The following is a 57,671-nucleotide window of genomic DNA, read 5'->3' as shown; positions in this document are numbered from 1 at the left end:
AAGAAGGTAATGGTTGAATGAAGGGGATCAATGGTTTTTATCCGCTGTGGATTGGCATCGCGGTGTCGATTTTTGGCAGTGAGCTGACCGAATTTGCATTCGGGCTGTGGTTGCTGGAAAAGCAAATGTCAGTCACTGCCTACACAAATATGTATTTGGTATTAGTGCTTCCGGCCTTTTTACTGATGCCGTTAGTCGGATATGTGATTGATCATTACGATAAACGTAAGGTGTTATTGTTCACAGAGGGCATTGCGGGTTTAGCCTTGGCGATTGTGCTTATCTTCAATCACTTTGGCTCTCTCAATAATATCGTGGTTTATCTCTATATCGCATTGACCAGTGTGTTGACGGCGTTACAGATCGATTGTTACAGCACGCTGGTTTTCCGGCTGGTTCCGGCTGCTTCACTGAATCGGGCGAATGCATTAGGCAGTCTCAGCGATTCACTACCACAAATGCTTGCCCCGATCATCGGGGCGTTTCTGTTCTCTCACTATGGATTAGGGATTGTGCTGACGCTCGATCTGCTGACATTTATGATCAGTGCCTTTGCTGCCGGATTATTGTTCAGGATCAGCGCAGTACAGTTTCTGCCACATGATGATGGCACTCTCTCTAAATTGAACTGGAAATCGATTTTTCCTGATATGGGGAGCGTCCGGTTGGTCAAAGCATCGCCGGAAATGACTTATATGATTGCGTACACCTTTTTTAAAGCCATTCTGGTCGGGGGAACGCTAATTACTATTGTGCCTTATTTCACCACTTATTTTTCTGTTGCAGATGCCGGCTACATGATGTCTATCGGTGGTGTTTCCATGGTGATCGTCAGCCTTATCTCAGCATGGCGGCCTTCCATATTAAAACGTATGCCGCTATTCGCTCTGGAATTCCTGTTCGCAGCGGGTTTTGTGGTATTGACCCAGATAAAGAATATTTATGTTGCTGGTATATGTATCGCGCTTAGCTTTATCACGATGCGGATAAGCATCATTAAAATGCAAACATTATGGCAGACCACGGTGCCGAAAATATATCACGGCCGCGTCTTCGCACTGCGTAATCTGGTAAAGACATTCAGTAGTTTCATCATTTATCTCATCACCGGAATTGTATTGGATCTCTTACTGGCTCAAGAGGGGGGATGGGCGATTTGGGGGCAGGGTAATCCGATGGATCTTTACTTTATTGGGATTACCTTACTGATATTACCTCCCTTGCTTATCTCGACACGCAGGCTGTTAGTCGCTATAGGGGGAGAATAATATGCTCAGAATAGGCATTATCGGTACGGGGGCGGTTGCGTGTTACTTAGCCCATCAATGTAAGCAACAAGGGTATCAGGTTTTTTTATTGTCTTCACGCGGTACAAGACATCAGGCCCACCCGATCAGCCAAATACAGTTGTTCGATGAGACAAAACCGGAATATGCAGCGAGTGAAGATCTCGGTAGCGTTGCTATTGATGGGCATCTTACCGACTACAGTGCTTTTTTAGCGAAAGAGTTCGATCAACTGTATGTGTGCAGTAAAACGGTTTCCAATCCCCATATTTGTCAGCAATTGTTCCGCCATAAACACTGTCTTAAAGGCCCGTTGATTTTATTTCAGAACGGGTTTGCTACTGAACGGCCATTCATTGATGAAGCTCTGGATATCACAATTATTCGTGGGGTGCTCAATTTCTCAGTGACTCAGCATGGGAAACAAAAACTGAAATTGAGGTTCCTGAAAACCAGTTATCTTGGCGTTCCTGCGCAGATCAAAAGAAGCAAAGAACGATCAGAAACGGACATTTTAGCGGTGTTGGGTTTACTCAACCGAGTTGGTATTCCCTTCGAAGGTTGTGCAGATATAGAACATAAAGCCTTTGCTAAAAACACATTGAATGCGGCGGCCTCCGTATGTGGGTTAGTCCGTTCAGGCGTGGAAACGGCAATGCGTAACAGTAGTTCCCGAACCGTGATCCAAGCGATTGTTGATGAATGTACGGCTATTGGTGAGAAAGCCGGGTATGTCGGAGATAGTGAAAGTTTCCGTCGTCAGTCGATGGGATATTTGATGTCGATTCCTGATTTTAAATCCTCTTTGGTACTGGATGTGCTGCATGGCAAAGAAACAGAGGCTGAAACCTTGCTCGCTTCTTTTATTAATCTCAGTCAACGGATGGGTATTGCAGTGCCAAATCTGGATTTCGTTTATCGCTATTTCGATTTTTACAATACCTATATCACTCAGTCGTACGTAACCCAATCTTATACATTCACAGATATGACTCTGGTTGAAGGAGATGCCTAATGAGCGGTACTACAGTAAGGTCGCTTAACGGTGGTGAAGGTGTGCTGGATAACGTATTTTCTCCTTATGCTGATTATTTTATCGACATGCTTAGTCAGCGTAATTCTTTTATTGCAACGCAACCCGTTGGGATCTATGAAAGTCAGGTTAAACATTACATTTGTCAGGATTATTTTAAGGAAGAACAGCAAACGCTGTGGAAAAAGATCCCACAGTTTATAACGCCCGTTCAGTCACTGGAAAATATCGGGGATTTTATTACGGTTGATCATCAGGGCCGTGTTCCTATGATCGTGAGCAAAGTAGACAGTGATCGTTGTGCTGTATTTGCAAACGTGTGTCCACATCGGGGAGCAAGGCTGGAAAACCAGCCGGAAGGATGCAAAAAAGCCTTTGTTTGCCCTTATCATGGTTGGTCATTCAGCCATCAGGGGCATTTAATTGCGGCGCGTTGGCGGGAGGCCTTCCCCGAAATACCAGACCAATACCGTTCACTGAATGCAATTAGTACTCAACAAAGATTCGGTATGTTGTGGCAAATGCCGAGCGATCCTCAACCTGATTTTTCGCTGGATAACTGGTTCGCTGCCATTGAAGATCAAATGACCGCGATCGGTTTTGAGCAGCATCAACTGCTGAATTCCCGCCAAAGAATGGTGCAGGCTAACTGGAAATTGCTGATCGAAAACTTTATCGAATATTATCACGTTCAGTCTTTGCACCGGAACAGTCTGGCACCCACATTGAATGGTCAATTGTACTCGCTGGATTCTTTTGCCCAGCACGGTCGTATCCTGACCCCACTGAAAAATCTGGCTCAGGTTCGCCAGCAAACACCTCATAAGATACGCCGGGAAATGGTTGCGACTTATTTACTGTTCCCTAACGTGATTATCGGGGTACAGCCTTATCATGTGTTTGTCTCTTTTTACCATCCTGTATCGGCTAACCAAACGTGGTCGGAGACTTTTAACTTTATTCATCAATCAGATGAAGAGATTAAGGAAGTATGCCAGCTGGATGTGGAGTATTTGGCGGAAGCGTTGGAAGAGGATTATGAGGCCATTGAGCAAGTACAGAAGAATCTGGAAGTCTCCCATGCTCCAAGCCTGTTATATGGTGAGGCTGAGTCTCTCATCAGCCAGTTGCACCGCAACTTAGCGGCGATTCTGCATCCCAATGGTAGGAAGGAAAGTCAGGTATGAATAACATGAAAGACCAGATGCATACTGATATTGAGATGGAACGTACCTTTGAAATTGATGAGATACGGGCATCTGCCGGTCAGCAAGACTTATGGCTGGCGGAGCAGTTGACCGAAAAACAGCTCTACATTGTGCCGGTCACCTACGAGTTGCTCGGAACGTTGGATCAGGTGAGGTTATTGGATGCCATTGCTCAGACGATCCAAAACAGTGAAGCTTTCCGTACGGCATTTGTCGAAACGGAACAAGGACTGATGCAGCATATTTACCCTGCGGTTGAATTGCCGGTGACTGTTGTGGATTTGTCCGGGAAAAATGAGATCCCGGATGATGATCAGCAGTCACAATTACAACGGGCACTGGCTTATTGTCAGAAAAACTTGGAAACGCCATTTACATTGAGCCAGCCCGGTTTAGCCCGCTTTCTGTTGATCAAATTAGGAGAGCAACGGCATATTCTGCATTTTTGCCTCCATCACCTGATTTGTGACAATGATTCTGTCGCCTTAATTCTGAATAATATTGCGGCTGCATATGCAGGAGAACGGTTATTCAGCGATGACACAGAAGCCGATATTCTCGAGTACGCTGATTTTGCAGCTTGGCAAAACGAGTTACTGGGTGGTGACTATTTGGGCGGTGATGAAGCTTACTGGCTGAATGAATTATCTGGAGTCGATGGCCGATTGGCGTTTTCTATCGGTAATCCCATTCCTTCAAAGAGTGAGCAAGGGGGGATGGTTCGATGTTTGCTGGAATCTCACTTAGCTGACACCTTCAATCACTGTGCTTCTGGTTTGGGTATTTCACCGGCGCTTGCTTACTTTACTGTATACGCTGCGCTGTTATACCGATTGACGGGACAACAAACGATTGTGTTCGGTGTTCCCACATCTTTGCGGGATGATGCACGACTCGAAAAAACAATAGGTTACTTTATCAATGTGTTACCCATTAAAGTGACTTTTCATCCGAAAATCAGCTTTGCCGATATTGCCACTCAACTGAGCAACCAGCTTTATACGGGTATGCAGCATCAGCAATTACCTTACAGCTCGATTGTGCGTAGTGTCAGCCATGTGCAGCAGACTGCACAGACGCCGTTATTCAATGTGATGTACAACTATTTTGTCGGTCAGACAGATTGGACGTTACCCGGTATGCGTGCTTATCAACATGAATTAACGCCAGTCGGGGGGAAATTCCCATTGACGTTGTTTGTGGTGAATCACATTGATACCGTAGAACTATGTTTTGAATATCAATATAACCATGTTACGACAGACTATTCTGACGTATTAATCAACAGCTATCAGCGGTTGTGTACCGCGATGACACTCAATGCCGATCAAGAAGTATTGGCTCACTCTTTGTTGAGCGAGGATGCTTATCAACGTCAGGTGCTGGCATTCAACCAGACCGATACTCTCTTTCAGGAAGACTTCTGCCAACATTTCTTCCGCCGATTAAGCACAGAACCGGAGTTAACAGCCGTTGAATATTTAGTTGGTTCACACTACGAAAGCATAAGTTATGAAAAATTATACTCTCTGAGCCAGAAAGTCGCCGATGAGTTACGCCGGCATATTATTTCTGAAGTGGAACAGCAGGCCCGGGTCGTGATTTTCTCCGGCGCCACCCCTTTGGCTCTGGCAACGATTATTGCCTGTTTGACGGAAGGCATTGTTTGGATACCTGTCGATAGCCATTTACCTCTTAATCGCTTACTGATGATTATTGAAGATGCTTGCCCTGATGCTGTTTTGATTGAGGGAAATGGCGTAGAGGATAAAAATGCGTCTTTAGTTGCTGAGATATCGCGTTTTAATACTCCGGTTATTGAACTGACGCGGGAATGGGAAACGGCGAGCAGAGACAACCGAAGCTTTGGCGCTTTAGTCCCTCAATGGGAACGAATTCCCCAGAATGACAGCCTTTGCTACATGATTTATACCTCCGGTACGACAGGCAAACCAAAAGGTGTTGAAGTTTATCGCAAAGGGCTGAATAACTATCTCAACTGGGCAGCCCAAACTTATATGCCGACAAAAGCCGATGATTTAGGTGGATTGGGTGTTCCCGTAACAACGTCCTTCGGCTTTGATGCCACCATCACCAGTTTGCTCTTGCCATTAATGGCACGAGGACACGTCATGCTGTTCTCCTCACCAGCCAGTCAGGATAGTCAGGATGGGCCATTACTGCGCCTATTAGAACTGAATAAGCCACTGGGATTAATGAAAACAACACCTTCACAGCTGGAACATCTGGCGCTCAGTCTGGGGCAGAAACAGACATCGCTGGACGTTAAAGTGATCGTCGTTGGTGGCGAGCAAATGAGTCGTACCCATCTGGAGTATCTCAGCGCTATTGCACCTGAAAGTGTGTGTTTTAATGAGTATGGCCCGACAGAAACGGTTGTAGGTTGTTGTGTTGAGCGATTGAATATCGAGTCAGATCCCCAAAGGAGGCAGGGTGTGTTACCCATCGGTTCTCCTATTGCTAATACACAGATGTATGTTCTCAATGAACAGGGCTGCCATCAACCAGCCGGAGTCGTCGGTGAGTTATTCATCGGTGGTGCAGGGGTGGCAAAAGGGTATTGGCAGCGTCCCGATTTAACAGCGGCTGCGTTTGTTGAAGATACTTTCTCCCGTATTAACGGCGCACGGCTTTATAAAACCGGTGATCTGGGTTGTTTTACGCTGGATAACACGCTGTTGTGTCTGGGGCGGAAGGATAAGCAGATCAAACTCCGTGGTTATCGTATCGAGCCGGAAGAGATTGAATCGTGGATTAAGCAAGTGCCGGATATTGATAAAGCTGTCGTCGTCGTTGAAAAACAGCCCTATGAGCGGCTCTGTGGTTATCTGGTACCAACTTCCGGGGTCACGGAGAATTCTCATCAACTTATTGATCTGGTCAAACAGCACCTGCAAGGCCAATTGCCGGACTATATGATCCCAACACAATGGCGGGTGATCGAGGCTATCCCTTATACCATTAACAATAAGATTGATACCGCCGCTTTATTGATGTTAGGGCAAAACCAATATTCTCCACTGGCAGAAGAACATGTGGAGTGTGAATTTGGCTCTGATATTGCCAGACAGCTCTGTTCCCATTTCAGTGAGGCACTCAATCGCAGCACTGTTTCGCCAGAGGACAATTTTTTTGAGTTGGGAGGGGATTCTCTGATGGCTGTACGCCTACTGGCAAAAATTAATACCCATTTCAGCATTGAGCTAAAACTTAAAGCCTTTTATCAGCGTCCGTCTCTGACAAATTTGATTGCGTTAGCGGAGGAACAGCTACGCCATCGCAATACGCAATCAATAGGTCATTTTGCAAAAACAGGAGTGTCGTTTGGAGCGTAATAAGTTGTTTCTTATACCGAAGCCGATTGATAGCCCGAGGCTGAGAATATTCTGTTTTCCCTATGCGGGAGGATCCGCTAAGACATACCATGATTGGGCTGAATATTTTACGGATGACATTGAAGTGGTTGCTATCCAGCCGCCGGGTAGAACAACCCGGCTTGATGAAACGCCATATGAAGATTTGCACTCACTGATCGATGAGTTAATGGTTCATGCGGAATTTATTACGGCGGTTCCGTATGCTTTTATCGGGCACAGTCTGGGCTGCCGGGTAGCATTTGAACTTGCCTGTAAACTTCAATCCTGTGGCTATCCGGTTCCTGTGCATTTTTTTGCATCAGGCTGTACAGCCCCGCATTTAAGGTATGATTACCCCATCACTCACGACTTACCATACGATGAGTTTATCCATGAGTTACGGGAAATGAATGGTGTGACGGATGAAGTCCTGTCACACAGGGAGCTGATGGATTTCTTGCTGCCACTTTTGAGGGCTGATTTTAAAATGGCCGAAACTTATCAGGCACAACGGTGCCTGCTGAAAAGCCCGATAACCGTTTTAAGCGGAGATGCTGACCCGGATATTAAACCAATTGAACTCTATGCATGGTCAGAATTATCCAGTGAAGGTTTAATTGTACAATCTGTTCCGGGCGGTCATTTTTTTATCGATCAGAATAAAGAGAAGGTGATTGAGGTTGTGTCAGCGTTATTGGTTAAAGAACCCGTATGATTCGGGTTCTTTAACCAAAGGATTGTTTGTCATTAGCGGAAATATACACTTCGTCTTTCAAGTTGCCTCTTTGTTGGCTGTGCTCGCTCACCTCAGTCACATAGTCAGCTATGCTCCTGAGGATTCTCTCCCTTGCCGCCGTGATGCATCTTGAAATCCATTGTGTATATAAAGCGTCAGCATGAAAAACCCGCTTAATGTGCTCCGTCACTCCCTTGTTTTACCGCGCTAAAAGGGGGTTTCGCCATCCAGATAAGGAATATCAGGATCAGGAATATACCTGCTGAAATCCAAAAAATTTCATTAGCTGAATTGATCAACCCCTGATGAGTGATCTCTTTTGCCAGATAGGCGGCAATTTGCTGATCATTCATTCCCAATTGTGAAAGTTGCTGATGAACCTGCTGATAGTTGGGGTTATACGGGGTGATCTGCTCGGTAAAGTTTGAATGATGCATTGATTCACGTTGTGTCCACAATGTGGTTGTAATCGATGTACCAATTGAGCCTGATAGTGTGCGGGTAAAGTTCGACAGGCTGGAAGCAGATGCCATGCGCTCCGGCCCTAAGCCCGCCAGAGTAATGGTTGTCAGTGGCATGAAGAAGCAGGCCATCGCAAGCCCCTGTAAGAATTGAGGCCATGCCGCTGCGGCAAAATCCATGCCCGGTTCGAATGTGTAAGCCCGCCAGTAAAAACAGATAGAATAAACAATAAAGCTGAATGTGACGAGGATACGCATGTCAACTTTATGGCCATATTTACCGAAAAGGGGCGACAGTAACAGAGGGAGTAACCCTACCGGAGCGGCTGCAAAACCGGCCCATGTTGCGGTATAGCCAAACACTTCCTGTAGTAGCTGCGGTAGTAGAACGATGCTGCCGAAGTACAACATAAAGGCGAGGCTGATACACAGTGTTCCGATAGTAAAATTACGTTCTCGGAACAATGAAAGGTCGATAATGGGATTATCGTCGGTTAATTCCCATATGATCAAAAGTGATAATGAAATAACGGCAATAGTTGCCAGAATAATAATTTCAGTCGAGTTAAACCAATCCAGCTCCTTACCCTTATCAAGCATGATTTGTAGGCAGCCGATACCCGCGATGAGCAAAATTAATCCAACGGTATCAATCGGTTTGATTTCTGTTTTGGTTTCCCGGCCTCGCAGGAGTTTCATGGTGGTAAAGATAATACCGATACCAAGAGGGACATTGATAAAGAAAATCCAGCCCCAGTGGTAGTTATCACTGATATAACCGCCCAATATCGGGCCACAAATGGGAGCAACCACCACCATGACAGACCAGAGTGCCAGCGCCATATTCCGTTTGGCTGGTGGGTAGTTATTCAATAACAGGCTTTGGCAAAGCGGAAGCACTGGGCCTGCGACTAACCCTTGAATAATACGACAAGCGATTAACATCTCAAGGCTGCCGGAGATCCCACACAGCCATGAAGAGAAGGTAAACAGTGCCGTAGACCAGATGAACAGCCTGACTTCACCAATGCGTTTTGCCAGCCAGCCGGTAATCGGGATGGATATGGCGTTTGCAACACCAAACGAGGTGATAACCCATGTTCCCTGAGAGTTTGATGCACCTAAATTCCCCGCAATGGTTGGTATGGCAACATTGGCAATGGTTGAATCCAAGACCAGCATAAAAGTAGCCATTGCGAGAGAAATGGTCAGTAACGCCAGTTTTGTGCCTGTAAGTGGTGCTCGTGTTACCATGGCTCCCCCTTATAATTAATTCTTTAAGTTACTATTAATGATGTCAGTAACTATTTTGTTTGCAGGAGACATGTCTATCGCCAACGCATTTGTGTGATAGGCCGGTTTAATGCGCTCAGTGGTGGATAAGGCAATTCCGTTGGTATCCGCTGTATCAACGGTGGTTTTTGTTGACAGTCCAATACGAAGAGGGTGTTTTATCAGGTTTTCTGAGTCAATTTCAATGCGGACAGGCAGGCGCTGGACAACTTTGATCCAGTTTCCACTGGCATTTTGAGCAGGTAGCAGAGAAAACGCGCTGCCTGTTCCCATATCAAGGCCGACAACTTTTCCTTTATAGACGATCTTATCACCGTAAAAATCACTGACGATTTTTGCTGGTTGACCAATCCGCATATTGACGAGCTGTGTTTCTTTGAAGTTAGCTTCAACCCACATGCCGGTGGCGGGTACGATAGCCATTAAAGGCGTCCCTGTATTGATGCGGGAGCCTATCTGTACATTGCGGCGGGAAACATACCCGTCTACCGGGCTGACAATTTTGGTTCTCTGTAAACTCAGCCAAGCATCACGGACATCCGAGGCTGCTTTTTCCACTGCGGGCTGTTTTTCCAGCGGTGTATGCAAAATAACAGCCTGAATACTATTGTACTGCTCAATTGCGACATTCAAATCAGCCTGAGCAAGCGCTACACTTTCATAAGCATGTTGTAGCTCTTCTTTACCAATCGCTTCCCGGCTCCCCAGTATTTTCCTGCGGTCAAAATCATTCTGTGCTTTTCTGAGGGCAATTTTTTTCTGTGCAATGACTGCCTGATATCTTTCGCTATCAACTATCTGCTGCTGAGTATTCCGAACTGCCATGGCAAGCCCATTCTGTGCTTTTTCTAGTGCAAGCTCTGCATCTTTAGGATCGAGCTGAACAAGAACACTACCACTTTTCACAAAGTCAGTATTATCAAAATAGACGGTGGTGACACTGCCATTCACCTGAGACATGATCTGAATCTGATTGCCTGTTACATAGGCGTTATCCGTTTCTTGCTGGTGGCGCGAGAAGAGATACCAGTAAATGGCGTAAATCACTCCGATGATGAAAAATAGTAAAGAAATTAAAATCAATGCATTGCTACGAGAGCGTTTGTTGTTTTTCACATTTTTTTGAGGATGACTCGAAGTTGGTGGTACTGGATTTCCCTCACTAGAACTCATAGTGAATCTCCGTAATTTTTGTTTAGGTTGCTGCGCATATGAATACCATAAAAATCATTCAATTCCAGTAGTGTAGATGACACTACTGGAAAAGATAGACTTATGGGATTGATTATTATCAGAGGATAATAGTTAGCCATATGAAGTATCAAATGATACCGGCTAGCGGAAAAGTTTTTTTAGGTCATATTGCCATTATGCGATTTTTTGACTCAGTACTGTTCAGGGAGAAACAATCACTTTTTCAAACAATCCCCAATATTATCCAACTGTGTCAGCAATTTTCTCATCAAATTCTCTAATTGTTTCTGTTCCTCCAGATCAAGGGCAGACCAAAGTTTAACCAAGCACTCATGCTGAGGCGGGAGTAAACTATTCAAAAAAATTGTACCTTTTTCTGTCAGATGAAGGTGGAGACAACGGCGGTCGTTGTGGCTCTCCTTTCTTTCTATCCAGCCTTGCTTCTCTAATTCATCAGCAATTCGAGTTGCGTTTGTACGAGAAGAACCCAACGCTGCACTAAGTTCTGATGGCTGAATGCTGCGACTTTCTTTGGTATCCAGGATCATCAGTGCCATAAACAAGGTTTCGTTGATTCCTTGAGCTCTCAGCATGTTATTTCTATTTTCCAGCATCTTACTCTGGACATGCATCGATAAGCGAGTCAGTAATATCTCTTGATAGGGCAAACTTTTGTTCAACTCTTTTTGCTGTGCAACACGGCAATTAAGCAACTCTTCTGTGGGAGTGAATGAACTTTCCATTGTTTAGATACCTTATTAGTTTCAACCGGTAAAGTAACTTCTGTTAAAAACCATACAAATACTATATTAAAAGTTAAATTTAGCAATTATAGTTATTTATTATCATCATATTTCTTTTAATATTGATACCTAATTCATAAATACTTTGAATGTTAACCCAAAAATGGCTGCTCCAGACAGTGTAGATATGATAATGCTACGTGTTTTATAGAAGCATATACCGATAGCCAGACAGCCTAACAGTGTAGGAAAAAACTTATGATGTACCCGCATCACTTCAGGAATTCCTGCAACGATGAGAAGCGAACAAATTGATGCCACTCCAATACTGTCCAATATGATCCCTATGTTTCCCATTTTTGCTCCGGGAGAACGATTCGAGCCAAAGCACAGCGGCAGATAGCGGAATAAAAAGTTGGCTATTCCTACAACCATTCCAATTATGAATATTTTATGATCAATCATGAGATGCTTTTCCCCCCAATGGAGTTAGGTGAGCCTGTACAAGGGCACCTAAGCAGCCACCAATAATTCCTGCCAAGATGGCAACCGGGATAGAAAAAAATATGACACCTATTAGTGCGCCTGTCAGGGAAGCAATAACACAATAATTATTTTGTTTTTTGAAGGAAGAGAGCAAAAAACTTAAAAACAGGGCTGGCAACATAAACGTCATTGCTGCTTCAACAGCGGGGTATGATTCGAGATAACCATTTCCCAGCAATGCACCGGCTACTGTGCCCAATACCCATGAAAGCCAGGAACACATAGCAATGGCGACCATCCAGTTTTCGCTCCAGCTGCGCTGATCTTTTATTAATTTTGTTGTAGCAGCGGCGAAAACTTCATCGGTTAACCCGAATGCCCAAATAACCGTTTTCTTTTGGGATAACTTTTGTGTGAGCCGATAGCGTAAAGCCGGGCCATACAGAATGTGGCGGATATCCATCGCCATAACCGTCAGAGCGGCAACCCATAATGATGTACCCGCACTGAGTAATGCGGTGATAACAAACTGACTTGCACCTGCGTAGATGACACACGAAAAAAATATGGCTTCGAGAGGGGAAAAACCCAGTTTGACTGCACTTAGACCGAAAGCGAAAGAGATAGGGATATAGCCGATAACAATGGGGAGACTATCAAAAATACCTTCAATGAATGAGGAACTTTTGCCTGTTATAGCGTGGTTATTGATCGGCGTGTCTGAGCTTAAACTATCGGGCACGGGTGTATCAGATATCGACATAGGGTAGTTTATTTTTTTGTTAACAGGTAAAACAACATTAACAAAATATAATAAAAGTGAAAATGTGAAATGTCTAAATTATTTAATAAATATTATTGAGAACAATGATTTTGATCGAAAAAATGGAGTAATCAAGGATATGGGTGTTGATTTGTTAATAAATTTATGTGTCGCTACGAACAAGGGCAGAAGAAGGGGGATTTTGCTGTGTCGATTCCGGCTGCTCTGAAGACGCGTGTATTGAATGTTGTCTGAACAGGATCTCTGTCTGAGTCATATTTTTATGTATCAGAATGAATCTCTTTTTTCCGGTGTTTTTTTATCGGATGCTAAATTTTCTCACCCATGTATATCCCCTGATTATATTTTTTGTCGCATTGAAATAGGGTATGAGTGAAAATTCGTCTGACCGGAAATCATACTGTTTTTATTACGGAGAATCTTCCGTTATTAGTTATCTGAACTTATACAATTACCTTGATTATTGATATTTTTCTGACTTTTGAACAGTTTTATCAGGCGATTATGAAGACATAAATCCTGTTTTTTTTGCAAATGTTCAGATTTATCGTAGTTAAATTAATAGCCTGTTTTTGGGCAATAACGGAATAGGTTATATAGACTCCTGACTTTGGGTTTAATTGTCATGTAATAAATATTTAGCTTTGTGAGAAGGTATATTCTCTTTAATGGCTTAATCTCGATAAATTTTCCAAGCTATATACCGAAGCGCTGAGTTACGTTGACAAATTATTGTTTATTATTGTTAATCAAAAGATAATCTGTTTTGTAGATAACTGTTTGCATTTAAGACTTAATTTGAATCTTTCATTGCAGGCGGCGTGATTTAATAGAAAAAATATTGATGTCATGGCTGGGATGAAAAATAAATCCTCAGGAATTTATCTCTTCTGGGGGAGGACATACGTTGAGATTTATTTGTTATCGCTGCCAGATGAAAAGTGTTTGCGTCTGATTTTCGATGAGTATAACTACCCGGGAACCAATGGTGTTTGCCATAAATTATCACTCTTCTGGTAAAATTCTTTATTGGTCCGGGCACTTATTGAAGAATAAAAAAGAGTATTGATGCATTATACTTTGATACTCTCTTTATGAGAGCGATGCTATATATGGTGTTTTAATTTGTATTTTTTATCAATATATGGTGTTTTTATCTTTTTTGAATGTGTGTTATTAAAAGTAAGGTATTATATCTTATTGGCAATCCTCTGATTTTTATTATCAGTAGGCGGTATGGTTTCTTTATCAAATTGTCAGATGTGTAACTGAATTCATCATTGCAAATTGATGAAGGAGAGCTTTAGGCTAGTATAGAAATAGTGCAGAAATTATTAACAATAAATTAAATGGAGGTAGTTTATGTATCACCATTATCTGAATACTCCAGAAGGTTTTCCTAAACCTTATGTGCACGTCACTGCTAATGATGAAGGCGTTACTAGTATTTATTTTGTTAATGAAAAGAAAGAATTAGAATCTAAAAATGCGATAACTAAGCAGTGTGTAAAAGAGTTACAAGAATATTTTAAAGGAAAGCGAGATTCATTTACGGTTCCTTTAAGTATGCAGGGAACTGAATTTCAGCAGCGGGTTTGGAAACAGCTCTGTAATATCCCATTTGGTGAGATGTGGAGTTACAAACAATTAGCACTAACGTTGGGTTCGGTAAATTATTGCCGTGCCGTTGGTATGGCGAACTCACGTAATCCTATTTCACTGATTGTCCCCTGCCATCGGGTAATTGGCCATGATGGTAAGTTAGTCGGATATACGGGGGGGCTGAATATTAAGGAATGGCTGCTGGAGCACGAGAAGAAAAAGAAGGTAAAAAAGTAAACAAAACTAAAATGAAATGCCAATTGATTTGTGAAATGGCGATTGGCGTATAAAATAAATCAATGAAATTAAACAAAACGTGCCTTTTGGGCGTTTTGTTATATATTTCGTGATCTAGGTTGCAGACAGTAAGCTATATTATTTGTTGTACTGTATGTAGCACGGAGTTTGTGTCATTTTTATTAAAGGTAAGTTTGATGTCTAAAATTAAAGGTAACGTTAAGTGGTTTAACGAATCTAAAGGATTTGGTTTTATCACTCCAGAAGATGGTAGCAAAGATGTTTTTGTACACTTTTCCGCCATTCAATCAAATGGTTTCAAGACACTGGCAGAAGGCCAAAAAGTTGAATTTGAAATCACCGAGGGTGCGAAAGGTCCATCTGCTGCAAACGTTGTCGCGATCTAATTTCTAATCCCGTATTTTTAAAACCCGTTATAAAAACGGGTTTTTTTATGTTTTCTGGCACTCGCTACCTCAGAGCTTGTTTATCACAGCAAAGGCGAGCATGGTCATCAATAATGAGCCAATCACATTTGCCAGAATACTGCCCAGTGCCCAACTGATTTTCCCTGCCTGTAATAAATAAACCACTTCAGCAGAAAATGTAGAGAAGGTCGTCAGGCCACCACAGAAGCCTGTTGTTAACAGAAGTTTCCAGATGGGATCGATATGTGTCGCTTTACTGAAATAAGCCAGCCCCAGCCCGATAATAAATGCGCCAACACAGTTAGCCGTCAGAGTCCCAACGGCAATCGGTGCTGAGATATGATTCAGGCGGAGGCTGATAAACCAGCGTAAGACGCTGCCTATGCCACCACCGATAAATACAGCAAGAACAAGGTTCATCAGTAGCGGTATCGCTTATTTGACTTCCATGCCTTTGGCCTGCATGTCTGCATGGTAAGATGAACGAACAAACGGGCCACAGGCTGCGTGGGTAAAGCCCATTTCTAAGGCGGCCTCTTTCATTTCATCAAATTCTGCCGGGCTGACATAACGCTGTACCGGCAAATGATGGCGGCTAGGCTGCAAATACTGCCCCAACGTCAGCATGGTGACACCATGTTTGCGCAAATCACGCATGACTTCCAGAATTTCTTCGTTAGTTTCTCCCAAACCTACCATCAGGCCGGATTTGGTCGGAATATCCGGATGTGCTTCTTTAAATCTTTCCAGTAATTTTAATGACCATTCATAATTAGCGCCCGGACGGATCTGACGATACATACGTGGTACGTTTTCCAGATTGTGGTTAAACACATCAGGCGGTGTTGCGGTCATAATTTCTAGTGCGCGATCCATACGACCACGGAAATCCGGTACCAGAGTTTCAATTTTAATTGATGGATTTTTTTCACGGATCGCAGTGATACAGTCAGCAAAGTGCTGTGCTCCGCCGTCACGTAAGTCATCACGGTCAACGGACGTGATAACAACGTAGCGTAGCCCCATATCCTGAATGGTTTGCGCAAGTTTAATCGGTTCATTAGCATCAGGCGCGTTTGGTCGGCCATGTGCCACATCACAGAACGGGCAGCGGCGGGTACAAATAGCACCCAGGATCATAAAGGTCGCGGTTCCGTGATTAAAACATTCTGCAAGGTTAGGGCAGGAGGCTTCCTCACAGACGGAGTGCAGCCCATTTTTGCGCATTGCAGCTTTGATTCCCTGAATGCGGCTGGAATCCGCAGGAAGTTTGATTTTCATCCACTCAGGTTTACGCAAGAGTGCTTCACGTTCTGTAACCACTGTTTTCACAGGGATTAAAGCCATCTTATCTGCGTCGCGGTATTTGACACCACGTTCCATCTGAATTGGTTTACTCATAATCGTGCTGGTTCCAGTTATATTCTTCAGATTGTAATTTATTGCCTGATGACTATTTTACTGATTCATAAACGAAATTCAGCACCCAGTTCATCGGGGCAATAAGACTATTCAAATTTTTTTGAAAAATGTTAAAAAATTATATCATCTTTCATCGGTGAGTTGGAATCCCAAGATCTGGCAGAATTTTTGTGCCAGAACGGGCTGTACATCTTCAACAGTGATCCCGGTAACGAGGTCACTCAGCTGGGTCATTTGCATACCTGCATATCCACATGGATTAATGCGCAAAAATGGCTGTAAATCCATGGCAATATTTAAGGCCAGCCCATGAAAAGAGCATCCTTTTCGGATACGCAATCCCAATGAACAAATTTTATTACCATTGACATATACCCCCGGAGCATCGGCCCGGGCATAAGATTCAACGCCAAAATGCGCTAACGTTTCAACAACGGTATTTTCAATCGCAGTGACCAGCTGACGAACCCCGAGCTTAGTGCGTTTCAAATCGATCAAAATATACATGACCTGCTGCCCGGGACCATGATAAGTGATTTGCCCACCCCTGTCGGACTGAATAACAGGAATATCACCTGCGGCAATGATATGTTCTGCTTTACCCGCCTGACCTTGTGTAAACACTTTCTCATGCTGGACAAACCAGATTTCATCGGGAGTTTCCGCTGTCCGCTGCTCGGTGAACTGGTGCATGGCTTCAGAAACCGGCTCGTAGGGTTGAATACCCAACTGGCGTAAAATAACGGTGTTATGTTGCAATGGACTGTCATCATCGGTTAACAAAAATTGCCCGCCAGTATAACGCCCTAAAAGGATTCTCACCAGTTCGGCAATGCGCTAATACACGAATAATGTTAATTAGACGAATATATTTAAATTTTATATTATCATAGTTATATATTTTGATGATTTCCCCCTTGTTTTCTGTTTGAGCTAACAGATGGTCAGAAAAAACCAACTTTTGATTGTAGGGCATCTTTGCAGTTCTCTGGTGCTCCTTTACAGCCTCTCAATGTTGCTGCCAACTTTTGTTGCCCTATTTTATAAAGAAAAAAGCGTTTTTGCTTTTTTAGAAACTTTTATAATCGGGTTAATTTTGGGCGGCGTTGGGTGGTATTTCACTCGAAAAACGAAAGTACAACCCAGTACTCAGGACGGATTTCTTATTATCGTCTTGTTCTGGTTGCTCTTTTCGTTGCTGAGTGCCTTGCCTTTCGTACTGGATAAAAGCCTGAGTATCAATCTTGTTGATGCCATGTTTGAAGGTGTATCCGGTATTACAACCACTGGAGCGACGGTACTGAATGATGTTTCTACCTTACCTAAATCCATTCTTTATTATCGTGCCCAGTTGAATTTTATCGGTGGCTTGGGCGTGATTGTTCTTGCCGTGGCAATCTTGCCGCTGCTTGGGATTGGTGGCGTAAAACTTTATCAGTCAGAAATGCCGGGCCCATTTAAAGAGGAGAGATTGACGCCACGTCTGGCTGATAGTGCCAAAAGCCTATGGGTAGTTTATCTGTTATTGGGTGGACTCTGTTCGTTCAGCTTCTGGGCTGCCGGGATGTCTTGGTTTGATGCCATTTGTCATGGGATATCAACCGTTTCTTTGGGGGGATTTTCGACCCGTAATGAAAGTCTTGGCTATTATGACAACTCCCTGATTGAAATGGTGGGCGGTGTTTTCTCAATACTGTCGGCAGTTAACTTCACACTTTATTTTGTCATTCTGACCCGGAGAAGCCTTAAACCGTTACTGAAAAATGCAGAGTTTAAATTTTTCCTGTTGGTACTTTTCATCGTAGTTTGCATTATTTGGCTGGAGTTATACCGTTCCGGCATGTATGGGCTGAAAGACTCGTTTGTGCATGGTTTCTTTATGACCAGTTCAATGATGACAGATAATGGTCTGTCGACGTCCGATTATGCACAGTGGCCACCTCATACGATGCTGATGTTATTAGCTGTCAGTTTCTTTGGTGGTTGTGTTGGTTCCACTTGTGGAGGCATCAAAGCATTACGTTTCCTGATCCTGACAAAACAAAGTTTCAGTGAGATTAATCAACTTATTCACCCGAATGCGATTTCAACCATCAAAGTGGGTCAGGCACCTGTACAGGAAAGGGTGCTGCGTTCGGTCTGGGGTTTTTTCTTCTTATATGTTTTTTGTAGCTGTTTCTTTATTTGGGCGCTAAATCTTCTTGGTTATGATTTAGTGACTTCCTTTGCCACGGTTGCTGCATGTATCAATAACATGGGAGTCGGTTACGGCGATACAGTACAAGGTTTTGGTAACCTTAGTGCAGTAGCAAAATGGATGATGTGTGCTGCTATGTTATTGGGAAGGTTAGAAATTTATCCTATTTTGATCCTGTGTTCGAAAGCGTTCTGGCGTTTTTGAGCGTGAGTGAACAGATAATGGGCGAAATCGGGTAGAAAAGTAGAGTAGACAGAGAAAAGCGCTGGTTTTTTGCCAGCGCTTTGTCGGAATAATCACAGATTAACAAAGTGATGCATTACAGCACGACACGCACCAGTTCCAGTGCGCCTAACTCTTCATACAGAGTTTCAACCTGCTCAATGTGAGTTGCATTGATGGTAATAGAAACAGAGTGATAGTTGCCTTTGCTGCTTGGTTTCACATCTGGGGAGTAATCGCCCGGTGCATGGCGCTGAACCACTTCAACAACATGGTCCACCAGCTCAGGCTGAGCGAGGCCCATCACTTTGTAAGTGAATGAGCAGGGGAACTCAAGCAGTTCATTTAATTTCGTTTTCATGGGCACTCCTGATTTATTCGCCACGGAAAAATAAGGCATTCTACCGTGGCATGACTATTTTCTGACAAGTTATATGAATATGTGGTTTAACTTTAATTTTTCAAGATATCAGCCAAGCCAGTGATGAAACATCAAACGGATATAATCAACCAAACGGCTAAAGAAACCACCTTCTTTCACTTCTTGCATCACGACCAGAGGACGTTGCTCAATCGTTTTACCATCAAGCTGGAAATTGATGGTGCCAACAACCTGATTCTGGGGAAGTGGGGCATGTAACTCATTATTGTTCAGAACATAGCTGGCTTTCAGATCTTTCAGGCGACCACGAGGAATAGTCAGGTAAACATCTTTTTCGACGCCCAGTTGTACTTTATCGCTATCACCAAACCAGACGGGTTCAGAGGCGAATTCTTTACCTGCCTGCAATGGGGAAACCGTTTCAAAGAAACGGAAGCCCCAAGTCAGCAGTTTTTTACTGTCTGTTTCACGGCCTTTGAAGGTCGGGCTGCCCATTACCGTAGCAATCAGACGCATGTTACCTTCCGTGGCGGAAGAGACAAGGTTATAGCCAGCACCGCTGGTATGCCCTGTTTTAATACCATCAACATTCAGGCTCTTATCCCACAGTAAACCGTTACGGTTAGGCTGGCGAATGTTGTTGTAAGTGAATTCTTTTTCTTTATAGATGGCGTATTCATCCGGTACATCGCGGATTAACGCCTGACCAATCAGCGCCATATCATGGGCAGAACTGTATTGACCTGCGGCATCCAGACCATGAACCGTCTGAAAATGGGAATTTTTTAACCCTAAGCTCTGGACATATTTATTCATCAGGCTGACAAACGCATCCTGACTACCTGCCACATAATCCGCCATGGCAACACAGGCATCATTACCTGATTGCAGGTTAATGCCGCGGGAAAGCATGGCAACAGAAACTTGATCGCCGGGTTTTAAAAACATCAGGGAGGAGCCTTTGAAAACAGGGTTTCCTGTTGCCCAGGCATCTTTACCTACTGTAACGATATCATCCGGGCTAATTTTCCCGGATTTAATAGCCTGACCAATCACATAACTGGTCATCATTTTTGTCAGGCTGGCAGGATCGCGACGGATATCTGAATTCTTTTCAGCCAATATTTTTCCTGAATTGTAATCAATCAGAATATAGGCTTCAGCATCGATTTGTGGAACACCGGGGATCATAGTTTTGAAGCTATCTTCGGTGTTGGCGAATGCAGAAGCACTGACTGCCAGAGCAATGCTCAGCGTGGCATTTTTAATAAAACGGGAAGTAACTATGTATTTCATGATTGATTAGATAACATCCGTGAAGAAGCATTGATAAAAGATAAGTCACATCATAACAAATGACGAAAAGAGTGACATTAAACAAAATTGGGACAGAAGGATATTTGCACTTTTTTACTCGATTACGCTGTACTCCATGATTACCTGTATCTTACTTGATTTCTCCCCACTGATAATGGCCTGAATAAAGGCAAATATCAGCGGGGCATCAGCTCATCACGGAGTAGTAATAAAGGAGGATTGTTGCATTTGATCCGTTAATTTCTTTTGGAGCTCTACGGCTTGCTGGCGGGCATTGAAAGGCCCCAGTTGTACGCGGTAAACATGACCAAACTGAATCACTCGTCCGGGTGTATTAAAGCGTTTACTTAACGATTGTTGCCACTCTCTGGCTTTCGCTTCAGTGCTGACAGCGCCAACCTGTACCATATAGCCAGATGTGTTAGCTGATTCTGGTGTGGCAGGAGATGTGGCAACTGATTTTGTTTGTGCCGGAGGCTCCTGCACAGAAGCAGGCTTCTCAGGTTGTGAGGCGCTTTGATTCTCTGTACTGGCAGTATTTGCGGATAGATTCTGTTCTGAGTGAGTTTGCTCAGATAAAACCGGGGCCGTGCCTGTGGCTGAAACTGATGATGGATTCAGTGCAGGCCTGTCAGGTAGTGCATAGCTTTGTTTGATAATGGTTGAACCTTCTGTACCCAAACCTGCTAGTGAGCCATCAGCAGCAACCTGAATGCCATCCAGCTTAACTTTGCTTTGCGGCATTAAATTCAGACGATCGGCAATAGCCCGTGATAATTCGATAATTTTTCCCGGCTGATTGTAAGGGCCACGATCATTAACTCTGACGATTATCATACGCCCATTACTTAAATTGGTGACACGGACATAGCCCGGTATTGGCAGTGTCGGGTGGGCGGCTGTCAGTGCATAGGGTGTATCCCGTTCTCCGATCGCGGTCAATTTACCGGTGGATCCTTCACCAAATACACTGGCATACCCTGTCTGAGTAAATTGGGCCGGATCCTTGACGATGTGGTAATTCACGCCATCTTTTGTGTAATCCTGATTAGCGCTGGGATGATAAGGCTCATAGACAGGCTCTGCACCTAAAACATCACGGGTCGGAATGGGCAGAACGGAGGTGGCATCTTTTTCATTTTTTGTTGTACAACCTGAAATCAGTACAGCCACTATGCCGAGAATAAGCCATTGTTGACGCATGAAATCTCTTCCTCATAGACTTTTGGATAATAACTTGCGATGGGTATGTATCGACATGATTATGCCGAATCCAGCCATTAAGACGATCAATGCCGAGCCTCCGTAGCTGACCAGTGGCAGGGGCACGCCGACCACCGGCAAGATACCGCTAACCATGCCGATGTTAACGAAAACATAAACAAACAATATCAATATTAGCCCCCCAACCATGACACGGCCGAAAGTATTTTGTGCTTTGGCTGCAATAATCAGCCCGCGGATAATGATCAGTAAGTAAAGGGCAAGTAATACGATGACACCCACTAATCCCAGTTCTTCCGCCAGAACCGCAAAAATGAAATCGGTATGACGCTCAGGTAAAAACTCTAATTGTGACTGTGTGCCCTGTAACCAGCCTTTTCCAAATAATCCGCCGGAGCCAATGGCAATCTTTGATTGAATGATATGGTAGCCTTTTCCCAGAGGGTCGCTTTCCGGATCTAATAGCATCATGACTCTGGCCCGTTGATAGTCATGCATCAGAAAGAACCACAATATCGGTAAAAAACAGGCTGCCAATACAACGGCAATCGCGATTAAGCGCCAGTTCATACCAGCCAGAAACAGGATAAACAACCCGGATGCGGCGATCAGGATAGATGTACCTAAGTCAGGTTGTGCCGCGACAAGCAGGGTTGGCAGGAAAATCAGGATTAATGCAATTCCCGTATTTTTCAGGGAAGGGGGGCAAAGATCCCGGTTCATAAAGCGGGCCACCATGAGAGGAACCGCAATTTTGGCAATTTCTGACGGCTGGAAACGTACAATGCCCAGATCCAGCCAGCGTTGTGCCCCTTTACTTATTTGCCCGAAAACATCAACAAGAATAAGCAGGATGACACAGACAATATAAAGGTAAGGTGCCCAACTTTCATATATTCGGGGCGGTACCTGAGCAAGAACTATCATCACAACCAGCCCGATAAGCACTTGCCCGATTTTACGCTCCATCATGCCAGCATCCTGCCCGCTGGCGCTCCACATAATGAAAAGGCTGTAGGCAAGCAGTATCAGAATGCACAATAGCAACGGGGTATCTATATGTATCCTGTTCCAGAAAGGAACTTTTTTCTGCGATTCTGTCATAGCATTACTCATTAACTCGTGTCCCGCTGGCGGGCTTTCCTGCGGGTAGTGATCTGTTTTTATCAGCAGGCTCAGTAGTAGAGGGATCCTTATCATGCTTGATTAGGATATGATCTAAAATCTGGCGTACGATGGTGCCAACACGTGGCCCTGCCCCTCCATTTTCTAAAATAATGGAGATGGCAACAGTTGGATTATCGTAAGGCGCAAAAGCAATCATTAAACTGTGATCCCGCAGATGCTCTGCAAGTTTACTTGCATTGTAGGTTTCATACCTGAACACCTGAGCTGTACCTGTTTTGCCTGCGACTTTATAAGGAGTACCGACGAAAAACCTGCGTGCTGTCCCGTTCGGAGCGTTGACAACACCATACATTCCCTCTTTAGCGACCTCCCAATAGCCGGAATGAATATCTCCGATAGGTTCAATGACAGGAGGCTGGTAAGGGTGTACGCTATTGTTCAGATGCGTCTTCAGCAGGAAGTGGGGTGTTTTCACCTCGCCGTCATTGATTAATATCATCAGGGCTTTCACCATCTGCATCGGCGTAGCGGTCCAGTAACCCTGACCGATACCGACAGATATTGTATCACCTTGATACCAAGGTTTTTTATAGCGTTTTTGTTTCCATTCACGGGTTGGCATATTACCCGCAGTCTCTTCTTTCAGATCAATGCCGGTAAACTGACCGTAACCAAATTTTATCATCCACTCAGAGATTTTATCGATGCCCATATCATAGGCGAGCTGATAGAAAAAGGTATCAGCCGATTCAACAATAGCCTTATGCACATTCAACAGGCCATGCCCATAACGTTTCCAGTCGCGGTAACTCATATTGGAGTTAGGTAGTTGCCACCTGCCAGTATCATGGATAGTTGTATTCTTTGTAATGACACCGCTGCTTAGTGCTGCAACAGCAATAAATGGTTTTACTGTGGAGGCCGGAGGGTATGCGCCTTGTGTTGCACGATTAATCAGCGGGCGGTTAGGGTTATTGAGCAGTGCCTTATAATCCTTACTGGAAATCCCATCAACAAACAGATTGGGGTCATAGCTTGGAGTCGATACCATCGCCAGTACTTCGCCAGTCCGGGGATCGGTAACAACAACGGCTGCCCGGCTGGTTGTCAGGATCTTTTCAATGTAAGTTTGCAGCTCTAAGTCTATTGACAGGTAGATATCTTTACCCGCTTGCGGCGGTTGCTCGTGTAACTGGCGGATAACTTTACCACGGTTATTAACTTCAACTTCTTCATAGCCGGGTTTGCCATGCAGAATGGGTTCGTAATAACGTTCAATACCCAGTTTGCCGATATCATGAGTCGCCGCATAATCCTGTAATATCCCTTCCTGCTCGAGCCGTTCTACATCTTTATCATTAATTTTAGAGACATAGCCGATAACGTGGGTGAGGGCAGAGCCATAAGGATAATAGCGGCGTTGATATCCTTTGATTTCCAGACCGGGGAAACGGTACTGATTGACAGAGAACCGGGCAACCTGTACCTGAGTCAGCGGTGTTTTCAGGGGAATCGGGGTAAAACGACGGGCACGTCGGCGTTCCTTTTGGAAATTTTCGATATCTTCATCAGTTAACCCGACGATAGAACGCAGCTCATTGATTGTCTTATCAAGGTCATCAACTTTTTGTGGCACAATCTCCAATTGGTAAATTGTACGGTTAGCCGCCAGAAGTGTGCCGTTACGGTCATAAATGAGCCCACGGCTCGGCGCAATGGGAACAAGCTTAATACGGTTCCCGTTTGAGCGTGTCTGGTAATCTTCGTGCCGGGTGATCTGGAGATTATAGAGGTTGGCAATCAGAACTCCGGTTAAAAGGATAACGCCAACAAACGCCACGAGTGCGCGGCGTATAAAGAGGGCTGATTCAGCCGTATGATCGCGAAAAGGAGTTCGTTTATTCTTCATCCCATTACCAGAATTCACGGTGATAGATTACCTAATTTATTCCCGATGATAAGGGTGATTAGTTGTGATACTCCATGCCCGGTATAGGCTTTCAGCAACCAAAACCCGTACCAGAGGGTGTGGAAGAGTCAGTGGAGAAAGTGACCAGCTTTGTTCTGCCGCGGCTTTACAGGCAGGAGCTAATCCTTCTGGGCCACCAATCAGTAAACTGACATTTCTTCCGTCCTGTTTCCAACGTTCAAGCTGTTGTGCCAGTTGGGGCGTTTCCCAACGGGAACCGGGGATATCCAGCGTGACAATCCGGTTGCCTTTACTGACAGCCGATAACATCTGTTCGCCTTCTTTTTCCAGAATACGTTTGATATCGGCGTTTTTGCCCCGTTTTCCTGCCGGAATTTCAATCAGTTCGAACGGCATATCTTTGGGAAAACGGTGCAAGTAATCCATGAAGCCGGTCTGTACCCAGTCCGGCATTTTTGTTCCTACAGCGACAAGTTGTAACTTCAAACTCAGCTCCAGAGTTTTTCCAGTTCATACATCCGGCGGCTGTCTTCCTGCATGACATGCACCATGACTTCGCCGAGGTCTACAACAATCCAGTCTGAGATCCCTTGTCCTTCGACACCCAGAGGCATAATGCCGGCTTCGCGGCAGTCATCAACCAGATTGTCAGCGACTGACATCAGGTGACGAGTTGATGTACCGGTGCAGATCAGCATGCAGTCTGTAATGCTGGATTTTCCACGAACATCTATAGAAACAATATCCTGTGCTTTTGAATCTTCAAGTTTATCAATAATAAATTGTTGTAGTTCTGTGCCTTGCAAAAGGATCACCTTAATTTTATCAAAGTAGTTGAGTAACGCAGAATAATAGCATGCCCGTCTCTATAAACGTAAGCTGCTGAGCCGGGAAATCACATATGATTTAACTATCAACTATATAACTGCTGGGAATCAATATAATTTTGTATTAATGGAGGTAATAAATCATCACAGTTTAAGCCCTGTTGATGGCGGCGGCGAATATCAGTTGCTGAAATATCCAACAACGGTGTTTCGGCCAGATAAATGTAACCATGTGATTTATGACTTAATGGTGCGGGGGTATCAATTTTGTGCTGTTCAAGCCATTCCTGCATTTCTGGCGTTGAAAGCTGCCTTGAATAGCCGGGGCGAGAACAGACCAGTAAATGACAGATATCCAGTAATTCAGACCAGCGATGCCAGGTATGAATGGATTGCAGGGAATCCTGCCCGATGATAAATGCTAGCGGGCACTGCTCACCGACTTCTTCACGGAATGATTTTAATGTATCAACCGTATAAGAAGGTGTCTCACGCTGCAATTCCCGCGTATCAACAGTAAACAGGGGATTATCCTGTACTGCCAGACGCACCATTTCCAGCCGTTGCTGGGCGGTGGCTTCTGGTTGAGGGCGGTGCGGCGGAACATGGTTAGGTAACAGAATAACCTGTTTAAGCCCCGCCAGTTTTGCTAATGCTTCTACCGGACGTAAATGACCATAATGGATGGGGTCAAAAGTACCACCAAATAAAGCATGAATAATCGGTGAATTTAACGGTGGATGAGTTAAGGATGAATTAGTGGTGTGAAGCATTCAAAAAGCTCTCTGGTAATATTTTTCCGTGCGTTTTTCCGAGGTCTTTTCCGTATAACAGCAGCATAGAAAGGGTTTCCAGGTCAGCCCAAATAGATTGGCCATAATCCTGTTTGATGCGTAACTCCATCTGGGTCAACAAGTGTATAGCTGAGTGCAGATCTTGCAGTGATAGCCGTTGTAATGCGGCAGTCAAAAGCATCCGACGGTTTTGCCAGACTTTATGTTGATCAAACAGGGTCTTTAAAGGTGTTGTTTTTTCCTGACGCTTAAAGGTTAAGAGTAGCATCAGTTCTCGCTGTATAGTACGAAGCAGAATAATCTCTTCGGTATCTTCTTGCCGCAATTGTTTCAGGATATGCCATCCGCGTTTGACTTTGCCCGCCAGTAGAGCATCGACCCAATGGTAAGGGGCGAAATGTGCTGCATCATTGACAGCCTCTTCGACCCGATGAAGCGTCAGGCGATTATCAGGATAGAGCAACGAAAGCCGCTCCAGCGCCTGAGACAATGCCAGCAGGTTTCCTTCGTAGCAATAACACAGTAGCTGGTTAGCTTCATCTTCCAGTGACAGGCCCATACTTTTAGCTCGTTGTGCGACCCATTGAGGCAGACGGTTTTGCTCAGGATTGAGACAGCTGACATAAACACCATTTTTCCCGATGGCTTTGAACCAGATGCTGTTTTCTTGTGCCTTGGTCAGTTTATGCCCACGGAGTATCAATAAAACATCGTCATGCAGTAATTCTGATAGCTTAGCCAGACGCTCCGCCATTGCTGCATTGGGACCATTTTCAGGTAATAACAGGGTAATTGACTGACGGCTGGCGAACAGGCTGAGTGACTGGCATAAACTGAAGATTTCATCCCACTCGGTATGATTATCCAGTGAGAATGAGAAATGCTCCACAAAGCCGTGCTGTTCAGCTACTTTACGGATACTGTCCTGACTTTCCTGTAGCAGCAACGGTTCATTGCCCCATAGCAGGTAGTTATTTCGCAGCCCTTCATTGAGCTGCGAAAGAAGTTGTTCAGGATAGAGTCTGATCATTGCTTTTGTGTTTCAGCAGATTTAGGTTGCTCTGAACTTTGAATTGTCAGCAGTTTGCGTATCAGATGACGAGCAGCTTGTTCACGCATTTCCTGCTTAACAAGTTCGTTTTCCGCATCTTTTGCCAGAGCTTCCAATGGGTTATCAAAAAACGAACGTTCAACCCTTACCTCTAGTGGATAAATATTACCGTTCGGCATCAGAACCTGTGCATCAACATCCAGCACCATCTGGCGCTCCGCCGCTTTACCATCCTGAAAGACTGAAACCGTGACATTGTTTTCACTTGAGCCCAGTAATTTCAGAATTGGCAGTGAGGCACTGGCCTGTTCAGCAATTCTGACATCGTTCAGACGTAGTTGCTGACGTACTGCCCGTGCCAATGGCCCATAAGGATCACCAGAGTTGAGCTGTAATGTCTGGAGTTCTTTGGGAACCTGTGTTGTACCACGTAGATGAAAGCCGCAGCCAGCGGTGACCAGCACCGCTAACCCCAGCAACAACGTGAAAATACGATGTCGCATACTCTTTCCTATAATATTAACCAACGACCAGATTCAGCAATTTACCCGGAACATAGATAACTTTCCGGATACTGACGCCTTCAAGGTGTTTCGTTACGCTGTATTCCTGAGAAGCCATCTCCTGAACATATTCTTTTGTCGCATCTGCCGGTACGGTGATACGGCCACGGACTTTACCATTGATCTGAATAACGACCAGTTTAGTATCATCAACCATGGCTTTTTCATCAGCCTGCGGCCATGCAGCGGTATCAACGTCACATTTATCATTGCCAAGAGCTTTCCACATGACGAAGCAGGCATGAGGTGTGATAGGTGAAAGCATACGTACAATGGCTGTCAGCGCTTCTTGCATCAGGGCACTATCTTGCTCTGTTTCCTGCGGTGCGCGGGTCAGTTTATTCATCAGTTCCATGATGGCGGCTATTGCGGTATTGAATGCCTGACGGCGTCCGATATCATCCGTGACTTTAGCAATAGTTTTGTGCAGGTCGCGACGCAAATCTTTCTGTTCTGTTGTCAGGCTGGTGATATCCAGTGGCTGCATTTCGCCTTTATCAGCATTTTTGCTGACATGCTCGTGGACCAGACGCCATACACGTTTCAGGAAGCGGTTAGCCCCTTCTACACCAGATTCCTGCCATTCCAGAGTCAGTTCTGGTGGTGCAGCGAACATCATAAACAAACGAACGGTATCAGCGCCGTATTTATCAACCATAAGCTGTGGGTCGATACCGTTATTTTTGGATTTGGACATTTTGCTCATGCCGGTATAAACCAGCTCATGACCATCATTATCCATTGCTTTGATGATACGGCCTTTTTCGTCACGCTCAACAATAGCATCAGCCGGAGATACCCAGATTTTTTCACCGTTGCTGCCAGTGTAATAGAAGGCTTCAGCCAGAACCATGCCCTGACACAGCAGACGTTTTGCTGGCTCATCTGAATTGACCAGACCGGTATCACGCATCAGTTTGTGGAAGAAACGGAAATACATCAGGTGCATGATAGCGTGTTCAATACCACCAATATATTGATCTACCGGCAGCCAATAGTTAGCAGCAGTAGGATCAAGCATACCCTTATCGTAATCCGGGCAGGTATAACGAGCGTAATACCATGATGATTCCATAAAGGTATCGAAGGTATCCGTTTCACGTAGTGCAGACTGACCATTAATCGTCGTCTTAGCCCATTCCGGATCGGCTTTGATTGGGCTGGTGATGCCATCCATTACAACATCTTCCGGCAGAATAACCGGCAGTTGATCTTCAGGAACCGGAACTACGGTGCCATCTTCCAGCGTTGCCATTGGAATTGGTGCACCCCAGTAACGCTGACGGGAAACTCCCCAGTCACGCAGGCGGTAGTTAATTTTGCGTTTGCCAACACCCATTTCAACCAGTTTGTCAGCGATAGCATTGAAGCCGTCTTCATGGCTCAGCCCACTGAATTCGCCGGAGTTGATCAGAGCGTTCTTATCAGTCATCGCGCTTTCCTGAACAGTTGGTACATTACCCTCGTTATCCAGAATGACCGCTTTGATTGGCAGGTTGTATTTAGTTGCGAATTCCCAGTCACGCTGATCATGGCCCGGAACCGCCATAACTGCACCTGTGCCGTATTCCATCAGAACGAAGTTGGCAACCCAGATAGGCATTTTTTCGTTAGTTAACGGATGGATGACGAACATACCGGTCGGAATGCCTTTTTTCTCCATTGTTGCCATATCTGCTTCAGCAACTTTGGTATTACGGCATTCGTTGATAAATTCCGCCAGCTCAGAATTGTTTTCCGCCGCCTGTTTTGCCAGAGGATGACCCGCAGCTACAGCAACATAGGTAGCTCCCATGAAAGTATCCGGGCGGGTGGTATAGACGGTCAGCTTTTCCTGACTATCAGCAACCTTAAAGGTGATTTCAGCACCTTCTGAACGGCCAATCCAGTTACGCTGCATAACTTTGACCTGCTCAGGCCACTCTTCCAACTTATCCAGATCGTTCAGCAATTCTTCCGCATAATCGGTGATTTTAATAAACCACTGCGGGATCTCTTTACGTTCTACCGGGCTGTCACAGCGCCAGCAGCAACCATCAATAACCTGCTCATTTGCCAGAACGGTCAGATCGTTCGGACACCAGTTCACTGCGGAAGTTTTTTTGTAAACCAGACCTTTTTCATACAGTTTGGTGAAGAACCATTGTTCCCAGCGATAATATTCCGGTGTACAGGTTGCGACTTCGCGATCCCAGTCGTAACCGAATCCCAGCATTTTCAGCTGGCCTTTCATGTATTCGATATTGGAATAAGTCCACGGTGCTGGTGCGGTTTTGTTTTTAACCGCTGCGCCTTCTGCCGGTAAACCGAATGCATCCCAACCGATGGGTTGCAGCACGTTTTTACCAAGCATACGCTGGTAACGGGAAATCACATCACCAATGGTGTAGTTACGGACATGGCCCATATGTAGTCGGCCAGAAGGGTAAGGTAGCATGGACAGGCAGTAGTATTTTTCTTTACTGCTGTCTTCGGTCACTTTAAAAGTTTGCTTCTCTTGCCAATGAAGCTGGACTTGTTGCTCTATGTCTTCTGGACGATATTGTTCTTGCATGGCACCGATGATCCTATGGTGAATAATAATGCTACGCTTTTATCCCCTTCACCTTTCAAGCTGCCTCTTTGTTGTGCTATCTGGGATTAACTTCCCTGCCGACGCGATGCAACTCGAAATCTATTGGGGATAGCGAGTATGTTTGTTGATGAAATTTAAGATGACATAGCATAGCGGATAGGAATAGGGGCAACAACACCTGTTAGTGGAACAACACAGAAAATTACTGAATTTTTCACCCCTTTATCTTCCCTATCGGGAACAGAGGCAGTGTAAAGTCGGCGGTAATGTTGATACCGCCGACCAGTCACGTAATCAGTGCAGAATTTTTGCCAGAAAATCGCGGGCGCGCTCTGATTTAGGGTTGACGAAGAAATCTTCTTTTCTGCTGTCTTCGACAATTGTCCCCTCATCCATAAAGATAACGCGGTGAGCCACTTTTTTGGCAAACCCCATTTCATGGGTAACGACCATCATGGTCATTCCTTCGTTAGCCAGTTCAACCATTACATCCAGCACTTCATTGATCATTTCTGGATCAAGGGCAGAAGTGGGTTCGTCAAACAGCATAGCAATCGGATCCATACAGAGCGCGCGGGCGATAGCTACCCGCTGTTGTTGCCCGCCGGAAAGCTGAGAAGGAAATTTATGGGCGTGGTTTGATAACCCGACTCTCTCTAACAGTTTCAGGCCTTTTTCTGTTGCTGCCTGCTTATCGCGCTTGAGAACTTTAACCTGAGCCAGCGTCAGATTGTCAATGATCGATAGATGAGGGAACAGTTCAAAATGTTGAAATACCATACCAACTTGGGAACGCAATTGTGCCAGATCGGTTTTTTTATCATTGACTTGTGTTCCATTAACCGAAATTTCACCCTGCTGGACAGCTTCGAGGCCGTTGACCGTTTTTATGAGTGTGGATTTGCCGGAACCAGAAGGCCCGCAGACGACCACGACTTCGCCTTTTTTGACTTCAGTTGAACAGTCATTCAGCACCTGAAACTGACCATACCATTTGGATACATTTTTCAGCGAGATCATTAAATAGTCCTTTTCTTTAAATAGTTAACCAGCATCGAGGCGGAAAAACTAATGACAAAATAAACCAACCCGGCAAACAGAACCATTTCAACCTGTGTACCGTCACGTTCACCGATATTGCTTGCTGTACGGAAAAAATCCGCCAGACTCAATACGTATACCAGAGAAGTATCCTGAAACAATACAATACCCTGTGTCAGCAGCAACGGTATCATTGCCCGGAATGCCTGTGGCAGAATGACCAAACGCATACTTTGCATGTGTGTCATCCCTAATGCCAGCGATGCGGATGACTGACCACGGGAAATACTCTGGATACCTGCCCGGATAATTTCAGCGTAATAGGCCGCTTCAAAGATTGAGAACGCTACCATTGCAGAGATTAATCGGATATCAGTTTTTGGTGATATGCCCAGAACATTTTGAACTAAGCTAGGCACAATTAAATAGAACCATAACAACACCATTACCAGAGGTACGGAGCGGAATAGATTAACATACAGGGCTGCAAACCAGCTCAGAGCTTTAATGGAAGAAAGCCGCATCATTGCCAGAATGGTGCCCCAGGCAATGCCAATCACAATAGCTATCAGTGTTATCTCTGCGGTGATGATTAATCCATCCAACAGGAGCGGTAGGCTGGGTACAATCGAACTCCAGTCAAATTGATACATGTTCTATTTCCCTCCTATGTTGCCCGGCAGCTGTATTTTTTTCTCTAGTACGCTCATTGCCAGCATGATCACGAGATTGATGCCAACATATGCCAGTGTGATAACCGTGAATGTTTCATAGGCATGTGCGGAATAATCCAGTAATTTCCCTGCCTGTGCGGCCATATCCACCAGACCGATAGTGGAAGCAATCGCGGAGTTTTTCACCAGATTGAGCATCTCTGAGGTCATGGGTGGGGTGATGACACGATAAGCGTTGGGTAGCAGAACGTAGCGGTAAGTCTGAGGCAGAGTCAGCCCCATTGCCAGCCCAGCGGCTTTTTGCCCTCGTGGCAGGGATTGAATAGCCGCTCTGACTTGCTCACATACTCGTGCTGCGGTGAATAATCCGAGGCAAACCAGTGAGGAAAGGAAAAACTGGATATTAGGATCTAAGTCCATTTTGAACCAGTCACTCAGGTCTTTAGGCAAAAACTCCGGAACAACCAGATACCATATGAAAAACTGGACTATAAGGGGAACGTTACGAAAAAGTTCGACATAGCAGGTTCCTAACCCGGAAAGAAATTTATTCGGAACAGTCCGGAGAATGCCGAAAAAAGAACCGACAATAAATGCAATAACCCAGGCACATATTGAAAGAGCTATAGTTACCTGAAATCCAGAAATGATCCACCCCAGATAGGTGGTATTACCAAAAGGCGCTTCCTGTAGAAAGATGCCCCAGTTCCAATCAATTGACATACATATGCTCCCTGAAACATAAAAATGAGGTAGGAAACGGCTACCTCATACCCGTCGTGCCAATGAAATCGGGGTTTTAGGTTTATAATTAATTCAACGACTTATCATTTGGTGCTTTGAACAGTTCTTTCATCTCATCGGACAGAGTAAAATTCATATTCAGATTTTTGGGTGGAATCGGTTGTTTGAACCATATATCGAACATTTCTTCGGCTTTGCCTGACGTCTGTATTTCTGCAACCGTTTCATCCAGCAGCTTCTTGAACTGAGGGTCATCCTTGCGCATCAGACACCCATAAGCCTCTTTGGATTGCGGTTCACCAACGATAATCCACTGTTCAGGTTTTTTCGCTTTAGCGCGCTCTCCAGCCAAAAGTGCATCATCAACCATGAAGGCAACCGCGCGACCTGATTCCAGTGTTCGGAATGAATCACCATGATCTTTTGCGCTGATAATGCGCATTTTCATTTTTTTCTCATCGTTGAGTTTATTCAGCAGCATTTCAGATGTTGTGCCGGCACTGACAACCACATTTTTGCCACCCAGATCATCAAATCCTTTGATACCTGAATCTTTATTGGTCAGAAGGCGGGTATTGACGATAAAAATAGTATTGGAGAATGCGGCTTGTTTTTGGCGCTCAGGAGTATTGGTGGTGGAACCACATTCAAAATCAAAAGTACCATTTTGAAGCAATGGAATACGGTTCTGGGAGGTAACCGGAATCAGTTTAACTTGTAGATCGGGAGCACCAATTTTTTTCTTAATCGCTTCTACGATTAAATTGGAATGATCTTGGGCAAAACCGACAACATTCTGTTTTCCATCATAATAAGCAAATGGAACAGACGATTCCCTGTGCCCGACAGCAACAACACCACTGTCTTTAATTTTTTTCAATGTGCCGGTCAATTCCTCAGCATGGGCAGCTCCTACCGCGCTAAGCAACATTGTGGCTAACATAAACTTACGCATATACAGCTCCTTCATGTGGTTGTTTTATTCAAAACTGGGTTTGTTTGCAGGGGGTGTATCTATACACTTCGTCTTTCAAGTTGCCTCTTTGTTGGCTACGCTCACTCACCCCGGTCACATAGTTATCTATGCTCCTGGGGATGAGTTCCCTTGCCGCCGCGATGCATCTTGAAATTCATTGTGTATATGCTTTTATTTCTGTTTTACAGATATTGTTAATATAGAAATAAATTTCTAATATTGTTTTGTATATGAGTCGTAAAAAAATAATTCATAATGTTACTTTTTTGAAACATTGATGTTTTCATTTTGCGAGCCAACTCGAACTATAAACAAACAATTTTGTTTAAGTGTGATTTTGTGGCAAATAATTTTGAATCTTGTTCACAGTTTGCACTTTTTAGGAATAAATACCGTAACGCGGTGATTTTTTAGGCTGTTTTTGTGTTTTTTGTGAATATTTTAGAAATGAAACTAATGCAGGCATTAACGTTGGAGAAATTAACAGAAATGATGTACGAGAAAGAATAAGTTCAGTATGTAAATATATTCTGAACTTATTCTTTAGCAGATTTTTATGGCTTATTATTAAGTAGTTAACTAATTATGGCGGCGGTTTCTGATTAATCCGAACAAAATAAATAATACAGTCATTCCCCAAACCGGCCAGTTCCCAGTACGGAAGTAAGGGGTTATCCCACTGGCTGGAGTGACCTCTGCTTCCAATACCTGACGTGTGAACTGCGGAATTTCAGCCTGTATCGAACCATCTGGCCTGATTACGGCAGTAATGCCATTATTAGTCCCCCGTAGTAATGGGCGACCCAGTTCAAGAGCGCGCATCCGTGCCATCTGGAAGTGTTGCCATGGGCCGATAGATTGCCCGAACCACGCATCGTTGGAAATTGTCAGCAAAAATTCTGTGCTGGGTTTGAAATTATCGCGGACTTGCTCACCCAAAATAATTTCATAACAGATAGCAGCAGTAACGTTATAACCCGCAACAGAAAGCTGGGGCTGTATATAACTGCCCTGACTGAAAGAGGACATTGGCAGGTTAAATAAGGGCGCCAATGGACGCAGTAATGATTCCAGCGGTACAAATTCACCAAATGGCACAAGGTGATGTTTGTCATAGCGGTCAGCCGCCGGGTACTGGTAAGGCGTTTTCTCTCCTAGCACAATAATACTGTTATAGAATTTATATCCGTCTAATGTCGGTTGGGCATCAGGAATACCGGTAATCAGGCTGGTGTGATGTTGCCTTAGCAACGCATCCAGTTTGGTCAGGAAGAGACTCTGGTCGTGTTCGTAGTCAGGAATTGCGGCTTCTGGCCAGATAATAATGGGAACTTTCCCAATAAAAGGGCGGCTGTTATCCAGATAGATATCCAGAGTTTTGCCCAATGCTGAAGGGTCCCATTTTATTTCCTGAGGGATATTCCCCTGTACCAGTGCTATATCAGCCGATTTTTCCGGTAGTAGGATGTACCACTGATAATGCCTCATTGGCCACGGTAACATCAGTAAAGCAATAGCAGTGATGGCCGCTACGATTTTTTTATGTACGGTAGCAAAAACCAGTAACCCGCTGATAATCATTAACAGGAAGGTAATACCTTCTACCCCGAAAACCGGTGCAACGGCTTTTAACGGACCATCAATTTGACTGTAGCCAAATTGTAGCCACGGAAAACCGGTAAGTACCCAACCACGTAAAAATTCCGTTAATTGCCATAGAGCAGGGCTGACAATCATCAGCCGTATCCCGTTTGAGGCAGGGAAAAAGCGGTTAAGTAACCCGGCAAACAGAGCCGGATAAAGCGCAAGGTAAGCCGCCAGCAGGACAACTAAAAAGATATTAACGGGTGTTGGCATACCCCCGAAACCGGCAATGCTGACATAAACCCAGTTTGTGCCGCTGCCGAACAGCCCAAGCCCCCAGCAGAAACCAATAAAGATGGCTTGTCGGGTGGTTCGGTTTAACGTCAGTATTTGCAGGCCAAAGAGAGAAATAAGAGCAGCAGGCCAGAAATCAAAAGGTGAAAAAGCCAGTGTTCCACTGGCTCCGAAGAAAAGCGCCAGCAAGGCACGCAGCCGCTGGCAACTTATTAATGAGGTTTTGTTCATCCAGATCCCATTAGTCTTTATCAAGGCCAGGAACTTCAGCATCATCCGGTATTTTTACATGAACCTGAATGATTTTACGGCTATCTGCCATTGCTACTTTGAAATGATAGCCATTAATGCTGATGGATTCTCCACGGGAAGGCAGATGCCCGAATGCCTGCATGACCAACCCGCCGATGGTATCAACTTCTTCATCACTGAAATTAGTGCCGAAAACATCGTTGAAATCTTCAATCTGAGCCAATGCTCGTACTGAGTAAGTATGGCGGCTCAGGGCACGAATGTCGTTATCTTCGTCATCGTCGTACTCGTCCTCAATTTCGCCTACAATCAGTTCAAGTATATCTTCAATCGTGACTAGACCGGAAACACCGCCGAATTCATCGATAACAATCGCCATATGGTAGCGTTGGGAACGGAATTCTTTCAGCAATCGGTCAACGCGCTTACTTTCCGGCACCACCACCGCTTGCCGCAGAACTTTATCAATGCTGAAAGGTTCTGCGTTCGTGCGCATAAATGGCAGAAGATCTTTTGCCATCAGAATGCCTTCAATGTGATCTTTATCCTCGCTGATCACAGGGAAGCGTGAGTGGGCTGACTCGATAATGACATCCAGACATTCGTCCAGAGGTTGATTGCGTTTTAAGGTAACGATTTGTGAGCGTGGGATCATAATGTCACGCACGCGCTGGTCAGCAATATCCATCACCCCTTCGAGCATTTCTCGGGTATCGGGATCGATGAGATCGTTCTGTTCAGAATCACGGATCAGTTCAACTAAATCATCGCGGTTTTTCGGCTCACCGTGGAAAATCTGATTAAGAAGTGCAAAAAAGCCTTTCTTAGGTCCAGGGCTATCGTTACTAGAAGGATGGTCGTCGCTCATGGCGTTCTAATTTTATTTCCTCATTAATTAATGTGTATATACCCTACGTCTTTCAAGCTGCCTCTTTGTTGGCTGCGCTCGTTCACCCCAGTCACCGTTTTTATAAACATACGGTTATCTATGCTCCTGGAGACTCTCTCCCTCGCCGCCGCGATGTAACTCGAAATTCATTGGGTATAGATAATATTTATCATAAAAATATTATTGGGGGTTATTCTTTTTCCGCAAGATAGGGATCAGGATACCCCATTTTCCCGAGAATTTCTGTTTCCAGAGATTCCATTTCTTCTGCTTCTTCATCCTCAATATGGTCATATCCAAGCAGATGAAGACAGCCGTGTACCACCATATGTGCCCAGTGTTCTTCGACTGTTTTTTGCTGCTCCTGTGCTTCTTTTTCAACAACCTGACGGCAGATGATTAAATCACCGAGCAAGGGCAGTTCAACTTCAGGCGGAGCTTCAAACGGGAAAGATAACACATTGGTTGGTTTGTCTTTCCCCCGATAAGTGAGGTTTAATTCGTGGCTTTCTGCCTCATCAACTAAACGGATTGTGACTTCACTTTCTGCCTGAAATTGTGGCAAAACACCTTCCAGCCAGTTTCGGAAAAGGACTTCCTCAGGAAGCCCTTCTGGTTTTTCACATGCAATCTGTAAATCTAATATAACTGAACTCATTGCGCTTCCTGCCTGCGCTTTTCATTAAGCGCCTGTTTACGTTTCTGCTCAGCGGCTTCCCATACTTCATAGGCGATAACAACTTTGGCAACCACAGGATGGCGCACCACATCTTCGCTGTAGAGGAAGTTAAAGCTAAGTTCATCAACGTCAGATAAAACTTCTATCGCGTGACTCAGGCCTGATTTCTGGCCTCTGGGGAGGTCTATCTGGGTGACATCACCAGTGATAACGGCTTTAGAGTTGAAACCAATACGGGTCAGAAACATTTTCATCTGTTCGATGGTTGTATTCTGGCTTTCGTCGAGAATAATAAAGGCATCATTGAGCGTTCGTCCACGCATATAGGCCAGTGGAGCCACTTCAATGACATTTCTTTCGATCAGCTTCTCAACTTTTTCAAATCCCAGCATCTCAAATAATGCATCGTAAAGCGGACGTAGATAAGGATCGACTTTCTGGCTCAGATCTCCCGGCAGAAAACCCAGCTTTTCCCCGGCTTCAACAGCCGGTCGGGTGAGCAATATCCGGCGGATTTCTTGGCGCTCCAGTGCATCAACCGCTGCGGCAACGGCCAGATAGGTTTTACCTGTTCCCGCAGGCCCGACACCAAACGTAATATCATGGCTAAGAATATTGGCAATATACTGAGCCTGATTAGGTGTACGGGGTTTAACAACGCCCCGTTTGGTTTTGATATTCACGGCCTTACCGTAGTCAGGGACGCTTTCTGCTGCTTGCTCCAGTACGCGGGTTTCTGTGATAGCCAGATGGATCTGCTCAGGTTCAAGATTCGGTATCACTCCACGTACAGGGGCGGTTTCAACATACAGGCGGCGCAGTATACTGGCTACTGCGCTGACACACAGTGGCTTGCCCACCAATTTGAAACGATTGTCGCGGCGGTTTATCTCTATTCCCAAACGACGCTCAAGTTGTTTCAGATTGTCATCAAGTGGGCCACACAGGCTCATTAATCGCTGATTATCTGCGGGTTCCAGAAAGATCTCTTGTGTTGCTACTTGTGGGTTTATTTGTGTCACTGATTATCTCTATGTTAAGGCCTGTGAATCCGGCCTATTTGTTAAAGTTATCCTGTTCTTTTACGGCTGACTTGTTGTTAAGGCTGATAAGTGCCAACACCGATTTCGTCTTCCTTACGGGTTCGGGCAATTACTGACTCAGGTGATTCATAGACACGTAAATCCATTTCATCTTCAGTACGGATGACCTTACCGCGCAGGGAATTGGCATAAACGTCAACAATTTCAACATCAACAAATTTGCCAATCATATCAGGAGCGCCTTCAAAATTAACTACACGGTTATTCTCCGTGCGTCCGGAAAGCTCCATAATATTTTTACGGGATGGGCCTTCAACAAGAATACGCTGAGTACTGCCAAGCATCGCCCGGCTGAAGCTCATGGCTTGTTGGTTAATACGCTGCTGGAGCAGGTACAGACGCTGTTTTTTCTCTTCTTCACTCACATCATCCGGCAAGTCTGCCGCAGGAGTACCCGGACGGGCTGAATAGATAAAACTGAAACTCATGTCGAAATTAACATCGGCAATTAATTTCATTGTTTTTTCAAAGTCATCCTGTGTTTCACCCGGGAAACCAATGATGAAATCTGAACTGATCAGGATATCCGGGCGAGCCTTCCGCAGACGGCGAATAATTCCTTTATATTCCAGCGCAGTATGAGCACGTTTCATCAGAGTCAGAATACGGTCAGAACCGCTCTGGACAGGTAAGTGCAGGAAGCTGACCAGTTCGGGAGTGTCTTCATATACAGCGATGATATCGTCAGTGAATTCAATCGGATGGCTGGTGGTAAAACGTATGCGGTCGATTCCGTCAATAGCCGCTACCAGACGCAGTAATTCAGCAAATGTGCAGATATCACCGTCAAATGTTGCACCGCGATAAGCATTCACGTTCTGACCGAGCAGGTTAACTTCACGTACACCCTGTGCAGCAAGCTGAGCAATCTCAAACAGAATATCATCACAAGGACGGCTGACTTCTTCCCCACGGGTGTAAGGAACAACGCAGAATGTGCAGTATTTATTGCAGCCTTCCATGATAGAAACAAATGCCGTCGGGCCATCAGCACGGGGTTCTGGCAGGCGGTCAAATTTCTCGATCTCAGGGAAACTGATATCAACAACCGGGCTGCGGGTGCCTTTCACATGATTAATCATTTCCGGCAGACGGTGCAGGGTTTGTGGCCCGAATATAATATCAACGCTCGGAGCACGCTGACGAATGTAATCCCCTTCCTGAGAAGCCACACAGCCCCCAACGCCAATGATAACCTCAGGGTTTTTGTCTTTCAGCCCTTTCCAGCGTCCGAGTTGGTGAAAGACTTTTTCTTGTGCCTTTTCACGGATTGAACAGGTATTCAAGAGTAAGATATCTGCATCTTCGGCGATATCGGTTAACTGATAACCGTGAGTGGTTTCCAGCAGGTCGGCCATCTTGGATGAATCGTATTCATTCATCTGACAGCCCCAGGTTTTGATATACAGTTTTTTTATCGTCGACATTTTGTGTATCCGGTGTTTCCAGTGGAATGATGCGTCAACACTGAAAAGCATAGTCTATTGAACCAGCATATTGAATACAGTGTGTTTAGCATAATGTTACAGACTATTGTATTCATTTGAGGCACCAGTGACCAGACTGTAACACCGGATATTCACAGCCGGAAAGGGAAAATTCCGGTACACTATTTTAATCAAGAAGTTAATAGCGTGATGAATATGAATAATCCACAACAAAAATTCGATATGGTTATCGTGGGTGCCGGGATGATTGGTGCGGCAACGGCATTGGGATTGGCGCAGGAAGGTTGGCGTGTCGCTCTGTTGGAACACCAGCCACCACAGCCCTACAGTGCAGAAAGTGAACCGGATATTCGTATTTCTGCCATTAGCCGGGCATCCGTGGATGTACTGAAGCAATTGGGTGCTTGGGAACATGTTGTGCAGATGCGTAGCGTACCTTATCGGAAGCTGGAGACATGGGAGCAGAATGATTCCAATGTGGTTTTCGATGCAGCAAGCCTCGGTCTGCCTGAACTTGGATACATGGTAGAAAACCGTATTCTGCAACTGGCCTTGTGGCAGGAGTTTCAACGGTATCCTAACCTGACACTGTTTTGCCCCGCAGAGCTGAAATCGATGCAGCGGCATGATAGCCATAAAACATGGCAGCTTGAATTGACTGATGGCACAGAATTAAACACGCGTTTGATTATCGGCGCTGATGGTGCTCGTTCTCAGGTTCGGCAATTAGCGGGAATTGGTAGTCGGGGATGGCAATACCGGCAGTCGTGTATGCTGATAACTGTCAAAACGGAGCAACTTCAGCAGGACATTACATGGCAGCAATTTTTTCCTTCCGGCCCCAGAGCCTTTCTGCCGCTATTTGATCAGTGGGCATCGTTGGTATGGTATGACTCTCCCGCTCGCATTCGTCAGTTACAGGCGATGTCAATGACACAGCTTGAACGGGAAATATTTCAGGCATTTCCGGCCCGTTTGGGTAAAGTGACTCCGATTGCTGCGGGTTCATTTCCTCTGACCCGCCATCATGCCAGCGATTATGTACGTGAAGGGCTGGTTTTGCTGGGAGATGCAGCTCATACAATCAACCCACTGGCAGGGCAGGGCGTCAATCTGGGCTATCGGGATGTAGATGCTTTACTTAATGTATTGATTGATGCCAAAGAATCACTGGAAGAGTGGGATTCCCTGACTGTACTGATGCGTTATCAACGCCGCAGGATGCCGGATAATTTGGTTATGCAGGCGGGAATGGATCTCTTTCATACGGCATTCAGCCATGATTTACCGGGATTGAAAACAATGCGTAATTTAGCCTTGATGGCAGCGCAGCGCTCAGGCGCACTGAAAAAACTGGCGCTGAAATATGCGCTGGGGGTGTGATGACTGTTTTTTAGCGAATATTTTTGAGGGTAGGAGCCGTTTTTTTAATATTTCTACCCTCACGCTCTCTATTGAGTGTTTCATAAGCAGGGTTAGATGTGTCAATTTCAGGTGGTTTATTAAACAACCATGAAGATTATCAGGCGGTAAGCTGGGGATGTTTTTTGGCAGAGAAACAAAAAAACCACCATATAGGTAGCATTTCTATCAAGAAGTATTCTTCCTGTATATTCTTTTTCTGTTCTTTTATGCTTTTTCTCAACTTGTTAAACTATGTAACTTATTGAAAAAATTGGCTGGGGTACCAGGATTCGAACCTGGGAATGCCGGAATCAGAATCCGGTGCCTTACCGCTTGGCGATACCCCAACTGACTTTAAAATGGTGGCTACGACGGGATTCGAACCTGTGACCCCAGCATTATGAGTGCTGTGCTCTAACCAGCTGAGCTACGTAGCCATTTACGTTAACCGTAAATTTTATGAAAACCTTCAGGAAAATGGCTGGGGTACCTGGATTCGAACCAGGGTATGCCAGGATCAAAACCTGGTGCCTTACCGCTTGGCGATACCCCACCTGAATATTTTCATTTTAAATCTTGTTTTATTAATGATGATTGATTTTTCAGTAATTATCGCTTTCAGAAATATGGCTGGGGTACCTGGATTCGAACCAGGGTATGCCAGGATCAAAACCTGGTGCCTTACCGCTTGGCGATACCCCACCTGAAAACAACACACTAAAACTTAAAACAACCTTAGCAAAACTCGATTTAAGTGCAACCGAAGAAGAAATGGTGCGGGAGGCGAGACTTGAACTCGCACACCTTGCGGCGCCAGAACCTAAATCTGGTGCGTCTACCAATTTCGCCACTCCCGCAAAGATGGTGGCTACGACGGGAATCGAACCTGTGACCCCAGCATTATGAGTGCTGTGCTCTAACCAGCTGAGCTACGTAGCCATCTTTTTTTTCGCTTTGCCTTCATCGGCGGTGCGGGGCGCATTATGCGTATATCAGACAGATGCGTCAACTGCTTTTTTAAAAAAATATGCATAAAATCGCTTGTTTGTTTGCCCTGTAATCATCTTGATGATAAAAGCAGCTGAAATGACGAATTATCCTCCAAGAAGATGTTGTAATAGCACACCATTGAGCATGGCTCGCTTTGTTAAGGCGAATGCGCCTATTGCAGAACAGTGGTTTAATTCGGAAATCACGATAGGCAGGTCTTCATGGAAGTTTTTCAAAGACTGAGTGTTGATGCAGTTTTGAATAGCGGTAAGCAGAACCTGCTCTGCTTCTGTGATGTCTCCGGCAATAACGACTTTCTGTGGGTTAAAGAAGTTAATGGCAATGGCGATGGCTTTACCGAGGTTATGTCCTACCTGCCTGATCACTTCGACGGCCAAAGAGTCCCCCTGATTAGCAGCGCGACATATGTCATGGATACTGCATTTATCCAATGTCAGCTTACTTGGAAACCCCTGCTGTAATTGGTGTTGTATTTTAGCTTCTATAGCCGGATTAGATGCGCTCGTTTCCAGACAGCCAAAATTACCACAATGACAACGCTCCCCCAGAGGGTCAATCTGAATGTGGCCTATTTCCCCCAGATTGCCTCGTTTATTGAGCAAAATATTATTCTTGATGATAACGCCGGCACCCGCACCACGATGAACACGTACAAGAAGAGAGTCTTCGCAATCGCGGGTGGCTCCGAAGTAGTTTTCTGCCAGCGCCAAGCTGCGGATATCGTGCCCGATAAAACATGAAATATTGAAGTGCTGTTGCAGGTTTTGCACTAATGGCCAGTTATCGACTTTAATGTGTGGCATATAGCGGATAATGCCATCATTGGGATCAACCAATCCGGGGACGATAATGGAGATCGCAATCAGTTCGCGGTTACGCCGTTGATTTCTGCTGATGAAGTCTTCAATAACGGAGATAATTCGTTGTTCAACTTCTTGCGGGCTATTTTCCAGAACAGGATGTTGCTCTTCTGCTAGCTGTTTGGCGCTCATGTCAAATAACGCAATTGTCGCATCCCGGCGTCCTAGTCGAATACCAACGGTATGAAAGTGGCGGGTTTCTGTGACGATGGATATAGCCCGACGCCCGCCAGTAGATGCTTGCTGATCGACTTCTTTAATCAGCCCGCGCTCAATTAACTGACGCGTAATTTTTGTCACGCTGGCTGGAGCAAGTTGGCTCTCTTCTGCGATTTGTATACGGGATATTGGCCCGAGTTGGTCTATCAACCGATAGACCACGGCGCTATTGAGCTGTTTGACCAGCTCAATATTTGCGATTTGCTTTGGTGTATTATGGTTGTTCATCAGACACTATGCTCGATAGTTCAGTTTCATTTCCTTTGTTGTTACTATCATGAACGATATCTCCGTTAACTATGGTTTTACAGATTTTGAAATCATGAGTGAATGCTGTCAGGTTTGCTACTTTACCCGCCTCAATTGTTCCGAGGTGTTTATCGGCACCGATAGCTTTGGCGGGGTAAAGGGTTGCCATGCGCAGTGTTTCATCTAAAGCGATACCAACCATCTCGACACTATTCCTGACACACTCAATCATTGTGGCTGAAGAGCCACTTAATGTGCCATTTTCATCGACACATAACCCGTTACGATAATATATCGTTTTATTGGCAAAGGTGAATTGTTCTATATTAGTGTTTTTATCCAGTCCGGCAGGAAGAATAGCATCTGTCACGATGACTAATTTTTCATTTTTCAGTCGCTTGGCGCTACGAATATTGGGCCATGAAACATGCATCCCATCGCAAATAATACCGGCATAAACCTCAGTTGTATCATAAATTGCGCTGACTAACCCCGGTTGTCGGCCAGAAATGACTGGCATGGCATTGTATAAATGAGTGGAGAAGGTAATTCCATTGTGGAATCCCTGTCGCGCCTCTTCATAGGTTGCGTTGGAATGGCCGGCGGAAACAACAATACCCGCTTCAGTTAACTGATGAATGTAATGATTTTCTACCATCTCTGGAGCAAGAGTAATTTTCTTGATTACATCGGCATTAATACACAAATAATTGACCATTTCCGGCGTTGGTTTACGGATATAGGCAGAATTATGTGTGCCTTTTTTTACCGGATTGATGTAAGGCCCTTCCAGATGTAAACCAATCGCCTGATTAGCGTTGTTAGCCAGATAGATACGCATCACTTCTATGGCTTTGATCATCAACTCATCAGGGCCAGTGATAAGCGTTGGCAGAAAACTGGTACAGCCGTATCGCTGATTGGTTTTCTGCATGATATGCAGTGTTTCTTCCGTAATATCTTCTATGCGGTCATTATATTGTGCCCCGCCACAGCCGTTAACCTGCAGGTCAATAAACCCGGGAGAGAGGTTTACACCCCGTAAATCATGCTTTTCAATACCTGCCGGTAACTCATTTTCCGGACAAATATGTTTGATTACCCCACCTTCAATAATAACAGCATGTTCACTAAGCCTGTCGTGTCCGGTGTAGATAATACAGTTGGTTAAAGCGTACATTCTGGACTCCTAAATGCCTGAACCTAAATGCCTGTATAAATATTAACTGGCGAATTCACTCAGAATATCAGCCTCTATCTGGCGAAAATATTTTACGGTTTTTACTCTTAGCTCCATTGTTGCAGGTTCATCACACGCAATAATTGTTTTTGGGTGTATTTGTAGGCAGCTTATTGTCCACATATGGTTAACATTACCTTCAATAGCCGCTTGTAGAGCTTGTGCTTTTTGAGTTCCGGTTACGAGAATAATGATCTCTTCGGCATCCATTAACGTACCCACACCAATAGTTAAAGCATATTGGGGGACTGATTCCACGTCATTATTGAAAAAACGGGAATTAGCAGTTCGTGTTTCCTGAGTTAGCGTCTTAATCCGTGTACGGGAAGAGAGAGAAGACGCGGGTTCGTTAAACGCAATATGGCCATCGTTACCTACACCGCCCATAAACAGATGAATTTTGCCATATGATTTAATTTTATTCTCATAGCGTAAGCATTCAGCATCAACATCTGTCACATTCCCATTGAGTAAATTGATATTTTCTTTTTTTATATCAATATGATTGAAGAAATTCTGATACATGAAAGTGTGGTAACTCTGGGGGTGATCCTCAGGAAGACCAACATATTCATCCATATTAAAGGTTACAACATTTCTGAAACTGACTTTTCCTGCCTGATATAGCGCGATCAGTTCTTTGTAAGTTGCTAATGGTGTACTGCCTGTAGGCAGTCCGAGTACAAAAGGACGTTCTTCTGTTGGTTTGAATTCATTGATTTTACTAACAATATAGTGAGCAGACCATCGACCTACATCACTTGCATTTGTTAGGGGGATCAGCCTCATGATGACCTCTTCAAAAAATTATTCATTTATTAAATTAAAATTATACGAACAGTGGTGGGGCGAAAGTTGCCTATGATACCTGTTCTTTACAACGGTTCTACCTGACATGTATACGATAATGTTATTTTTTATAATAAAATAAGTTTTTGATTAAGGCCATGTTTCGCTCAAAAATATATCAATTTAAGTGATTTTTATCACACATATGAAGGATTTAATTTGCGATGAAAAATAATTTTCTTAAACTTAAAATGATTTAACAACAAATAGATGAGTGATGTTATTACATCGTTTATTCAATAAAAGACTCCATTCATGGGGCTTTAAGGGGGCGTGAGTGAATATTTTAACTTACTTACAACGGATTGGCCGGGCATTAATGGTGCCTGTGGCAACATTGCCAACTGCGGCGATATTGACTGGAATAGGTTATTGGATCGACCCAACAGGCTGGGGTGCTGATAACCAGCTAGCAGCACTGCTTATTTCATCCGGTAACGCTATTCTTGATAATATGGCAATATTATTTGCGATTGGTATTGCCTATGGTATGTCAAAAGATAAAGACGGGGCTGCCGCACTGACCGGATTAGTCGGCTTTATGGTTGTTATGAAACTATGTTCGCCCGCAGTCATCGCCATGATTAAAGGTATTCCGGTTGCTGAAGTACCAGTAGCATTTAGTAAGATCAATAATCCATTTGTTGGTATCTTAGTGGGTGTGATCTCAGCAGAACTCTATAATCGCTACAGTAATGTTGAATTACCTCAGGCACTGTCGTTTTTCAGTGGACGTCGTTTAGTACCGATCCTGAATTCTTTTTTAATGATCCTACTCTCTCTCATTCTGATGTTTGGTTGGCCTGTCATTAATGGCTGGCTGGTGGCATTTGGTGAAAGTATTACTGGTTTGGGTTCAATGGGTGCCGGGCTTTATGCTTTCTTTAATCGCCTGTTAATACCAATAGGTTTACACCATGCTTTGAATTTAGTCTTCTGGTTTGATGTGGCGGGTATTAATGACATTCCTAACTTCATGGGAGGAGCAAAATCCATTGCTGAAGGACTCGCGACTCCGGGCATTACCGGGCGTTATCAGGCTGGTTTCTTCCCTATCATGATGTTTGGTTTACCGGGAGCGGCATTGGCGATATACCACTGTGCCCGCCCTGAGAACAAAGCAATGGTTGGTGGTATCATGCTGGCGGGGGCATTTGCTGCATTCTTTACCGGCGTGACAGAACCACTTGAATTCTCTTTCATGTTTGCGGCGCCTGTACTTTATGTTCTGCATGCTATTATGACGGGTATTTCAGTTTATATTGCAGCGGCAATGCACTGGATTGCCGGTTTTGGTTTCAGTGCTGGCTTTATTGATCTTTTCCTCTCCTCACGCAACCCGTTAGCTGTTCACTGGTACATGTTAATTCCACAAGGCCTGGTATTCTTCTGTCTCTATTATGTTGTATTCCGTTTCACTATTAAAAAATTCAACCTGATGACATTAGGCCGCGAGTTACCTTCTGCTGCGGGAACTGATGCTGATATGAAATTGAAAGCTGGTGGCAAAAACGATATTCAGGAAGAGGCATATAATTATATTGCTGCGATAGGTGGATCAGCCAATTTAACCAATATTGATTCTTGTATTACTCGTTTGCGTTTATCGGTGAAAGACTCCAGTTTAGTGAATGAACAGGCAACTAAACGTCTTGGGGCTTCTGGTGTTATTCGTCTGAACAAAGAAAGTGTTCAGATTATTGTCGGTATGCGTGCTGAACTCATTGCCAGTACCATGACAGATATTATTGCTAAAGGCCCGGTTGCCGCTGCGACAGAAAATAATATGCCAGAGTTTGATACTCCGGCAGAAAAAGGGCATACGCCGGAAAATACAGCAATTCTGACTTTGTTAGCGCCCGTGACAGGTGAATTAGTTAAGCTGGAAGATGTACCGGATGAAGCGTTCTCCAGTAAATTAGTGGGTGATGGTATTGCAATCAAACCGACCTCCGAAACCGTTTTCTCTCCGGTTGAAGGTACGGTGGTGAAGGTATTTGATACTAACCATGCGGTATGTATTGAGGCGAATAATGGTACTGAAGTTATTGTCCATATAGGTATCGATACTGTTTCTTTAAACGGAAAGGGTTTTGAACGCCTGATTGAAGAAGGAATGAAAGTCAAAGCTGGAGATCCCCTCTTGAAGCTGGATCTTAATTATCTGAATGCCCATGCTAAGTCAATGATAAGCCCGATTGTGATCAGCAATATAGATGACTATGCAGGCATTAGTATTATGGCTGAAGGTCATGTAATAGCGAAAGAATCGAATCTTTTTCAGGTTATGAAATAGATTGCTGACTGTTTTTTCTCCAAATTAACGGTGGTCGTTTCGGCGATCACCGAGTTATCTAAAAGTATCCCACCTTAATAATTACAATCTAAATATAAACAAATAAAACTAAAATAACATGTATAGTTCCAAAATAAATTATTTAAATAAAAACATTTATTAATTAAATATAGTATATAATATAATAATTATTATTTAATGTAGTGTTTTATATTTTTTACTCTATATTGATTAGTGCTTTATTAATGTAAGTGTTTTTGGGGTATTTTATTTTTTAGGGTTTAAATTTAATTTCGTTTAAGGTAATTTGTTTTTCGCTGGTTTGGTGTTTGTCTTTATTTTTAATTAATTTTATATTTTTCATGTTATTTGTGTTTTATATATAATGAATTACAAGATTTAACAGCAAACCTAATGATACAAGGTGATGGTGTTTAATTGTTAATTAGGTGGCTAAATGTCAATATCTTCTGCTGAAGAAAGAATAAAACAATATTTGAAAAGTTGGGATGATGATGGTTACATTATTATTAAGTCAGCGATAAGCAAAGAACAAATTGATAAAAGCATCAGGGCGATATTTGAATTTTTAGAAATGAACCCAGAAAAAACTACTGATCTTTATGATGAAAATATTCGTTCCTTATCCGGGATAGATAAAATGGGGCGTATTCCTTTTTATCATCATCAGACGTTATGGGATAATCGGCAAAATCAAACAATTTATTCCGTATATGAAAAGATATTTGGTACATCAGATCTATTGGTCAGTATTGACAGGGTCAATATGAACCCGCCAATTACAGATAAGTGGCAATATGAAGGTTTTATTCATTGGGATATTGATGTTTCAAAGCGCCCCTTAGAAAGAAAAATTCAGGGTTTATTAAGTTTGACCGATGATGATGGTAGTTCTGGTGGCTTTCAGTGTGTACCGGGTTTTCATAAAAGGATTGATCAATGGTTATCTCAGCAGCCGGAAGGTTATAACAGCCGTTTTCCTGATACCAGCGGAATGAAAATTGAATCAATACCGCTTAATGCTGGGGATTATGTAATTTTTGATGGGGCATTACCACACGGTAATCAGCCTAACACGTCTGATAAACCCAGATTAGCCCAATATTTTTGCTGTTTTCCACGAACAGAGCTGACGAATCAGCAGATAGAAGAACGAATTTCAGCTTATAAACAAGGTCAACCGACAACATCAATAACCGGGAAACCTTTTCCTGTTAAAAAGAGTTATCAGCAGAATACATCTGATATCTATCTGACTGCATTGGGGAAACGGTTATTAGGGTATTAATTCAAGGATATTGCGATACACTTCGTCTTTCAAGTTGCCTCTTTGTTGGCTGCATTTATTCACACCTGTTACACAGTGATCTATGCTCTCGGGAATTCATTCCCTTACTGCCGCGATGCATTTTGAAATCCATTGTGTATATGCGTTAATGGAGAGAAAAGATGAGTTATATTGAAGACTCTATCGATATTTCAATTATTCTTCCCAGATATCACGAAAATTATCTGATTATTGAAAAAACACTGCAACAAATTAAACGCATTCAGAAAAAATGTAATGTGCAAGTTATTATTGTAAATGATTCAGATAAAAATAACTTTCACGATAAGGATATAGCGAAGATAAAACAGAATTACCCTGATATTATCGTTATTTCTAATTATGGTAACTATGGGAAAGGGTACAGTATTCGGCGAGGAGTTGATTTAGCTAAAGGGAAATATATCTTTTATACTGATATTGATTTCCCCATAAAAGAACAGGATTTTTTTAATGCTTACAACCAGATTATGCAGAAAAATATCGATTTAGTCATAGGGGAGCGTTTTTCAAACAATAAATCAAAAGCTAATTTCTATCGGAAAATAACCAGCCGAATTTTTCTGAAATTAGTTAATTCTCTGCTAAGTTGTAAAATTTCAGATTCACAGTGCCCATTTAAAATGATGAAATCTGAGTTGGCAAAGGAAATTTTTTCCAAGCAAAGGATTAAGGGCTATGCATTTGATGCGGAAATTATTTACCTTGCCAGAAGGTTATCTAAAAATTTATGCCAACTTTCTGTTGTTTGGGAAGATACAAGAGAAAACTGGGGGCTAATAAAAACATTATTAAATTACAGCATCATGATTTACTCAATTTTTTCTATAAAGGTTTATTGGATTATTAATAATCCTGAAATCGCATAATTGTTTTTCAGTGTTTAACTAAATCTATTTATTTGAAAATATTAAGGTAGAGAAATAATGAAATTTCCACAATGGCCTGATTTTGCCGAAAAAACATTAAAAGATATTCAGCAGCCACTGATATCCGGTGAAGTCAATTACTGGACCGGAAGAAAGGGCATGGAATTTGAAAATAAATTTGCCGATTGGATTGGTGCAGAAATGGCAATCTCCTGTAATTCAGGAACCTCTGCTGTAAATATTGCTGTAGGTGCATTAAATATCGGACCCGGTGATGAAGTTATTGTTCCTTCATACACCTTTATTGCGACTTCTTTTGCTGTATTACAGTGCGGTGCTATTCCCGTATTTTGCGATACAACGGAAGAACACACGATCGATCCGGCTAAAATAGAAGCGCTGATTACCAAGCGTACAAAAGCCATTATCGTTGTGCATCTTTATGGTGTTGTCTGCGATATGGACGCTATTCTTACTGTTGCTCGCAGGCATAATCTCAAAGTAATCGAAGACAGCGCACAATGTCTCGGAGGGAAGTATAAGGGGCAATCGGTTGGAACGATTGGTGATGTTGGTACATTCAGTTTTTGTCAGTCGAAACATTTTACCACCGGTGGTGAAGGTGGCATGGTTGTGACCAATAATCCTGAAATCGGCTGGGAATGCCGCGCTTATCGTGACCACGGGTTTGATGTGAGAACGAAGTTTGACTTACTTGCTTTGGAAGAGGTGTCATGGCATGTGCATAATCGCATTGGTTATAATTACCGCATGACTGAAATTCAGTCGATCATCGGGATTAATGAGCTGGAGCGCTTTGATGACTGGAATATGCATAACCGTAAACAATATGCGAAAATCTATGACGAAAAATTTGCAGAAATCGATTTAATTCATAGCCTGCCGCTGAATAACGAAGACAGGCAAAATGCATATTGGTTATACCCTATTGTGTTTGATCTGGGAAAATTGGATTGTACAGCTGAAATCATTTTACGTGATTTGAAAAAAATGGGTGTTCCTGCGTTTAAGATCCAATGGCCGGAAGCTTATGGTGAGCGGGTTTTCAGAGAACTACGTGGTTTTGGCTCTGCCAATTTCCCTTTCCACTCCAGTGAGTACACATCGCCTGAATCGGTCAATTATTGCGATGTTGTGTGTGAAACAGCCCGTTCTTTATTGCCCCGAACAATCAGCTTGTATTTGCATCCTAGCTGGGATGAAGAGCATATCGTTTATTGTGCAGATCAGTTAATCGCAGTGCTGGAAAATCATCGTACCCGCTGAGCTTACTGACTTCTCTTATAGAAATGGCAGGCCTTTACTCAAAATGGCCTGTCTATGATCCTTTTTTCTCTGAGACTTTCTTTTTTCCTCTATTTCCCACCAACTAAGTGTTGTTTCTCGGTTCAGCTTAATAGATTATAGAGGGTTATATTGAAGCGCTTTTTGCATTGAGGAATAAAACAATGAGTGAGGCAGATACTCGCCCGACAAACTTTATTCGTCAGATTATTGACGAAGATTTGGCAACTGGTAAACATACTTCCGTACATACCCGTTTCCCGCCTGAACCTAACGGCTATCTGCATATTGGCCATGCAAAGTCGATCTGCCTGAATTTCGGCATTGCACAAGACTATCAGGGGCAATGCAACCTGCGTTTTGACGATACGAACCCGGTTAAAGAAGATATTGAATACGTTGAGTCAATCAAGCAAGACGTACAGTGGCTGGGTTTCCAGTGGAGTGGAGATATCCGTTACTCTTCGGATTACTTTGACCAACTGCATCAATACGCCATTGAGTTAATCAATAAAGATCTGGCTTATGTGGATGAGCTGAGTCCTGAAGAGATCCGCGAATATCGTGGTACGTTGAAAGAGCCGGGTAAAAACAGCCCGTACCGTGATCGTAGTGTGGAAGAAAACCTTGCTCTGTTCGAAAAAATGCGTGCGGGCGAGTTTGCGGAAGGGAAAGCGTGTCTGCGTGCCAAAATTGATATGGCTTCTCCTTTCATAGTTATGCGCGATCCGGTTCTGTATCGCATCAAATTTGCAGAACACCATCAGTCTGGTAATAAATGGTGCATCTATCCGATGTACGATTTTACCCACTGCATTTCCGATGCGCTGGAAGGAATTACGCATTCTATTTGTACACTAGAGTTTCAGGATAACCGCCGTCTGTATGACTGGGTATTGGATAACATCACAATTGATTGCCACCCGCGTCAGTATGAGTTTTCCCGCCTGAATCTGGAATACTCAGTAATGTCCAAGCGTAAACTTAATCAGCTGGTGACAGAAAATATTGTTGACGGCTGGGATGATCCACGTATGCCAACCATTTCAGGTCTGCGTCGTCGTGGTTATTCTGCTGCGTCAATCCGTGAATTCTGCCGCCGTATCGGTGTCACTAAGCAGGATAACAATGTTGAAATGGCCGCACTGGAATCCTGTATCCGCGATGATCTGAATGAACATGCGCCACGAGCGATGGCAGTTCTTGATCCGGTGAAACTGGTGATTGAAAACATGCCGGAAGGCGAAGTTATTCTGACCATGCCTAACCATCCGAATAAGCCGGAAATGGGTAGCCGTGAAGTGCCATTCAGCCGTGAACTCTATATTGATCGGGCAGACTTCCGTGAAGAAGCTAATCGTCAGTATAAGCGTCTGGTCATGGGCAAAGAAGTGCGTCTGCGTAACGCTTATGTCGTTAAAGCTGAGCGTGTTGAGAAAGATGCAGAAGGCAACATCACCACGATTTACTGCCATTACGACGAGCAAACTCTGAACAAAGATCCGGCTGATGGTCGTAAAGTGAAGGGTGTTATCCACTGGGTAAGTGCAGTACATGCCGCACCCGCTGAATTCTACCTGTATGATCGTCTGTTCAGCGTGCCAAATCCGGGAGCGGCAGAGGATTTCCTGTCTACGTTTAACACCGAGTCATTAGTGGTACGTAAAGGTTTTGTTGAGCCGGGTCTGGTAAATGCAGTACCGGGAAAAACTTACCAGTTTGAACGTGAAGGGTACTTCTGTGCTGATAGCAAGCTTTCAACGGCTGAACATTTAGTGTTTAACCGCACTGTAGGTCTGCGTGATACCTGGGCGAAAATCTCTAAAGAGTAATATCAGCTAAGAACACATACCTAATAGGTGTCTAGTTGTATCGAGATGGTATGTGAATGGCAAATTTGTCGGGAACGAATCTGCCTAGTCAAAAGCTGATTTTTGGTGAGAGGTAGAAGCCTCTCACCAATCTTTAGCAAAAGGGATAATGGCATCTCTTGTACATTGCAATTAGAATAGGATTCTATTAAGAAATAATAATTATTTCTTAATGTCATTATCATATGGAGTTAATATGCATGGATTAGCCACATCGCGAGATTGGGTATATAGAGCACCTGAAACAAGGAAAGTCGAAAGGATAGAGGCTTATTTTTTAAATCACGGTTATGACCCGCACAGGCATGATACCTATGCAATTGGGAAGACTTTGTTTGGCGTCCAGAGTTTTCACTATCGTGGCAATATGCAACATAGCCTTCCTGGTAATACGATGGTATTACACCCTGATGAAGTTCATGATGGTGAGGCTGGGACAAGTGCTGGTTTCCATTATCAAATGATATATATCGAACCATCAATGATACAAGACATAATCAAAGGAAAACCATTACCATTTATAAAAAATGGTATCACTAATGATCCCAATATTTTTAGGGCAACGAATGCACTGTTACAAAATATGGATTGCAGAATAGATCCTATGGAAGAAGATGATGCTCTTTATGATTTAGCTATTTCATTAGTTGAAGCAAGTGGAGTTGCTTTAAATAAAAAAAGAAATTTTGATTATTTTGCTGCGGAAAGGGCAAGAGAATATATTCACTCAAATTTAGATAAAAATATAACCTTAGACGAGCTTGAACATAACGTAAATCGTGATCGCTGGAGCCTTTCGAGAGATTTCAGGTTATTATTCGGGACAAGCCCTCATCGCTATATGACAATGCGCAGATTAGATATAGTAAAATCCTGTTTAATTGTTGGAGAGTCTATCACTGATGCTGCGCTGATAGCAGGCTTTTTCGACCAAAGCCATATGGCAAGACATTTCACAAAAACGTTTGGTTTAACACCGGCACATTGGCGAAATATAAACAGAAATAATCACCATAAAAACTTTATATGTTAATACAAGTAATATTATGAAGCATCTCCACCTTCAAATAGAAAATAAACAATTCTAAGTCGAATTTTTTTGTATCACCGAAAAGTGAAATCCAGTTTTCATATTATTTAAAGATGGAGAAAATGACGATCACGTCTTATATTAAGTTAATGCCAACAAAAAAATCATAGGCCATAAAAATGGCGACAATAGCCAGTATAGCGCCCATGAATTTATTTAGCTGATTAATCCATGAAGCATTTTTTATCTGTTTACCAATAATTTCTCCAAAGAGTGAATAAAGCCCTGGTGCGCCAGCTCCACCAATTGAAATCAATACTGATACTAAAAATATCATTTGTCCTGTAATATGAGCTGCAGGATACATAATTGTAGTGACCGGCAAGACGACAAGTATTCCTTTGGGATTTAATGCTTGAATTAAAAAACCATTCCAAAATGTAAGGTTTTTATTAGGGGTAATGTTTGTCTCTTTTTCATTCAACTGTATATTAGATGTCGCCATTTTAAATGAGAGATAAAATGTATATAAAGATCCAAGTAGTGAAATATAAGGGAGATATTTATGAGTGATAATGGCTTCTCCTGCATACCCTAAAAAAATAAATAACGTAAGCATTGCACAGCCTACACCAATAAAAAAGCCAATCGTTTTTTTAAATTGACCGGTTAAACCAGCATTCATACCCATAAAATTAACAGGGCCGGGGCTATACATTACACCAAAGGTATAAAGAAATATTTCCATAAAATCTCTCTAAATAAATTTAAATTCTTATAATTTTGCAATAGACTGCGATTAAGCCAAATTTAGATTTTTTCTGGAGTCAGGAGCGTCATCAGTTTAACCAGTAAAAAACCTATTATTTAAACTGAGTCTCGCACGGTAGAACAACAATAATCATTTGTGGAGATATAGTCCTTTTATTGCTTTATCTACCGATTTTTTTGGACCATGCACCGCGAGGCCAACGAAATTCATATTATCCACATCTTCAGATAAAAAAACTTCTCGGTTCGCTTCATCGTGACCTGTTGAAAACATTGTGTAGACATAAGGAACTAGAAGAAGAGACCGCTCCAAGCCTTTCCTATGAACGCGTTGAAGCGCATTAAGATCAGCACCAAAAATAAGCATAGGTTGACCGCACATGCTTCCATATTTATGACCAGAAGAGTCGATATAAGGGGTACCTATAACCTCCGGTGCAGATGAGGCAATGCCCGTTGCGAGGAATGCAACCACATTAAATTTTTGCCAGGTCTGTAAATCATCCCGCACTATGAAAGCAATTTTCGTATCAAACATTTTAAATCATTCTCCATGCGTTGCTATGTGAATAATATATTTAATTAACGGCAGCATATTTGTCTTGTACGTTTGTGCATCGATACGTTTCATACCTGATGGATCTTAAAAAGTCTCGGTTCAAAAGAGGTATTGAGTATGATTTCTATCACTTTTTTTATATAAAAAAGAATCGTAATGAAAATTAAGCCCTTCTACCAAGATTAAAAATTGCCTTATAGTCACATGTTGTGTAGGGTTATTTTGTGTTGATGCTATGTCATTTAAATCGTGTTATTGAAGCCGTATTGCTTAAATGATGTTGTTCATAACATGTTGTTTAAACGCATTTTAATATGTCAGAAACAGCCTTCTGTTCTGGGCGAAAAAATAAACTCGGACGAGGTCATTATTAATGAAAAGCATTAAATTACATACTTTGGCAGCATTTCTCATGGCGGCAGGGTTCAGTGCGGGTACTTGTGCAGAAAACATTCGTACGGAAATGACATCACAGCAGATAGTGGATTCACTTAGTCAATTAAATGTGAATTTCAGTATCGTAGACAATCAGGCCGGAGCACATGGGACGAATTGCGCCATTTTAGGTGCAGACTGGGCAGCTTGTAATCAGGTTAATATCATATTGACTAATGGTGATCAGAATATTGATTCTGCGGATTGGTCTCTCTATTTCCACAGTATTCGCCAAATTCTCAGAATTGATCATGAGCAATATAAAATAACTCATATCACAGGGGATTTGCATAGGCTGGAACCGACTGAAAAATTCAGGGGTATCAGAGCGAATGAAAAAATCATACTGCCAATTATCGGAGAATACTGGCAGATTTATAGCACCGATTTTATGCCGCGCTGGTATGCCACATCCGGTGATGCCATTCCTAAGGTATTGGCCAATACGGATACTGAAGATCTGAGTGCATTTTTATCTCCTTTTCAAGGAGAACAATGGAAACGAACCACAACGGATCATAATATTCTGATGACACCTGAAAACCGTTTTGAGAAAAATCGGCAGATGGTGCTAATCAGTGAAGATAAATTGCGCGGGAAGATTATTCCGACACCTAAAAAGGTGACGATTCACTCACAGGATGTCAATTTGTCCCGTGGCGTAAAATTGGAGCTGGGAGGGTTAAGTGGTCAATCAATCAAGGTGATTAGAGATCGTTTTGCTGCCCACAAGATTAAATTAACCGATAGCGGTTATCTGATTACAACGCAAATTAATGCCGACAAGTTTGCGGGTGACTGGCGGGTGAAAGGTGCTTATTCGCTGGATATCACCCCCAGAGGAACACATATAGTTGCTTTTGATCAGTCCGGCGTATTTTACGGCCTGCAATCGCTGTTTTCCCTGATCCCGGCTAATGGCGTGCCGAAAATTGCCACATTAACCGCACAAGATGCGCCCAGATTTGAGTATCGAGGCATGTTCCTTGACGTTGGGCGTAATTTCCATAGTAAAGAAGCTGTATTGCGCCTGTTGGATCAAATGGCTGCTTATAAGCTGAATAAATTCCATTTTCACTTAAGTGACGATGAAGGTTGGCGTCTGGAAATTCCCGGTTTACCGGAGTTAACAGAAATCGGCAGTAAACGTTGCCATGATTTAAGTGAGGTA

General features: G+C 43.6%; 50 protein-coding genes and 6 tRNA genes (2 of these 56 running past the window's edge). 17 read left to right on the top strand and 39 right to left on the bottom strand.

What is annotated here, in order from left to right; translation table 11 throughout:
• The 6 genes in view from AAC855_RS08880 to AAC855_RS08855 are tightly spaced (at most 1 nt apart) and all read left to right on the top strand, a layout consistent with a single transcriptional unit that may run on beyond the window.
• Nucleotides 1-21: the end of an amino acid adenylation domain-containing protein gene (locus tag AAC855_RS08880; RefSeq protein ID WP_340609215.1), read on the top strand. It extends 5,712 nt beyond the left edge of the window; only the last 21 of its 5,733 coding nucleotides appear in the window; its start codon lies off the left edge, out of view; it ends in the stop codon at nucleotides 19-21.
• The gene (locus AAC855_RS08875) at nucleotides 18-1,268 is read left to right on the top strand and encodes an MFS transporter (protein WP_340609214.1); all 1,251 of its coding nucleotides are present in this window, start codon (nucleotides 18-20) and stop codon (nucleotides 1,266-1,268) included. Before AAC855_RS08880 ends, AAC855_RS08875 begins: the two co-directional genes overlap by 4 nt.
• 1 nt (nucleotide 1,269) lies before the next feature.
• A complete protein-coding gene (locus AAC855_RS08870; protein ID WP_340609213.1) occupies nucleotides 1,270-2,301 on the top strand; it encodes a ketopantoate reductase family protein in 1,032 nt (343 codons plus the stop codon).
• On the top strand, nucleotides 2,301-3,506 hold the full coding sequence (locus tag AAC855_RS08865; protein WP_340609212.1) for an aromatic ring-hydroxylating oxygenase subunit alpha: 1,206 nt from the start codon (nucleotides 2,301-2,303) through the stop codon (nucleotides 3,504-3,506). Before AAC855_RS08870 ends, AAC855_RS08865 begins: the two co-directional genes overlap by 1 nt.
• A complete protein-coding gene (locus AAC855_RS08860; protein WP_340609211.1) occupies nucleotides 3,503-6,883 on the top strand; it encodes a non-ribosomal peptide synthetase in 3,381 nt (1,126 codons plus the stop codon). The genes AAC855_RS08865 and AAC855_RS08860 overlap by 4 nt, the downstream gene beginning before the upstream one ends.
• Entirely contained in the window at nucleotides 6,873-7,619 is a 747-nt protein-coding gene (locus tag AAC855_RS08855) for a thioesterase II family protein (RefSeq protein WP_340609210.1), read from the top strand. Before AAC855_RS08860 ends, AAC855_RS08855 begins: the two co-directional genes overlap by 11 nt.
• A gap of 194 nt (nucleotides 7,620-7,813) precedes the next feature.
• Here AAC855_RS08855 and emrB read toward each other — a convergent pair whose 3' ends face one another.
• From emrB to AAC855_RS08830, 5 genes are all read right to left on the bottom strand, one after another.
• Nucleotides 7,814-9,355 carry a multidrug efflux MFS transporter permease subunit EmrB gene (gene emrB / locus AAC855_RS08850; protein WP_340609209.1) on the bottom strand — a complete coding sequence of 514 codons (1,542 nt, stop codon included), beginning with the start codon at nucleotides 9,353-9,355 and terminating at the stop codon, nucleotides 7,814-7,816.
• 15 nt (nucleotides 9,356-9,370) lie between these two features.
• Nucleotides 9,371-10,567: a multidrug efflux MFS transporter periplasmic adaptor subunit EmrA gene (gene emrA / locus AAC855_RS08845; protein WP_340609208.1), complete on the bottom strand. Its 1,197-nt coding sequence runs from the start codon at nucleotides 10,565-10,567 to the stop codon at nucleotides 9,371-9,373.
• Nucleotides 10,568-10,803: 236 nt separating this feature from the next.
• The gene (mprA, locus tag AAC855_RS08840; protein WP_099121678.1) at nucleotides 10,804-11,331 is read right to left on the bottom strand and encodes a transcriptional repressor MprA; all 528 of its coding nucleotides are present in this window, start codon (nucleotides 11,329-11,331) and stop codon (nucleotides 10,804-10,806) included.
• 129 nt (nucleotides 11,332-11,460) lie between these two features.
• Nucleotides 11,461-11,796, bottom strand: coding sequence for an L-valine transporter subunit YgaH (ygaH, locus tag AAC855_RS08835; protein ID WP_340609207.1), 336 nt, complete (start codon nucleotides 11,794-11,796; stop codon nucleotides 11,461-11,463).
• Nucleotides 11,789-12,580 (bottom strand): AzlC family ABC transporter permease, encoded by a 792-nt coding sequence (locus tag AAC855_RS08830; protein WP_340609206.1) that lies wholly within the window; start codon nucleotides 12,578-12,580, stop codon nucleotides 11,789-11,791. Before AAC855_RS08830 ends, ygaH begins: the two co-directional genes overlap by 8 nt.
• Before the next feature lie 1,383 nt (nucleotides 12,581-13,963).
• Between AAC855_RS08830 and AAC855_RS08825 the strand changes: the two genes are divergently transcribed.
• Both AAC855_RS08825 and cspE read left to right on the top strand, forming a co-directional pair.
• On the top strand, nucleotides 13,964-14,440 hold the full coding sequence (locus AAC855_RS08825; RefSeq protein ID WP_340609205.1) for a methylated-DNA--[protein]-cysteine S-methyltransferase: 477 nt from the start codon (nucleotides 13,964-13,966) through the stop codon (nucleotides 14,438-14,440).
• Nucleotides 14,441-14,637: 197 nt separating this feature from the next.
• A complete protein-coding gene (gene cspE / locus AAC855_RS08820) occupies nucleotides 14,638-14,847 on the top strand; it encodes a transcription antiterminator/RNA stability regulator CspE (protein ID WP_045969514.1) in 210 nt (69 codons plus the stop codon).
• A gap of 69 nt (nucleotides 14,848-14,916) precedes the next feature.
• On the opposite strand, the gene crcB is transcribed toward cspE, so the two are convergent.
• From crcB to lipB, 3 genes are all read right to left on the bottom strand, one after another.
• A complete protein-coding gene (gene crcB, locus AAC855_RS08815; protein ID WP_340609241.1) occupies nucleotides 14,917-15,291 on the bottom strand; it encodes a fluoride efflux transporter CrcB in 375 nt (124 codons plus the stop codon).
• Between the two features lie 12 nt (nucleotides 15,292-15,303).
• The gene (gene lipA / locus AAC855_RS08810) at nucleotides 15,304-16,269 is read right to left on the bottom strand and encodes a lipoyl synthase (RefSeq protein ID WP_340609204.1); all 966 of its coding nucleotides are present in this window, start codon (nucleotides 16,267-16,269) and stop codon (nucleotides 15,304-15,306) included.
• 144 nt (nucleotides 16,270-16,413) lie between these two features.
• The gene (gene lipB, locus AAC855_RS08805; RefSeq protein ID WP_340609240.1) at nucleotides 16,414-17,049 is read right to left on the bottom strand and encodes a lipoyl(octanoyl) transferase LipB; all 636 of its coding nucleotides are present in this window, start codon (nucleotides 17,047-17,049) and stop codon (nucleotides 16,414-16,416) included.
• 181 nt (nucleotides 17,050-17,230) lie between these two features.
• Here lipB and AAC855_RS08800 point away from each other — a divergent pair, with 181 nt between their 5' ends.
• The gene (locus AAC855_RS08800) at nucleotides 17,231-18,691 is read left to right on the top strand and encodes a TrkH family potassium uptake protein (protein ID WP_340609203.1); all 1,461 of its coding nucleotides are present in this window, start codon (nucleotides 17,231-17,233) and stop codon (nucleotides 18,689-18,691) included.
• A 115-nt stretch (nucleotides 18,692-18,806) separates the two neighbouring features.
• Here AAC855_RS08800 and ybeD read toward each other — a convergent pair whose 3' ends face one another.
• From ybeD to miaB, 20 genes are all read right to left on the bottom strand, one after another.
• The gene (gene ybeD, locus AAC855_RS08795; RefSeq protein WP_086953830.1) at nucleotides 18,807-19,070 is read right to left on the bottom strand and encodes a DUF493 family protein YbeD; all 264 of its coding nucleotides are present in this window, start codon (nucleotides 19,068-19,070) and stop codon (nucleotides 18,807-18,809) included.
• A 108-nt stretch (nucleotides 19,071-19,178) separates the two neighbouring features.
• Nucleotides 19,179-20,387 carry a D-alanyl-D-alanine carboxypeptidase DacA gene (gene dacA / locus AAC855_RS08790; protein WP_340609202.1) on the bottom strand — a complete coding sequence of 403 codons (1,209 nt, stop codon included), beginning with the start codon at nucleotides 20,385-20,387 and terminating at the stop codon, nucleotides 19,179-19,181.
• Nucleotides 20,388-20,603: 216 nt separating this feature from the next.
• Nucleotides 20,604-21,611, bottom strand: coding sequence for an endolytic peptidoglycan transglycosylase RlpA (gene rlpA / locus AAC855_RS08785; protein ID WP_340609201.1), 1,008 nt, complete (start codon nucleotides 21,609-21,611; stop codon nucleotides 20,604-20,606).
• 12 nt (nucleotides 21,612-21,623) lie between these two features.
• Nucleotides 21,624-22,736: a peptidoglycan glycosyltransferase MrdB gene (gene mrdB / locus AAC855_RS08780; protein WP_340609239.1), complete on the bottom strand. Its 1,113-nt coding sequence runs from the start codon at nucleotides 22,734-22,736 to the stop codon at nucleotides 21,624-21,626.
• A 4-nt stretch (nucleotides 22,737-22,740) separates the two neighbouring features.
• Nucleotides 22,741-24,669, bottom strand: a complete 1,929-nt coding sequence (gene mrdA / locus AAC855_RS08775) for a peptidoglycan DD-transpeptidase MrdA (protein WP_340609200.1) — start codon at nucleotides 24,667-24,669, stop codon at nucleotides 22,741-22,743.
• 36 nt (nucleotides 24,670-24,705) lie between these two features.
• Nucleotides 24,706-25,176, bottom strand: coding sequence for a 23S rRNA (pseudouridine(1915)-N(3))-methyltransferase RlmH (rlmH, locus tag AAC855_RS08770; RefSeq protein WP_099137604.1), 471 nt, complete (start codon nucleotides 25,174-25,176; stop codon nucleotides 24,706-24,708).
• Between the two features lie 2 nt (nucleotides 25,177-25,178).
• On the bottom strand, nucleotides 25,179-25,505 hold the full coding sequence (gene rsfS, locus AAC855_RS08765) for a ribosome silencing factor (RefSeq protein ID WP_340609199.1): 327 nt from the start codon (nucleotides 25,503-25,505) through the stop codon (nucleotides 25,179-25,181).
• A gap of 98 nt (nucleotides 25,506-25,603) precedes the next feature.
• Complete coding sequence (gene nadD / locus AAC855_RS08760) at nucleotides 25,604-26,290, bottom strand: nicotinate-nucleotide adenylyltransferase (protein ID WP_340609198.1); 687 nt, start codon at nucleotides 26,288-26,290, stop codon at nucleotides 25,604-25,606.
• Nucleotides 26,274-27,341 carry a DNA polymerase III subunit delta gene (gene holA / locus AAC855_RS08755; RefSeq protein WP_340609197.1) on the bottom strand — a complete coding sequence of 356 codons (1,068 nt, stop codon included), beginning with the start codon at nucleotides 27,339-27,341 and terminating at the stop codon, nucleotides 26,274-26,276. The genes nadD and holA overlap by 17 nt, the downstream gene beginning before the upstream one ends.
• Nucleotides 27,338-27,865: an LPS assembly lipoprotein LptE gene (gene lptE / locus AAC855_RS08750; protein WP_340609196.1), complete on the bottom strand. Its 528-nt coding sequence runs from the start codon at nucleotides 27,863-27,865 to the stop codon at nucleotides 27,338-27,340. Before lptE ends, holA begins: the two co-directional genes overlap by 4 nt.
• Nucleotides 27,866-27,881: 16 nt before the next feature.
• Complete coding sequence (gene leuS, locus AAC855_RS08745) at nucleotides 27,882-30,479, bottom strand: leucine--tRNA ligase (RefSeq protein WP_340609195.1); 2,598 nt, start codon at nucleotides 30,477-30,479, stop codon at nucleotides 27,882-27,884.
• Between the two features lie 315 nt (nucleotides 30,480-30,794).
• A complete protein-coding gene (locus AAC855_RS08740) occupies nucleotides 30,795-31,520 on the bottom strand; it encodes an amino acid ABC transporter ATP-binding protein (RefSeq protein ID WP_340609194.1) in 726 nt (241 codons plus the stop codon).
• Nucleotides 31,520-32,194, bottom strand: coding sequence for a glutamate/aspartate ABC transporter permease GltK (gene gltK / locus AAC855_RS08735; RefSeq protein WP_340609193.1), 675 nt, complete (start codon nucleotides 32,192-32,194; stop codon nucleotides 31,520-31,522). Before gltK ends, AAC855_RS08740 begins: the two co-directional genes overlap by 1 nt.
• A 3-nt stretch (nucleotides 32,195-32,197) precedes the next feature.
• Nucleotides 32,198-32,938: an amino acid ABC transporter permease gene (locus tag AAC855_RS08730; RefSeq protein WP_340609192.1), complete on the bottom strand. Its 741-nt coding sequence runs from the start codon at nucleotides 32,936-32,938 to the stop codon at nucleotides 32,198-32,200.
• Between the two features lie 88 nt (nucleotides 32,939-33,026).
• On the bottom strand, nucleotides 33,027-33,914 hold the full coding sequence (locus tag AAC855_RS08725) for a glutamate/aspartate ABC transporter substrate-binding protein (protein ID WP_422824366.1): 888 nt from the start codon (nucleotides 33,912-33,914) through the stop codon (nucleotides 33,027-33,029).
• A gap of 600 nt (nucleotides 33,915-34,514) precedes the next feature.
• A complete protein-coding gene (gene lnt, locus AAC855_RS08720; protein WP_340609191.1) occupies nucleotides 34,515-36,044 on the bottom strand; it encodes an apolipoprotein N-acyltransferase in 1,530 nt (509 codons plus the stop codon).
• 10 nt (nucleotides 36,045-36,054) lie between these two features.
• Complete coding sequence (corC, locus tag AAC855_RS08715; protein ID WP_099121695.1) at nucleotides 36,055-36,933, bottom strand: CNNM family magnesium/cobalt transport protein CorC; 879 nt, start codon at nucleotides 36,931-36,933, stop codon at nucleotides 36,055-36,057.
• 211 nt (nucleotides 36,934-37,144) lie between these two features.
• Nucleotides 37,145-37,612 (bottom strand): rRNA maturation RNase YbeY, encoded by a 468-nt coding sequence (gene ybeY / locus AAC855_RS08710; protein ID WP_340609190.1) that lies wholly within the window; start codon nucleotides 37,610-37,612, stop codon nucleotides 37,145-37,147.
• A complete protein-coding gene (locus tag AAC855_RS08705) occupies nucleotides 37,609-38,586 on the bottom strand; it encodes a PhoH family protein (protein WP_422824367.1) in 978 nt (325 codons plus the stop codon). The genes ybeY and AAC855_RS08705 overlap by 4 nt, the downstream gene beginning before the upstream one ends.
• A 146-nt stretch (nucleotides 38,587-38,732) precedes the next feature.
• Entirely contained in the window at nucleotides 38,733-40,163 is a 1,431-nt protein-coding gene (gene miaB, locus AAC855_RS08700) for a tRNA (N6-isopentenyl adenosine(37)-C2)-methylthiotransferase MiaB (RefSeq protein ID WP_340609188.1), read from the bottom strand.
• A gap of 216 nt (nucleotides 40,164-40,379) precedes the next feature.
• Between miaB and ubiF the strand changes: the two genes are divergently transcribed.
• On the top strand, nucleotides 40,380-41,567 hold the full coding sequence (gene ubiF / locus AAC855_RS08695; RefSeq protein ID WP_340609237.1) for a 3-demethoxyubiquinol 3-hydroxylase: 1,188 nt from the start codon (nucleotides 40,380-40,382) through the stop codon (nucleotides 41,565-41,567).
• A 293-nt stretch (nucleotides 41,568-41,860) separates the two neighbouring features.
• Here the strand turns inward: ubiF and AAC855_RS08690 are convergent.
• The 9 genes from AAC855_RS08690 to nagB form a co-directional block, all read right to left on the bottom strand.
• Nucleotides 41,861-41,935: transfer RNA gene (locus tag AAC855_RS08690), tRNA-Gln, on the bottom strand.
• Nucleotides 41,936-41,948: 13 nt separating this feature from the next.
• A tRNA-Met gene (locus AAC855_RS08685) sits at nucleotides 41,949-42,025 on the bottom strand.
• Nucleotides 42,026-42,066: 41 nt separating this feature from the next.
• A tRNA-Gln gene (locus tag AAC855_RS08680) sits at nucleotides 42,067-42,141 on the bottom strand.
• 74 nt (nucleotides 42,142-42,215) lie between these two features.
• Nucleotides 42,216-42,290: transfer RNA gene (locus AAC855_RS08675), tRNA-Gln, on the bottom strand.
• A 70-nt stretch (nucleotides 42,291-42,360) separates the two neighbouring features.
• A tRNA-Leu gene (locus AAC855_RS08670) sits at nucleotides 42,361-42,445 on the bottom strand.
• 5 nt (nucleotides 42,446-42,450) lie between these two features.
• Nucleotides 42,451-42,527 (bottom strand) — tRNA-Met (locus tag AAC855_RS08665).
• 155 nt (nucleotides 42,528-42,682) lie between these two features.
• Nucleotides 42,683-43,906, bottom strand: a complete 1,224-nt coding sequence (gene nagC, locus AAC855_RS08660) for a DNA-binding transcriptional regulator NagC (RefSeq protein ID WP_340609187.1) — start codon at nucleotides 43,904-43,906, stop codon at nucleotides 42,683-42,685.
• Nucleotides 43,893-45,107 (bottom strand): N-acetylglucosamine-6-phosphate deacetylase, encoded by a 1,215-nt coding sequence (gene nagA / locus AAC855_RS08655; RefSeq protein ID WP_340609186.1) that lies wholly within the window; start codon nucleotides 45,105-45,107, stop codon nucleotides 43,893-43,895. The genes nagC and nagA overlap by 14 nt, the downstream gene beginning before the upstream one ends.
• Nucleotides 45,108-45,149: 42 nt before the next feature.
• Entirely contained in the window at nucleotides 45,150-45,956 is an 807-nt protein-coding gene (nagB, locus tag AAC855_RS08650; RefSeq protein ID WP_340609185.1) for a glucosamine-6-phosphate deaminase, read from the bottom strand.
• A gap of 337 nt (nucleotides 45,957-46,293) precedes the next feature.
• Here nagB and nagE point away from each other — a divergent pair, with 337 nt between their 5' ends.
• From nagE to AAC855_RS08620, 6 genes are all read left to right on the top strand, one after another.
• Complete coding sequence (gene nagE, locus AAC855_RS08645) at nucleotides 46,294-48,312, top strand: N-acetylglucosamine-specific PTS transporter subunit IIBC (protein WP_340609184.1); 2,019 nt, start codon at nucleotides 46,294-46,296, stop codon at nucleotides 48,310-48,312.
• 457 nt (nucleotides 48,313-48,769) lie between these two features.
• Complete coding sequence (locus tag AAC855_RS08640) at nucleotides 48,770-49,621, top strand: phytanoyl-CoA dioxygenase family protein (RefSeq protein ID WP_340609183.1); 852 nt, start codon at nucleotides 48,770-48,772, stop codon at nucleotides 49,619-49,621.
• Nucleotides 49,622-49,782: 161 nt separating this feature from the next.
• Nucleotides 49,783-50,529: a glycosyltransferase gene (locus AAC855_RS08635; RefSeq protein ID WP_340609182.1), complete on the top strand. Its 747-nt coding sequence runs from the start codon at nucleotides 49,783-49,785 to the stop codon at nucleotides 50,527-50,529.
• A gap of 57 nt (nucleotides 50,530-50,586) precedes the next feature.
• Nucleotides 50,587-51,816: a DegT/DnrJ/EryC1/StrS family aminotransferase gene (locus AAC855_RS08630; RefSeq protein WP_340609181.1), complete on the top strand. Its 1,230-nt coding sequence runs from the start codon at nucleotides 50,587-50,589 to the stop codon at nucleotides 51,814-51,816.
• A gap of 182 nt (nucleotides 51,817-51,998) precedes the next feature.
• Complete coding sequence (gene glnS / locus AAC855_RS08625) at nucleotides 51,999-53,666, top strand: glutamine--tRNA ligase (RefSeq protein ID WP_340609180.1); 1,668 nt, start codon at nucleotides 51,999-52,001, stop codon at nucleotides 53,664-53,666.
• Nucleotides 53,667-53,901: 235 nt separating this feature from the next.
• Nucleotides 53,902-54,738: an AraC family transcriptional regulator gene (locus AAC855_RS08620; protein WP_340609179.1), complete on the top strand. Its 837-nt coding sequence runs from the start codon at nucleotides 53,902-53,904 to the stop codon at nucleotides 54,736-54,738.
• A 133-nt stretch (nucleotides 54,739-54,871) separates the two neighbouring features.
• Here AAC855_RS08620 and AAC855_RS08615 read toward each other — a convergent pair whose 3' ends face one another.
• Together AAC855_RS08615 and AAC855_RS08610 are read right to left on the bottom strand one after the other, a co-directional pair.
• A complete protein-coding gene (locus tag AAC855_RS08615) occupies nucleotides 54,872-55,483 on the bottom strand; it encodes a LysE family translocator (protein WP_340609178.1) in 612 nt (203 codons plus the stop codon).
• Between the two features lie 153 nt (nucleotides 55,484-55,636).
• Nucleotides 55,637-56,044 carry a DUF2000 family protein gene (locus AAC855_RS08610; RefSeq protein ID WP_340609177.1) on the bottom strand — a complete coding sequence of 136 codons (408 nt, stop codon included), beginning with the start codon at nucleotides 56,042-56,044 and terminating at the stop codon, nucleotides 55,637-55,639.
• A 394-nt stretch (nucleotides 56,045-56,438) separates the two neighbouring features.
• On the opposite strand from AAC855_RS08610, the gene AAC855_RS08605 reads away from it, so the two are divergent.
• Nucleotides 56,439-57,671: the beginning of a beta-N-acetylhexosaminidase gene (locus tag AAC855_RS08605; protein ID WP_340609176.1), read on the top strand. It continues 1,461 nt past the right edge of the window; only the first 1,233 of its 2,694 coding nucleotides appear in the window; the start codon lies at nucleotides 56,439-56,441; its stop codon lies off the right edge, out of view.

It is taken from the genome of Xenorhabdus bharatensis (assembly GCF_037996705.1).
GTDB classification, from domain to species: Bacteria; Pseudomonadota; Gammaproteobacteria; order Enterobacterales; family Enterobacteriaceae; genus Xenorhabdus; species Xenorhabdus bharatensis.
The sequence above is the reverse complement of the archived record's forward strand: the minus strand, read 5'-3'. Positions and strand labels throughout refer to the sequence as shown.

What these genes read in the sequence shown, in the direction of transcription:
- AAC855_RS08860 (WP_340609211.1), top strand. Translation starts at nt 3,503, where the DNA reads ATGAATAACATGAAAGACCAGATGCATACTGATATTGAGATGGAACGT.
- AAC855_RS08615 (WP_340609178.1), bottom strand. Translation starts at nt 55,483, where the DNA reads ATGGAAATATTTCTTTATACCTTTGGTGTAATGTATAGCCCCGGCCCT.
- lipA (WP_340609204.1), bottom strand. Translation starts at nt 16,269, where the DNA reads ATGAGTAAACCAATTCAGATGGAACGTGGTGTCAAATACCGCGACGCA.
- ybeY (WP_340609190.1), bottom strand. Translation starts at nt 37,612, where the DNA reads ATGAGTTCAGTTATATTAGATTTACAGATTGCATGTGAAAAACCAGAA.
- ybeD (WP_086953830.1), bottom strand. Translation starts at nt 19,070, where the DNA reads ATGAAAACGAAATTAAATGAACTGCTTGAGTTCCCCTGCTCATTCACT.
- AAC855_RS08630 (WP_340609181.1), top strand. Translation starts at nt 50,587, where the DNA reads ATGAAATTTCCACAATGGCCTGATTTTGCCGAAAAAACATTAAAAGAT.
- AAC855_RS08620 (WP_340609179.1), top strand. Translation starts at nt 53,902, where the DNA reads ATGCATGGATTAGCCACATCGCGAGATTGGGTATATAGAGCACCTGAA.
- ubiF (WP_340609237.1), top strand. Translation starts at nt 40,380, where the DNA reads ATGAATAATCCACAACAAAAATTCGATATGGTTATCGTGGGTGCCGGG.
- mrdA (WP_340609200.1), bottom strand. Translation starts at nt 24,669, where the DNA reads ATGAAGAATAAACGAACTCCTTTTCGCGATCATACGGCTGAATCAGCC.
- AAC855_RS08705 (WP_422824367.1), bottom strand. Translation starts at nt 38,586, where the DNA reads ATGAGCCTGTGTGGCCCACTTGATGACAATCTGAAACAACTTGAGCGT.
- gltK (WP_340609193.1), bottom strand. Translation starts at nt 32,194, where the DNA reads ATGTATCAATTTGACTGGAGTTCGATTGTACCCAGCCTACCGCTCCTG.
- AAC855_RS08865 (WP_340609212.1), top strand. Translation starts at nt 2,301, where the DNA reads ATGAGCGGTACTACAGTAAGGTCGCTTAACGGTGGTGAAGGTGTGCTG.
- AAC855_RS08725 (WP_422824366.1), bottom strand. Translation starts at nt 33,914, where the DNA reads ATGCGTAAGTTTATGTTAGCCACAATGTTGCTTAGCGCGGTAGGAGCT.
- nadD (WP_340609198.1), bottom strand. Translation starts at nt 26,290, where the DNA reads ATGCTTCACACCACTAATTCATCCTTAACTCATCCACCGTTAAATTCA.
- corC (WP_099121695.1), bottom strand. Translation starts at nt 36,933, where the DNA reads ATGAGCGACGACCATCCTTCTAGTAACGATAGCCCTGGACCTAAGAAA.
- AAC855_RS08635 (WP_340609182.1), top strand. Translation starts at nt 49,783, where the DNA reads ATGAGTTATATTGAAGACTCTATCGATATTTCAATTATTCTTCCCAGA.
- nagA (WP_340609186.1), bottom strand. Translation starts at nt 45,107, where the DNA reads ATGTACGCTTTAACCAACTGTATTATCTACACCGGACACGACAGGCTT.
- AAC855_RS08875 (WP_340609214.1), top strand. Translation starts at nt 18, where the DNA reads ATGAAGGGGATCAATGGTTTTTATCCGCTGTGGATTGGCATCGCGGTG.
- AAC855_RS08610 (WP_340609177.1), bottom strand. Translation starts at nt 56,044, where the DNA reads ATGTTTGATACGAAAATTGCTTTCATAGTGCGGGATGATTTACAGACC.
- mrdB (WP_340609239.1), bottom strand. Translation starts at nt 22,736, where the DNA reads ATGACAGAATCGCAGAAAAAAGTTCCTTTCTGGAACAGGATACATATA.
- miaB (WP_340609188.1), bottom strand. Translation starts at nt 40,163, where the DNA reads ATGTCGACGATAAAAAAACTGTATATCAAAACCTGGGGCTGTCAGATG.
- emrA (WP_340609208.1), bottom strand. Translation starts at nt 10,567, where the DNA reads ATGAGTTCTAGTGAGGGAAATCCAGTACCACCAACTTCGAGTCATCCT.
- cspE (WP_045969514.1), top strand. Translation starts at nt 14,638, where the DNA reads ATGTCTAAAATTAAAGGTAACGTTAAGTGGTTTAACGAATCTAAAGGA.
- AAC855_RS08825 (WP_340609205.1), top strand. Translation starts at nt 13,964, where the DNA reads ATGTATCACCATTATCTGAATACTCCAGAAGGTTTTCCTAAACCTTAT.
- AAC855_RS08740 (WP_340609194.1), bottom strand. Translation starts at nt 31,520, where the DNA reads ATGATCTCGCTGAAAAATGTATCCAAATGGTATGGTCAGTTTCAGGTG.
- AAC855_RS08800 (WP_340609203.1), top strand. Translation starts at nt 17,231, where the DNA reads ATGGTCAGAAAAAACCAACTTTTGATTGTAGGGCATCTTTGCAGTTCT.
- mprA (WP_099121678.1), bottom strand. Translation starts at nt 11,331, where the DNA reads ATGGAAAGTTCATTCACTCCCACAGAAGAGTTGCTTAATTGCCGTGTT.
- rlpA (WP_340609201.1), bottom strand. Translation starts at nt 21,611, where the DNA reads ATGCGTCAACAATGGCTTATTCTCGGCATAGTGGCTGTACTGATTTCA.
- lnt (WP_340609191.1), bottom strand. Translation starts at nt 36,044, where the DNA reads ATGAACAAAACCTCATTAATAAGTTGCCAGCGGCTGCGTGCCTTGCTG.
- leuS (WP_340609195.1), bottom strand. Translation starts at nt 30,479, where the DNA reads ATGCAAGAACAATATCGTCCAGAAGACATAGAGCAACAAGTCCAGCTT.
- emrB (WP_340609209.1), bottom strand. Translation starts at nt 9,355, where the DNA reads ATGGTAACACGAGCACCACTTACAGGCACAAAACTGGCGTTACTGACC.
- glnS (WP_340609180.1), top strand. Translation starts at nt 51,999, where the DNA reads ATGAGTGAGGCAGATACTCGCCCGACAAACTTTATTCGTCAGATTATT.
- nagB (WP_340609185.1), bottom strand. Translation starts at nt 45,956, where the DNA reads ATGAGGCTGATCCCCCTAACAAATGCAAGTGATGTAGGTCGATGGTCT.
- AAC855_RS08870 (WP_340609213.1), top strand. Translation starts at nt 1,270, where the DNA reads ATGCTCAGAATAGGCATTATCGGTACGGGGGCGGTTGCGTGTTACTTA.
- dacA (WP_340609202.1), bottom strand. Translation starts at nt 20,387, where the DNA reads ATGAAATACATAGTTACTTCCCGTTTTATTAAAAATGCCACGCTGAGC.
- lptE (WP_340609196.1), bottom strand. Translation starts at nt 27,865, where the DNA reads ATGCGACATCGTATTTTCACGTTGTTGCTGGGGTTAGCGGTGCTGGTC.
- AAC855_RS08640 (WP_340609183.1), top strand. Translation starts at nt 48,770, where the DNA reads ATGTCAATATCTTCTGCTGAAGAAAGAATAAAACAATATTTGAAAAGT.
- AAC855_RS08830 (WP_340609206.1), bottom strand. Translation starts at nt 12,580, where the DNA reads ATGTCGATATCTGATACACCCGTGCCCGATAGTTTAAGCTCAGACACG.
- AAC855_RS08730 (WP_340609192.1), bottom strand. Translation starts at nt 32,938, where the DNA reads ATGTCAATTGATTGGAACTGGGGCATCTTTCTACAGGAAGCGCCTTTT.
- nagC (WP_340609187.1), bottom strand. Translation starts at nt 43,906, where the DNA reads ATGAACAACCATAATACACCAAAGCAAATCGCAAATATTGAGCTGGTC.
- holA (WP_340609197.1), bottom strand. Translation starts at nt 27,341, where the DNA reads ATGATCAGACTCTATCCTGAACAACTTCTTTCGCAGCTCAATGAAGGG.
- ygaH (WP_340609207.1), bottom strand. Translation starts at nt 11,796, where the DNA reads ATGATTGATCATAAAATATTCATAATTGGAATGGTTGTAGGAATAGCC.